The sequence below is a fragment of the Sporosarcina sp. P29 genome, assembly GCF_002743265.1.
Lineage (GTDB): Bacteria > Bacillota > Bacilli > Bacillales_A > Planococcaceae > Sporosarcina.
Map to the genome: position 1 here is coordinate 57672 of NZ_PDYX01000009.1, position 57199 is coordinate 114870.

Here is a 57199-nt window from a genome sequence, read left to right on the forward strand (position 1 = left end):
TAGCAGTTCTCCCAACGCGTGTGACCTATGCTTTCGTTGTCGCGGTAGTGGATGATCAAGTATTCCAGGTAATGAATAAAGACAAAGATCCTTCTATTACATCCGAATTTACAGAGTATCATGGGGTGGATATTGACAATGAAAATGATGTGGAAAAAGCAAATGAATTATTTAATGAATTGGGGATAAACGACTGGGCAGGGCATGAATCGAAGGTTGAAGAAAGAATTGAACAAATGCAAGCTGCGGGCATGATCATGTTCATCGTCGGGTTCCTTGGCCTCGCTTTCCTTGTAACGTCTGGGTGCATACTATACTTTAAACAGATGGATGAAAGTGAAGATGAAAAATCCAACTACACCATTCTTCGTAAACTCGGCTTTACACAGACAGATTTACTTAAAGGGGTTCAACGAAAACAGCTATTTAACTTCGGTATTCCATTAATCGTCGGTCTTTTTCACAGCTATTTTGCTGTGAAATCCGGCTGGTTCTTATTTGGTACTGAAATGCTGACACCAACGATTATTGTGATGTTCATCTACACAGCACTTTATTCTATATTTGGTTTGCTTTCCGTATTGAATTATAAGCGTGTCATTAAAGAATCTCTATAACACAAGAACACCCCTGACACAAATCAAAGTCAGGGGTGTTTTACTATAAATTAGTTACTACCTACTAATTCAGCTACTACGATTTGATATGCTTTATCTAAATTAGCCAATTGTCTAGCTTTTTCTGCAGAGTTATTAGTGGAATCTTCGGATATTTGTTTCTTTACATCTTTTACTAGTATGGGAAGGGGGGTAGAGTGAGTGCTTACTCGATCCGACATCAGTGTATCCTTTAATAAGTTTGTAAAGTCATCAATTGTTTGATTGTGCATAGTTCATTCTCCTCATCGTGTTTTGTATTGGTTCGTTGACATGAAAAAACATCCGTCCGGTAAATACCTGGAAGGATGTTAAGTGGGAAGCCATGACGAATTAAACGGTTCAGTCGGATATTCATATATAGTGGATCGATAGAAGCTGTATCGAAGCCACCTATTGAATGTCCTGATCCCGTTTTTTCGTACGTCGGCTTGTGTATGATTGTTCATAAGCCGCACTTGACACCTCCTATCCGCGTAGGGTATTGGTGTGTACTGATCTAGGCAGGTCTCCTGGCTCGTCTTCAACGTATAATTCACCTTCCCATTTCCCTTGCGGTGAAACAGTGGTAACGAATTATACTCCAACTCACAGTTGCGGGACAGCATCGGTTTTTCACCGATTTCCCTTTTAAGCGTTTAAGAAAAATAAACGCACCTATCTCTAACACGATATTCAGTTGCTCTTTCAGTATATCACTATTATTTATGAAAGGAACAAAATAGCGCAGTATCCATATAGGATCTGCACTATAACTTTTGTCTGTAATCATGTTACCCACTCAGCGAATGACGAGTCGCGTTTCGTTGATATAAATATACTCCAACAAATACAATAAACTCAGACGCAGGGATAGATAGCCAAATACCATTTAGCCCAAAGAAGCGTGGTAAGATCATCAAGAAAATCAACATAATGATAATTTCGCGAGAAGCGGTGATCCAAGTGGCCATCCGTACATTGCCGACTGACTGATAATACGTCATCATCACGAAGTTTGTACCTGTGAATAAATAAGCAATGAAGAATAAATTAATTCCGGTAGTGGCCAAATCTCTGACGGCTTGTGGGAAGTCTCCGAAAATCGATACAATAGGGCCCGCTGCAAACTGGCCAACGAGGAAAAACACAGCACCTGCGATGACTACAGTAAGGGTGGCCTTTTTTACGGTTTCCTTCATTCTTTCTCGGTTGCCAGAGCCTTGATAATAACTGATCAGTGGCTGAATTGCACCACCCATTCCTAAGAATAGCATTAGCATGACACTGTGCACATAGTTCAAAATAGAGAATGCTGCAACACCTTCTGTACCAGCCATCCGTTCAAACGCAATATTATGTGTAATGGTAAAGAAAGAAATCCCTAACTCAGATAGAAAGCTCGGGAATCCGACAAATAGGATTGCTAAAAACAACTTTTTATTGAACTTTAAACGAATCAGTTTCAAGTTATTATTCTTCTTAAAGAAATGGGTGACCAGTACTAGCATGCCCAAAAAAGAAGCGATAATTGTAGCAATTGCAGCACCGGCAACGCCGTAATCTAAAATGAATAAGAACACATAATTCAAGATGATGTTCACGACAGAAGTCACAATTAGCCCCGCCATTGAAAGATTTGGTGCTCCGTCGTTCCGTACGAAAATACTAAATGTGTTCTCTACAGTAAAGATAAAGCCAAACAGTAAAATCACAAATAAGTATTCCGATACATAAGGGAAAGTGGTCGTATTCGCTCCTAGTGCGTACGCTAGCGGATCCCTAAAAATAAAGGCGGTCAAGCCTAGTATAATGGTGAAAAAGAATATAGAAAGAATCGCATGTGTGAAAATCGAACGAGCCTTCTGAATATCTTTGGCACCCATCGCCATGGAGTATTTTGTGGCGGCACCTATACCAATCCATAAAGAAATAGCAAAAAAGATAGTATAAACGGGAGCCGAAATTCCGACTCCCGCTAATGCTTCTGCACCCAATCGATTACCAACCATGATGCCGTCCGCCACAATATTGATTGCCATTAGTAACATACCGACAGTTGAAGGTATTAGGTAACGTAAAAAGATACGTCCTACTGGCTCAGTATCCAATTGATTGAATTTGGGTGAAGATGAATTCATTGCAAAGGACTCCTTTGAAGATCAAGTTCCATGATGAGGCAAGGGAATTCACCTACATCATCAATTTTTCCATTTAACTTAAAACCGAATTTTTCGTATAAATGCTGTGCGGCTTTATTACTTGGATAAATACTTAAATATATCTTGTCGCATTGATACTTTTCTTCCATTCTGGTAAGTAGGAGTTTAAGAAATCTGCTGGCATAACCTTTACCTTGATGATGCTGATCTATCATAAAACGATCAAGCCATACATTGCCATCTGCTTCACGTCCATGCATCGCATAGCCGACTAATTCTTCTCCATCATATAATCCAATGGATTTCCATTCTGGTTCAAATTGAGATTGTGCTAGTGAAAATGAATTGCTTTCAATAAAGTTCTTTTGGTTTTCGTGTACGGATAAATAGGCAACATCTTGCCAATTTTCATTCGTTACCTCACATGCGTGGAGGCTCATAATTCCATCTCGCTTTCATATTTTGTAAAACAGAAAAACTTTTAGTGTTTTATTAGTTTTTTAGTCGTCACTTTTCTTAATAAATCCAAACAACAGGATGTCCACAATAGAATCCAGTGCTTCGGTTACGGTCATGCGATTTTCGTAGAAAAACTTTCGATCAAGAGTGGAGTTCGTTGCATCTATAATCAATTTCATTAGTAACTCTACATTTTGATCGGCAATAATACCTTCATGAATACCTTGTTCAATTAATTCGCGCAGTTCATCCCATTCATGAAGTGCAGAGTGGACGCGTTCCCATTGTACGGGATGTGTTTTTTTCATCTGATCGAGGATTTGCCAGTTATAAAAATCATTATACTTTGGGATAACTGTAATGACTTTCTTGATCTTATCTACAAGTTGTAGTTCAGTGTCTTTCATGATGATATCGGTTTTTTCATCAAACTCTTGTAATGTCGAGTCAATAATCGCATCTAAAATTTCCGTTTTTGAAGAAAAATTTTCGTATAACGTTCGTTTACTGATGCCCAGTCTTTTCGCTAGATCATCCATTGTGAACTTCATACTTTTCTCATGAATTTCTTCGAGGAAAGCTTTCATAATACGTGCTTTCATTTATCGTACCCCTATCTTTATACATATCAAGTAAAACTTAAAAAACAAATATAGTTTTCATCGTTCATTTTATTATAAATACTTTTAATGAAAAAAGCAAAGACTACTGCTTAAAAGTAGTATTAATTAAATATATAGGCTTATAAAACTCTTGGAATGGGTAGTTTTACTGTATACGTACAAGAGAGGGTGAGATTGTATGGGTGAAAGGAAATTGGTTGTAGCTGTAGCTGGCGCAAGTGGTTATATCGGCAATAATCTATTGAAAAAACTTAAAGGAAAAGCTAAAGTGATTGGTCTGTCACGAAATGGTGATCAGAGGCAGAATACGGAAGATATAGAATGGCGTTCTTGTGATCTATTTTCTATGAAAGATGCGGAGAAGAGTTTAGCTGGTGCTGATGTCGCGGTTTATCTCGTTCATTCCATGCTGAAATCAGCGAAATTATCTCAAGGAACTTTCGAAGATATGGATGTAATATTGGCAGATAATTTTGCACAGGCGGCAAAAAAACAAGGGATTAAGCAGATTGTCTATTTGGGTGGGATTATTCCAGATGAAGATGAAAAAGATTTATCACGGCATTTGAAGAGCCGCTTAGAAGTGGAACGTATTCTACGCTCGTATAACGTTCCTGTCACTGCATTACGTGCAGGGCTAATTGTCGGTCCGAAAGGTTCTTCTTTTCCGATTTTGTCGAAGCTAGTTAGACGGCTTCCTATAATGGTTTTACCTAAATGGACACGTTCCGATACACAGCCGGTCGCACTGGATGATGTGATGAAATCATTAAGCTCATTAATACTAGACTTTGAACCTGCGCAACGATCTATCGATATAGGTGGTCCCGAGGTTATGACGTATAAAGTTATGATGGAAAAAACTGCAGAAGTAGCAGGAAAATCTTCACGAATGTTGGATGTTCCATTCTTCTCGCTAAGTCTATCAAGGCTTTGGTTGCGTCTGGTGACACAAACACCGAAAGAAATTGTCTATCCATTGGTGGAAAGCTTAAAACATCCAATGGTTGTGAGTCCGAAACATTATATGGAAGGTATTAGTGACGGTGAAATTCCATTTATTCAAGCGGCAAGAGAAGCGCTTGAAGCAGAAAAGAAAGAAAAAGAAACACCGAAAAAGAAATCACCAATGGGGCCGCTTAAACAGGATGTACGATCTGTACAACGAATCGCGTTGCCTCATAGCTGGACAGCTGATGAGACTGCACGTTATTACGTTAAGTGGCTTTCTACTTTCCTTAATCCTTGGGTCAAGACGGAAGTAGACGACCAATTAAACTGTCGCATCGGTTTCCTAGGCGATCGAACACTATTAGAACTTAGTTATTCTGCTGATCGTAGTACAAAAGATCGCTCGCTTTACTATATAACGGGTGGATTATTAATGGATCCTGATTCCAATGAACGTGGCAGAATGGAGTTTCGAAAAATTCCGGGGTCAAATGAAGTAATCATTGCCATTCATGATTATCTCCCTTCCATTCCATGGTTTGTTTATTACGTAACACAAGCCAACATGCACGCGTTTGTCATGTCTTGTTTCCGTCAACATATGTATAAGTTGGGTGCAATTGAACGTGATCGATTAGGAATTGTCGCTTCTAATGTACGATAAAAAATCCAGATTCGCAGTGTTGCACTGCGAATCTGGATTTTTGATTATTTGAATTCAATAAGTACATAAATAGACGATAGAACCAGATGTTTTGTTAGGCGTTTAAAGTCTTTTGCTTCGCTTCTGCAAGCTGACCGCCATTATTTAAATACTTCTCTACACCTTCTGCTGCCCGATATGCCAATGCGCCAATAGTTGAAGTCGGATGATGTCCACCGAATTGAGGAAATGCGGAACCACCTACTACGAATAAGTTGTCCATCTCCCACATTTGAAGATAGTTATTCACTGCAGATGTTTCAGGATCCGCCCCCATAATAATTCCGCCTGCGTAGTGACCACCTGAATAGATATGATCGAACTCTTCAGGCACTTCATCCTCGTCAATGATATCGGCACCCATTTCTTTCATGATTTCACTACATTTCTCGATTCCGAATTTCGCCATATTTCGATCGTGATCCGTGTAACGATTCGTTATACGTAATAGGGGATCTCCGTATTCATCTTTGTATGTTGGATCCAAATCTACGTAGTTATGCCACCATGACATAACAGCAGGTGTATACCATGCGACTAGCGAACGATTCGCATAATGGATTGAGTTTTTCTTGAACTCAGGTCCCCATTTTGGTGTGCCGCTTGGGACGTGGTTCGTAGAAATAGCCCCATCACCGTATTGACGCATTTCGATACCGCCGCCGTTTATGAAGTCTACATTAGAGTGATCAAAGTTATCACCCGCAAAGTCACTCATAGTACCACCAAGAGCACCTGCGCCCATGTAGAGATTGAACTTTTTCTTTTCAAAGTACCCTCGAGCTCCAAGGAATGTGATATTGAATTGTCCATTAAAGTTACGGCCGATTGTTCCTTTGCGTGTTGTTGGATCATACTGTGTTCCGATTTTAGAGAGCATTAACAAACGATTGTTAGTGAAGGAAAATGCCCCCAACACGACAACGTCCGCTGGTTGTTCATATTCAATTCCTGTACGTGTATCAGTGAACATAACCCCGGTTGCTTTACCATCTTTATGCAGAACACGACGTACTAAAGAATTGGTCCGGATTTCGCAGTTTCCAGTTTTGCGTGCAGTTGGAATAACTGTAGCCAATGGATCTGATTTAGCCGTGAAATCACAGCCGTACATCGTACAATATGAGCAGAACATACAAGCATTTAATTTTTCGCCGTCTGGATTGGTATACGCTTGTGATAAGTTACCGGCAGCAACTTGGAAGGGATGATAACCCATTCTCTCTGTCGTTTCTTTAAATAATTTTACTGCCGGTGATGCTAGCATAGGTGGGTTAGGGTAATCACTTGAACGCTTGTCACCAAGTGGATCGGGCTCACCTGAAATTCCAGCGGTTTTCTCCCACTTATCGTAATAAGGTTCCATTTCATCATACGTAATACCCCAGTCTTGAATCGTCATGCCTTCAGGTATTTTCTCTTTACCATACCGTTCAATGGTCTTAGAACGTAATTCGAAATCGATAGCTCTCCAGCGATATGTAGCACCTGCCCAGTGCACACTACCTCCACCTAAATCGGTCCCAGCCATCATTTCTGCTCTTGTCCGGACAGGGAGAGCGGTGTCTTCGATTTTCACGCGTGAAGTAATCGTTTCAGGAGATAAGTTTTGCATCATCTCGTAACGATCCGTATAACGTAATTCATCTTTAACTCCTACATAGTCTTGTCGATCTTGTTTTTTACCCCGTTCAAGCGTTACTACCTGATATCCGGCCTTGGCTAACTCTGCAGAAACTACTCCACCCGCCCAACCGCTTCCTACTACGACTACATCTACCTTTTTTAATTTTTTCGCCATATGAGTTCCTCCTGTTTTTAGTGACCTTGGTAATTTCGTAAGCTTTCAGGCTTCATTACGATGAAGTCTTCTTTTTCTATATCCGCTGTATAACTCATACGTGGACCAGGGAATTCCTTCATCCTCCAGCCTTCCATATTGCGGTTCCCGCCATAGACAGGGTCAGCATAAGCACCTTCAATGGTTGTTTGTAATAATAGATTAAAGAACGTAGTAGAAGCGACACCGTTCATCTTCGCTTTTCCATCGTCGAACATCTGTAAAATCTCATCTTGCTGTTGCGGCTCCAACTTCCGGAAGTTTGTTTCGAATTTCTCCTGAGCGGTTTGTTCTAATGCTTGTACGCCTTCCAAGAAAATATCTCCTCTTGTCATAGGAGTCTGATATCTAAAGGCTGGTGTAGGTACTTGCGTTTCAGCATTTGGGCCTTGATCTTGGGTCGAGTCTGCTTGGCTTTCATATGCATCTACCGCCCCTATCTGCAAAAATGGCCCTTTCATATATTCTTTTGCATTCATGCCCCATTCGCCAGCAAGCTGTCGGTCGATAAAGTAGGGGACACCTAATTCAATAGCGCCTGGGCCTAAATCGTCTGTAGGAAATAACCTTTCAGTAGCAGCGGAAAGGATAAGAAAGTCTTCACTATTACTAAAGAATGTACGTGCTTCTAAAAGGTGACTTCCTTCTGTTTCTGAGTTAATAGGTGCGCCTGGTTTTTGTAGCTGGTTAGTTAGCAGACCACCGAATAATGATCCACCAACTAGACCACCAGCCACTAAGCCGGTATTTTTCATGAAATTTCTACGACTAATCCCTTTTTGTGTATCTTCATGCGGTTTAGGTTCTGTCACTTGGTTCTCCTCCTTGTATAGGACTTTCATAACTTACTAATGCACTACTACTTGTCATGTTGTGATGAAAGGGTGGAGATTATACATAATATGGAGTTTTGCATATGGTAAACGCCAAAGTTCACGGAAAATATGCAACAAGGAAAGCCCCCTGAAATCACTATGTGATTTCAGGGGGCTTTTCTGTTTGTATTATAGATTACAATTCATTAGTTTTTCTCTTCAGTATCTGTTTCTGTATCTACTTCCGGCTCTTCCATATCTACGTCATCGTTTGTTGTATCATCTGCAGGTTCATTCACATCTACGTCATCATCTGTTGTACCATCTTCTGGCTCATTGACATCTACATCATCGTTTGGTGTTACATCTGCAGGCTGATCTACTTCAACATCATCATTTTCATCGATAACTGGGTCATCGTCTCCGCAAGCACTGAGGACACCGACAGAAAGGATGGCAGCCGCTCCTACTTTTAATAAATTATTTTTCTTAAGTTTGTTTAAATCCATTATAAACTTCCTCCTCTAGATGTTTAATAATCTTTCATATACTAGTAATATCCGCATTTGCGTTTTGTAAACATATAAATCTAGAAGTGATTCTTTAGTACCGACAACCGATTTAGCGAAGAAGATAGCAAATAGTTGAACAGATACATAAACTAAAAAAACTATATAACAAGATGAGAAAACTGAAGAAAGGCGATGGAAGTGCTATGATGGATGTAGACATGCCTAATACAAAAGTGATGGACTAGATCTATTACTGAAATTGGCTTATTTATAAAGGAGAGAATGTTTCATGAAAAAAGAAGAACAACAGAATTTATTCAAAGAAATTATGGGGAATTACCCCACTGGTGTAACAGTGGTTACTGCAGTAACTGAAGATGGTACACCAGTTGGACTGACAGTAAACTCGTTTGCCTCTGTATCCTTGGATCCAATGCTCCTCTTATGGTCTATCGATCATAGAGTATCTTCTATTAAAGCATTCACTGAAGGCGGTAAATTTGCAGTACACGTACTTGCAGGAGATCAAAAAGAGCTTTGTAGTACATTTGCGAGCCGTGTAGAAGATCGTTTTTCTACATGCGAATGGGAAATGTCGGATAATGGCTTGCCTATTATCGAAGATGCATTCGGCGTGTTTGAGTGTAAGACGTTCCAAACGATTGAAGCCGGAGACCACACTATCATTATTGGTGAAGTAGTTGATCTCCAAGTTGAGAAAGATAAAGAGCCTATGTTGTATCACCGTAGAGTGTTTGGATCTGTGCCACCTGTATTCTATCAACAAGATGACAAAGCTTAAATTTGAAGCATTCATGTCGTTATATATAGAAAAGCCGTCTCTTCATGAGACGGCTTTTCTTCGATATTTGCCATTACTTACGTTTCATCCAGCTTTCTAACGAATGAACAGCGATTCCGTTAAATTCTTCAGAGTGATTAAATGATTGCTCTACTTCCCATAACTGTTTCTCCATGTAGGCATTATTCTTACCAAAGAAAGATAAATAGTCACCTTCAGAAGATTTACTAGTTTCTATTGCCACGCGTGCTTTTTTACCTGCAGCGCTAGCATAATCTATTTCACTTTGCGCTAAACTGATCATTCCGTTACGACCATTAGCCTTGTTCCGGTAGGCCATGACATTTATACTATCTGATTGGTCGATTAGCCATTCGGATAGCACACCTTCACCCATGCTGGTTGTATAGAAGGTTGTATCAAACCAAAACGGTATATCGATTCCAAAGTGCAATCCGAGAAGAGCGGATTCCCCAGCAGCAAATCGTATGTTTTGCTGATAGCTCTCAATAGTATTTTGTAAACTTGAATCCCATGTAGGTAATATATAGGGTTCGATGTCCAAATGAATACCCGCGAATTGTTCATTTTTTTCTGAAACCGCTTGATACTTTTCAATCCAACGGAAGAAGCTTTGTACAGAATATTGGTCAGTTGCCCAATGGGGTGCACCGTCAAGGGCGTGTACTTCAATATTCTGTTCACTAGCTTGTTTAATAAATTGTTGATATGCATCATCGGGTATATCTGCATTGACTTGCAGATATAGCGTAGATACGTTCTTTTTATCTAGAAAGTTAATGAGTGAATCGGATTGATCTACTATTTGGGATGTATGCCACAACCAAGTGGCTTTTGGTTGATCCGTGCGCATAGTTAACATGGGCTTTAACCATACGAAGTTAGAAAGAACCAATAAAATCGCCGCCATCCAAATTAATCGTGCTTTTGTTGACATAGTTGTCACCTTTCTTCAATCATGTAAGAACCAATAGGATTTAATAATAACTAAGACCTACTAGAAAATTATACACTAACATTAGTCATAAAAACTAGTATATTTAGACTAAAAATATATATATACTAATTGTTTGAAAGAATAATAGATGGTATAGTGATACTATAATTTGGATATTTAGACGGTAATCGACAGGAGTAAGGGAGAGACGTTATTCGTGAAAAAAATAACCATAGTCATATTGTTGATCCTACTAGTGTTGTCACCAAGAATTTATTGGACTCTTAAAGAAGAGAAAATCATGGATATAGCAGTAATAGATAAATCAGTTGCAAAAAAAGATTATCGTGAGCATAATGGTTTATTTCATATATTGAATGGAAAGAAAATTATACGGCCAGATGGTGAGCTTTATGACTTGGGTCTCGATTATTATGGGTTTGATCCTTACGATCAAGTAGCTATGGAACCGTTCATCGCTCGACCACTCGATATGATTTATGTAGCGGATACGTATGGTGTATTTAGTGATGATTTGAAGAATAAACCTGATGGTTCTCGTTCTGAACTTTTATACGGCGGAATGGAACTGCTAGAGTGGAACGAATTAATGGCTAGTAAAGATGAGAATACGACATTGATTGCAGAATTTAATAGCTTTGCATCACCTACGAGTGAGGAAATGAGCATGATCATGCAAAAAAATCTGGGCATTACGTGGACAGGTTGGATCGGTCGCTATTTCACTGATTTGGCGAATGAAGAAATACCTCAATGGCTTGTTGAAGGGTATAGGGAACAGATGAATCGTGAGTGGTTGTTTGCGGGTGCGGGTCTTGCGTTTGTCCACACGTCTGGGAAAGTGCTTGTGTTGGATGGACAGGAAAATAAAAGTGCTGCCCATTTTGAACTAACGAAGGATGGAAAAGAGAAATTCCCTAAAGTGAATTCATCTGATTATCTTTATTGGTTTGATGTAGTAGAGCCGTTTGAACAAACGAATATATTGGCAACCTATGAATTTGACTTAACTGAAAAGGGGCGCAGTGTATTACTAGAGGCTGGCATCCCTGAAACATTCCCCGCAGTATTACATCAACGACAGGAAAATACGTATTACTTTGCAGGAGATTATGCAGACTTTGATAAAAATCCAATTGTTAAATGGCAAGGGATACACAATGTATATAAATACTTTGCCAAAGATGTATCAGCTTTCTACTGGTTGACTTACTTCCCAATGATGGAAGAGATTTTGGATGAAACCTATGATAGGAAGAACGGTGAAGAGATTGGAGAATAAAATCCTAGGTGGTTTTTCTTGTAGAGAATTCTGACGGTCATTTAAGCATATTACGATGAAGTTTTGTTGAACATGGGATACAAAAACTTCAATTATTGGGGCATGACAGTGAATACGATCACATCATGACTGATGACCGGCAGATTCTTGAAGACCTGCGTGAAGAAATTCTAACAATAAATTAGCTGAAGAAAGGTGTAATGTGTATGAAAACCCAAAATAGTGAACTGAATATGTTGGATGCTTCACTCTTTCGTCAACTCTTTTATTGGCAAATGGCGAATACGAAACGCTTTCGACAAGTATTCACCGTAGTCTTTGTCAAAAGTCCTGAAAGTCCTGAAATTAAGGAGATTCTCCTCGAGCAAATTCGTAACTCTGATTTATTGTTCAATTTTCCGACAGGTGAACCGGACGTAATTTTAATGGCTAATACCGGAGAAGAGGAGGCAGATGTATTTATTGATAGATTACGCGGAACAGAAACAACTCGTTCGTATCGAGTAGGCGTTTCAGTAATTGAAATTCGTAATGGAGATGCAACGCTTGAAGAAATATTACAAGTAGGCAATGATTCGGTAAACCGTGCATTACAATTACCAGGGAATACACCTTATGTAAAGGATCGCACATTTAGAAAATTAGAAAGGCAATGTGTACGAGTGAGTATTATTGACGAAGATCCCATTGTCACGATGGTTATACAGAAACTAGTGGAGCGCGTTTACATAAAACAACTTGATCTTGATATTCGAGTGTTTCATGACGGCCAATACTTTATTGAATCTGACTGGTACCAATCATCGCACACTCATTTAGTTATAGTGAATGACATTCTTCCGAGAAAAAACGGTTTAGAAGTTCTATACACACTACGTGAATTACCGAATGCGCAGAAATACCATGTATTTATGATGACGAAGCGAAAAAGTGAAGCGGAAATGATTTTCGCTTATGAAAATGGTGTAGATGACTATATAACGAAACCATTTAATCCGCATTTATTTGAATCACAAATTAAGAAAGTGTTAAATCGGATTTATTATGGATAAGTTATTAGTCTCATTGCTACTAGTCATCATGGTGTTGCTAGTCTTACTTTTCTCTATGTTCTTTTTACTCGTATTTTATAGAATGCAAGAAGTGAAAAGTAAGAAGAAAATCAAAGAATATATCGAAGATCGTAAAGGCGACTGGTATGAATATTTACTCGGAGAAGGTATGCGGATTGAAGACCTTAAGCCTAACGGATCTTTAGAACTCAAAGCGATTGATGAGTTGTTCTTTCGTTTTAGCTACCACTTTACTTCGGATGAAATTAACGAGAGAATCAATGCTTTTGCAGCGTTATATATGAGTGATTATTATAATAAGGACCTCTCTAGTCGGAGTAGCGGGGTGCGTATCAATACGCTCAATAAAATAAGCTTATACAATTTAACATTTATGCTTGAACCGGTTTCTAAGATATTGAGGAAAAAGAAAGTCTATCCAAAAGCAGAATATCTATTACTTTATGAGATTATTATAAAGTTTTCTCGTACTGATTTTGTTGCACATTTCATCCATCCCAAAGTTACGCTAGGTGAGTTTGATTATAAAAAATTATTGTTGGAATTAGATGAGACCCAAATTAGTTTACTTGCTGAAGACTTTACCGTATTACCTGACATGTTGAAATTGACGTTGATTGAGATTGTAGGTGTGCGTCACTATCTCGATTGGCTCCCTTTGTTACATGAATGTCTAGATAGCCCAGCACAAGAATTACGTATCCGTGCTTTAAAGAGTATAGCTGAACTGGAAGTGGCAGATGCTCTCAAATTATATGAAGGGTTCTCGTATTCAGATGTTTGGGAAGAACGTTTGATGACAGCCAAGATTTTTCGTTCTGCACCGACGGAAGAAGCGTTGCCTGTACTCAAACACTTGATAAAGGATTCTACTTATCCAGTTCGCGCGCAGGCCGCAAAGTCGATGAAATCATTAAAAAATGGTCAACAAGCACTTTATTCTGTCATTACTACGTCATCTGATGAGTTCGCGGTGGATGTAGCTGAAGAGATGTTTGGAAAGGAGTAATGAGATGAACTTACCTGAAATTACTTCCTCGTTTTTTGCGTTTGTTGGCTATATATTACTTGTATATATGTTGGCTGTTATTTTCTCGTATACGTCGATGTTGATCATTGCATTCAATCAGTTAGGAAAAGAACGAAAGTTACAGAAGGATTTATCGGATGAAGGGGCAGTAGATTTCATATACACACAGCCTGTGACCGTAATCGTCCCTGCTTATAATGAGCAAGAGGGTGTGCTTGGTAATATTTATTCGTTGTTGGCATTGCAGTATCCTGAATTTGAGATACTTGTAGTTAATGATGGATCTACTGATAACACGGAAGATATCGTGATCGAGCATTTCAATATGAGGCCCATTCGAAAAGTAGTGAATCAGCAAATTGAGACACAGCCGATCGAAACGATCTATCAATCCGATATGCACCCCAATTTACTTTTGATTACGAAAGTGAATGGGGGAAAAGCAGATGCGTTAAATGTAGGAATCAATGTGTCAAAGTATCCATATTTCTGTTCAATTGATGGAGATTCAATATTGGATCGCACATCACTATTACGCGTAATGAAACCTATCATGGAGTCTAATAAAGAAGTAATTGCGACAGGCGGTAACGTACGGATTGCCAATGGCTATGAAATTCAAATGGGGCAAGTTGTCAAAGAAGGCTTACCGGGCTCGACTATTGTGATGATGCAAATTGTGGAGTATATGCGTGCGTTTCTAATGGGTCGTATGGCGCTTAGTAAATATAATCTAGTATTAATCATATCGGGTGCATTCAGTGTCTTTTCGAAAAAATGGGTGTTACAAGTAGGTGGTTACGCCAAGAATACAGTAGGCGAGGACATGGAACTTGTCGTTAAGCTCCATGAGGAAATATCGGATCGTAAAGAGGATAAAGAAATCGTCTTTACACCAGATCCTGTTTGTTGGACGGAAGCTCCTGATAACTTTAAGGATCTACGCACACAGCGTCGACGTTGGCATCAAGGACTGGCTGAAAGTCTTTGGCTGCATAAAAAAATGGTGTTCAATCCGAAGTATGGTTCAGTTGGCATGATATCGATTCCATATTTCTTATTCATTGAATTGCTTGGGCCATTAATTGAATTAGCTGGCTATGCGTACATTGTGCTTTCTCTATTCATGGGAGAGGTGTATATGATCTTCGCGGGCATTTTAGGATTATTATTTATTCTATATGGATCTTTGTTTTCGATGGCATCAGTATTATTGGAAGCATGGAGCCGTAACACGTATCCAAAAGTAGAAGATCTATTCCGTCTCGTAATGCTATCGCTGACTGAAGTATTTTGGTATCGTCCATTAACTCTCGTTTGGCGCGCTGAAGGAATTATACGTGGACTGCGTGGTAAACGTGAGTGGGGAAGCATTCAACGTAGGGGATTATCTGAAGATAGTGAATAGAAAACACCTGAAGGATCGACTTTTACGATCTTTCAGGTGTTTTTGACATTTCTAAGGGATTACTATAGTTATTACCCTAGTCTATCATCTGCAGTAATATCATTTGGTTCGCGTACTAAATAGTATTTACCTTTTGTATACATAGCGATTACTACTGTCAATATAGAAGCTAGTATAGCGGCGATAAATGCGGCTGTAGATTGTAGGAATATACCCAGATAACCAGAAGCTGCGATCGCTCCAAATGTACTTGCTATTAGTAACGAAGCGACACCAACAGGATTCCATTTATACAAGTATTCCTGTCTTGAAACATAATAAGTAGGACCTATCTTCAGCCACTTCTTGACAACCAGTGCATCCGTTACAAGAATAGCAGCCCACGAAAATAGAAACACACCTTGGAATGTCATGACTGTATCTAGATGATCCACGATTCCACCGAGCATCAATAAGATAGCACTTATAGCCGAGATCACTACCCAGAATCTACGCCCAGGAGTGAAACGGAATACATTCTCAAAGAAATTCGATAGCGATAGGGAGCTACTATAGATATTGGTTACGTTAATTCGCAACTGTGTCAGCATCGTAAACAATGCACCACCGATGCCTAGTAATAACACGATGTATACGCCTGGATCTTTCTCCAAGAATCGCACACCGAACCAAATACCAAGTCCACCCATTACGCCGTAACAGAAAATCTGTGGAATGAAGCCGATTGCAATAGAACCAAACTTTCGATCAGATGGTTTTAAGAAACGAGCATAATCTGAAGCGAGTAAGGCAGTCAATCCCATAATTCCATTGTGCATCCCGATACAGAACAATAATGCAGTACCTCCGAACTTGACACCTGCGGGCATATAGGAGAACACAGAACCTGTATAAACAGCCGGTTTGATGAACGATACAACAATGGCTGCAACTAGGAATACCATAAATACAGGCATGGACCATTTTTGAAGTTTATCCAGTTGCTCGATTCCAAACCAGTTAAGTGGAATAACAAGCGTTCCGAAAATAACAATTAAAATCCACTTAGGAAAGTCAGGCGTAAAATAGTGTACAGCTGATACTAGAATTAATCCTTCAAACGCACAATACATAATGAAGTTCGAAGCGTAAATTAATGACGTTAGCGATGAGCCGATATAGCCAAATCCGCCGCCACGTGATAAGAGGTTCACGTTCATGCCGGATTTAGCGGATAAGTACGCAATTACGGTACCAAGCAAACCAGCTACAATGATGGCGTAAATGGCTGATACGATAGCGTTTGGTGCACCGAATTGCAACGCCATGACACTACCCATTTGAAAATAAAAGATGGCAGTTGCGATTCCGAACGTGATGTTCGTAATGCTCAGCCAACTTTTAGTACGGTCTTCTAAAGGTACACGGTCTAGGGAGTAATCCTTTTCCGTTTCATCTTCATCCATAATGTCCAGTACCTTTTCTTCTTCTGTTGTCATACACATCAGCTCCTTATAGTAAGTAGTCAACCCCTTCTGCCGTTCAAGCCAGCACGTTCTTATTCATATCGGTTGGTGAATTTGGTTAGTCCATTGAATTGACACGCTAATAGTTTAACAAAAATATAACGAAAAAATCAAGTTTATTATGACTTGGTAATGGTGACAAAGAAAGAACTTGAGTTTCTAAATGATTATAGACTTTCCTGACTTTCAGAAATTAAATGTGCTAACCCTTATAATGTAATTTATTTAGTGAAAATAGTAAAAAGGAATGCAGTATTATTACAGCGCACCCTAGGTTTTCTAAAGATTTGTTAATCGTCCTTATTAACTCCCCGTCGCTTGGCGGATTCTTCGTACGCAGCGGAGCGGAATAGTAATACCGGATCATCACTGCACTCTATTCCTTCTATAGTAACTGTTGGATCAAAGACTAAGGATTCTGCGTTATCTGAACGAAGAGAGTTCAGTGTGAGAATCCCAGCTTTTATTTTCTTTCGGTCATTAGGCCAGGCGATAGTGGGATCACTCGTTACATCGCCTTGTTCAGCTAATTGCATAAGTAATCGAAAACGTACAGGATGTCCTTGTTGAACTCTTTGAATGAGTTCATTTTCCATAGAGTTGCTGGCAGTATCCAAGTCATTTTGGGGCAGGGGTTGCCATTCAAATCGGACAGCTTGTCTCTCTAAATCATCGTTCTTCAAAAAGTACGCATGGATAGAATAGTAATGAAGGGACTCGAAATTACGGAATGGTTTTAGTTCTTTTAAAATAGAGGCAAATGCTTTGTGCTCTGTATCATGGATCAGTGCATCTATACGTTGTGACCATGTACTGCTTGAATCAAATGCTTGTATTAGACGAATAAAGGCCTCAGGAGTTTTACTGATGAAGATCGGTACATTGACCATAGTCAGATTGGTAAATGTACCATCAGCTAATTGGAAACGCACGGCCATACCTTTAACTGGATTCAATCGCTCATTTGGTTTTGAACTCGTAGAACTGTGAGAAAATCGTACAACAGCAGAAACTTCCGTTTGCTGTAGATGAGCAGCTGTTGACCAAGGTATTGCAGCCCCGGTTGGTTGGAAAGTTGCATCAAATGCAACACCAGTCGCGTGCGCACGGCGTAAAGTACTTTCCGTATGTACCGCAGATTCAATGGAGTCAATTGCTTCTTTAGCAGTTAAGGGATTCTGATTATTCATTTGAAAACACTCCTTTACTAACCAACATACCCTTCATTAAATAAAACTAACCGATTAGAAAGTAGCAAAAAGGGTAACAATAAAAGTAATACGACTATTTAGGAGGAACATTTTTATGAAAAGACTAATAATAACAGGAGTATCAGTCATGGCGCTTGCATTGGCAGGGTGTGGAACGAATGCAACCGATGATCAAAAAGAAAATTCTACTGAAACGAATCCACCGGTGGAACAGCCGTTAGAGCCGGCTACTGATGATACGAATCAAAACGCAAGTGAAGCTGTACCAGATGCTACAACAGATTCCTCTGCTAACTCGGCGACGGGAGATATGCAAGCCGAAATGGACAAGCTTTCATTTAAAGAAATCGAATTAGACGTTTCATACGGAAAAGACAAAGAGTATGAAGCAGAAATTGAACAAGATGAAAATGAACCCATTAAAGCAAAAGTAGAAGATGAGCTAAATGAAATCTATTTGAAAGGTCAGGAAGCATTTGATGATGTCTATTCAAAAGTAAAAAATCTAGATGTGACAAAAGACAGCTCACAACAAGAAACAATTGATAGCATACTAAAAGCTTTTAACCTTCAAGCGGATTATGAAAAATTCGAAGTAGAAATCAAATTCAATGATGGTAGTAAGCTTGAGGTAGAAGATCGTAAATAATCACGGTAATCCAAAGTGGTAAGAAGGAAAGACTCAAGGTCCTCTAAAAAATATATCAGTAAATTAAAAATCTCGGCATTTCCTTTTTAGGAAGTGCCGAGATTTTTTTATAGATAGTATAAACCTAGCGCAACAATCATTAGAATGAAGGTGGGTATACCTGCGATGAAAAACCAAGCAGGATTCGCAGATAGAACTTCGGATGGAGCACGCATAGATTCAATTACCTCCCTTTGACCCTTTCTAGCAAACACTTTACGCGAGCTCTTCATGAAGAAGTCAAAGGAGCCAGTCCGGACAACAAACACAACCCCACCAATAAATAACAGGAATCCACTAACGAAAAAGGAAGCGTTAATATAGCCGAGTAGTGAGATTTTATCGTATACTGAATAGACAGAAATAACAATTACTAATTGGGATATGAGAAATACAATACTATTACGTTTCATAGAAATCCTTCTTTTCAATTATAAAATTTGTAACTACTGTCTATCATACAAGATAGGAGTCAGAATGTGTAGAATCTTCGACAATAGTTTAAAATTAAGATAATATCAATGTTAGCGTTTACATCTATAAGTTTTTCTTGTATAATGAACAAGCTAGTACTTCAAAAATACCAAAGGGGAGGTCAACAATTTGAAGAGTAATAAGTGGCTTTTATTGATGGCACTAACATTAGTGCTAAGTATGTTCTTAGCTGCATGTGGCGGTTCGAAAGATGAAGACAAGCCAGCAGCAGACGGGGACGATAAAGATAAAGATGCGGCAACTGAAGAACCAGAAGAAAAACAGCATGCCAAAGACGAAGAAGGAGAGCCAGATGCTGAGCAAGTATTATACTTAGCTGAATCTGCTGCTATCCCATCTGTCGACTCGTCAATCGTAGAAGATCAGGTAGGCTTCAACGTATTAAACAACATTAATGAGGGTTTATATCGTTTAAACCAAGAAAATATTGCAGAACCTGCAATGGCTGCTGAAGAAGCAGAAGTTAGTGAAGATGGATTGACTTATACATTCAAACTTCGCGATGCAATGTGGGCTGATGAAACACCTGTTACAGCTGACGATTTCGTTTATGCTTGGCAGCGTGCAATTGATCCAGCAACTGGTTCACCTTACGGACCATTCATGATGTCTGGCGTAGTGAAAAACGCGACAGCAATCTCTGAAGAAAAAATGGAAGTATCTGAGCTAGGAGTTAAAGCTGTAGATGAAAAAACGTTTGAAGTAACACTTGAGCGTCCAGTACCTTATTTCTTATCACTTATGTCATTCGGAACTTTCTATCCACTTAAAGAAGAGTTCGTAGCTTCTAAGGCGGATGCATTTGCAACAAACTCTGATAACCTTCTTTCAAACGGACCATTCGTTTTAACTAAATGGGATGGAACTGGCGATAGCTGGACTTACGTTAAGAACGAAAATTATTGGGACGCAGAAAACGTTAAGCTTACTGAAATTAATGTAAACGTCGTTAAAGATTCTGCAACAGCAATTAAACTATATCAAGATGGTAAGTTAGATCGCGCTGGAGTTTCCGGTGACCTAGCTATGCAATATCGCGATGATGAAGAAGCTGTTGTTCAACCAGAAACATCTGTATTCTATTTTAAGTTTAACCAAGAGCGTGATGGTAAAGAAACACCACTTGCTAATGAGAACATCCGTAAAGCCATTGCTAAAGCTTTCGAAAAGGAAGACATGGTAGATGTAGTACTTGCCAACGGTTCATTAGCTGCAAACTTCTTAGTACCAACAAACTTTGCATTTGATGAAAACGAAAAAGATTTCCATGAGTTAAGCGGCAATCACTTAGAGTACAATGTGGAAGAAGCACAAGATCACTGGAAAAAAGGTCTTGAAGAACTAGGTGTTGAATCTCTTGATCTTGAAATTCTAGGTGGAGACACAGAGCTTTCTAAGAAAATGGACGAGTACTTCAAGTCTCAATTAGAAGGTAACCTAGAAGGACTTAAAATTTCGTTGAAAGAAGTACCATTCTCTGTACGTTTGGACTTGGATGGCAACCAAGACTATGATATTCAAGTATCAGGTTGGGGACCAGACTTCCAAGATCCGATTTCATTCTTGGATCTATTTGTAACAGATGGTACGAACAACTTAATGTCTTACTCTAATCCTGAGTACGATAAATTGATTGAAGATTCAAAAGGAGAACTAGCTCTTAAGCCAGAAGAGCGTTATGAAGCATTCGCAAAAGCGGAGAAAATTCTACTTGATGAAGACGCTGCAATTGCACCAATTTATCAACGTGGTTTGATCTTCTTGCATAAGCCTCACTTTAAAGGCTTAGTAGATCATCCATTTGGAGCAGATTATAGCTATAAGTGGGCATACATTTCAGGTAAATAATTGAAATGAAGTAAGGATTTAAGTTTAATAGGGGAGAGTATATGGGGGTAGATATCCATATACTCTCTTTTTAGTAACAGTAAATAGTTGCAATATTTAATTTATTGTCGAAAAATGTCAAGTGGTTACTTGCATAACTAGTTAGAAACTCTTTTGGAGGTGTAACGTACCGTGGTTAAGTATATTGGAAAACGCATAGTATATATGTTCATAACGCTGTTTTTAATTGCAACTGCCTCTTTTTTCCTGATGCAAACTTTGCCAGGTTCACCGATCGCTTCTTACAACAAATTGAATGATACACAAAAAGCGATTGTTGAAAAGAAGTATGGAATTGATAAGCCTAAGCCTGTGCAATATGCTATCTATATGAAAAACTTGGCAAAAGGTGATTTGGGAACATCTTTCGTATTTAAGGGCAAAAGTGTCAACGATTTATTGGCTACTAGATTAAAACCTTCTTTAATCTTGGGAGCGCAAGCGATGGTCTTTGGGACGATTGTCGGAATCCTACTAGGTATGCTTGCCGCATTGAAGCATAATACATTCTGGGATTACGGAAGCACCTTTTTAGCGATACTCGGTATTTCCATTCCGTCCTTTGTATTTGCATCATTGTTGCAATATTGGATTGCTTCAGAGTGGCATCTATTACCAGTCGGCTTGTGGAATGACGGCTGGAAATCTAGTGTCCTGCCATCGCTTGCACTCGCTATGGGGCCACTTGCCCTATCCGCACGCTTTATACGGACTGAGATGATAGAAGTATTGAATTCAGATTATATTGTTTTGGCTAAAGCGAAAGGTGCCAATGGTTTTGAAATTGCTTTCAAACATGCATTCCGAAACGCATTAATACCTTTAATCACAGTTCTCGGACCACTTGCAGCTGGTTTGGTAACAGGTTCACTTGTTGTAGAACAAATTTTTGCGATTCCAGGAATTGGTGAGCAATTCGTATCGTCTATCATGACGAATGACCATGCCACGATTATGGGTACGACATTAATGTTCTCGGCTTTCCTTATTGTAGTTATTTTTATTGTGGATATTTTATACGGGGTTATCGATCCGCGTATCCGCGTGTCTGGAGGTAAGGGATAATGCGCAATGAAAATGAACAAGAAAAACTAACGCCAGAAGATTTTGAGCGAGTGACAATCGACGCGCATCATTCCGAACGTATAGAGAAACCGAGTTTGAGTTTCTGGCAAGATGCCTGGTTGGGTCTCCGCAAAAATAAAGCAGCTATTGTCAGTATGGTCGTTCTTTTATTGGTTATACTCATGGCACTCATCGGTCCACACTTAAATGGACATGCGGGTGACACGCAAAACTTACGGCATGCAAATTTACCGCCGAAAATACCTGGAATTGAAGCTACAGGATTTTTTGATGGGGATGGTAAGTTGGCAGGGAAGAAAGTCGATTTATACGAAATGAAAAAAGTGGATGAATACTATTGGTTCGGTACGGATGGTCTCGGTCGTGACTTATTTACACGACTATGGGAAGGAACACGTGTATCTTTATTTATCGCATTCGTAGCCGCAGCCATTGATATGGTTATAGGTGTTGCATATGGAGGAATCTCCGGATACTTCGGTGGCCGGACAGACGATATTATGCAACGGATTGTTGAGATCTTGATCGGTATTCCTACATTGATTGTCGTTATTTTGATGATCATGATTATGGACCCTGGAATAACCGCCATCATTGTCGCGATCACCATAACGGGTTGGATAGGGATGTCGCGTATTGTACGTGCTCAGACGTTAAAATATAAATCACAGGAATTCGTATTGGCTTCACGTACGCTAGGCGCCAAGGATGGAAAGATCATTACGAAGCATTTATTGCCAAACATGCTTGGGATTATTATCATTAATACGATGTTTACGATTCCAAATGCGATTTTCTTTGAAGCGTTCTTAAGCTTTATCGGAATCGGACTTCAGCCACCAGCTGCTTCATTGGGTACATTAATCAATGACGGATACAAAGTGATGGAGAATCAGCCATACGTACTATTGTTCCCAGCCATTGTCATCAGTGTTCTTATGATTGCATTTAACTTGATAGGTGACGGGCTACGCGATGCACTAGATCCTAAAATGAAAGATTAAGAGGAGGAGAGCAAGTTGACAAAAATATTAGAAGTAAAAGACCTCGAGCTTTCCTTCCACACATTTGCAGGTGAAGTGAAAGCAATCCGTGGCGTGAATTTTGATTTACACAAAGGAGAGACACTCGCTATCGTAGGTGAGTCGGGTTCAGGTAAATCCGTAACGACGAAATCTATTATGCGACTCCTTCCGGAATCAAGTGCTGAATATAAAAACGGTGAAATTTTATTTGAGGGAAAAGATCTAACAAAAATTCCTGAAAAAAACATGCAAAAGATTCGCGGGAAAGATATTTCAATGATTTTCCAGGATCCGATGACTTCTCTAAACCCAACTATGACGATTGGGAGACAAATCATGGAGCCAATCTTGAAACACCAAAAGCTGAACAAGTCGGAGGCACGCAAGAAGACAATTGAACTATTGAATTTGGTAGGTATACCGAATGCGGAAAATCGTTACAAGATGTACCCTCACCAATTTTCTGGTGGACAGCGTCAGCGAATCGTAATTGCGATTGCGCTTGCATGTAATCCTAAAATATTAATTGCAGATGAGCCGACAACAGCTCTAGATGTAACAATACAAGCACAGATTCTCGAGCTGATGAAAGACATCCAGAAAAAGACCGATACGTCTATCATATTTATCACGCATGACCTTGGAGTAGTAGCAAACGTAGCCGATCGAGTAGCTGTTATGTATGGTGGTCGCATTGTCGAAATTGGTACGGTGGATGAAATCTTCTATAATCCACAACATCCTTATACATGGGGATTACTAAGCTCAATGCCATCTATGGATTTAGAAGATCAAAAGTTGTATGCAATTCCCGGCACGCCTCCTGATTTATTAAATCCTCCAAAAGGGGATGCTTTCGCTTTGCGGAGTGAATATGCAATGAGGATTGACATGGAACGTCGAGCGCCGTTCTTTAAAGTGAGTGAGACGCATTATGCGGCGACATGGTTATTGCACCCACAAGCACCACAGGTCGAACCGCCCGCGCTTGTTATTGAACGTATGAAGACTTTTAAAGGTAGCCGGTACTATGTGGATCAGACGGGAGGTACTGTGTGATGTCAGATAATTTAATTGAAGTACGTAACTTGAAACAATATTTTAATGCAGGGAAATCTTCTGAAGTCCGTGCGATTGATGATATTAGCTTTGCTATTAAACGTGGAGAGACATTCGGTTTAGTAGGGGAGTCAGGTTGTGGTAAATCCACAACAGGGCGTACTATGATCCGATTATATGATGCGACAGCGGGTCAAGTTCTTTATAATGGTGTAGATGTACATGCACCGAAAAGCAAAAAGGAAAATCACGCATTGAATAGAAAAATGCAAATGATTTTCCAAGATCCTTATGCTTCATTGAATCCACGGATGAAAGTTTTGGATATAATTGCAGAAGGATTAGATATACATGGTCTAGTAAAAGGCAAAACGGAGCGGAAGCAACGAGTAATTGATTTGCTTGAGACTGTTGGTTTAAACCGTGAACATGCTGAGCGTTATCCGCACGAGTTCTCAGGTGGTCAGCGTCAGCGTATAGGAATTGCACGTGCATTAGCTGTAGACCCTGAGTTCATCATTGCAGATGAACCGATCTCTGCGCTAGACGTTTCTATTCAAGCACAAGTCGTCAACTTATTAAAAGAACTACAGGAAGAAAAAGGACTGACGTATTTATTCATCGCTCATGATTTATCGATGGTTAAATACATTTCCGATCGTATTGGCGTGATGTACTTTGGTAAACTGGTGGAAATGGCTCCTGCGGATGAATTATATAGAAATCCAATGCATGCTTATACAAAATCGTTGCTGTCAGCGATTCCACTACCAGATCCAATTTATGAACGTTCCCGAGTACGCCATCCATATAATCCAAAAGACCATCAATATGGATCGGATGAAAAAGTTGAGTTTCGTGAAGTTGCTCCTGAACACTTTGTATTATGTTCAGAGAAAGAATTCGCTGAGATGCAAGCTGCACGGGTATAAGATGATATCCCTCTGACTATGTATGTGTCAGAGGGATTTTCTTTTCTATCAAATTAATTCCAATAGTTGTCCTGATGTTTTGTATGTTACATTGAATATTGTGCTACTATTGGAATAATAGAGACCATTCGAATTGATAGGGTGTGATTGAAATCAAGAAATTAACACAAGCAGTTCAAAGACAATTGATGGAAGAGATTATTAATGGAAGTAGAGTGGGAGCTTTAGTAACAGATGCTTCAAAAGAGGATAATCCGATAATTTTTGCTAACAAAACTTTCGAAACGTTGACAGGGTATACTCAAGAAGAAATACTTGGACGTAATTGTAGATTTCTTCAAGGTAAAGACACAGATCCAACTACAGTATCAAAGATCAGAAGGGCTGTTTCAGAAAGAGTGCCTTTGACGATTGTATTGAAAAATTATAAAAAAGACGGTACCCTATTTTGGAATCGACTTAATCTTCGTCCAATTATAATTGATAATGTACCATATTGTATTGGTACGCAAACTGATGTTTCAGTACAATACAGACAAATAGAAGAGTTGCATACGAAAGATTATGAAATAGAACAATTAATGTTACCTATCATGAGAATTTATGATAATTTGGCGGCTGTTTCATTAATTGGTCAAATGACGGAAGAACGATTTAATCTATTGATTACGAAACTGAGTGATTACGTTCACTCAAATGAAGTAGATCATGTGATGATTGATATAACAGGTTTATATTGGCAACAAGGAACTTCTATTGATCGATTGCTAGAGATACAGCAAGTGCTGAAGCTTATGGGTTGTCAGCTTTATATTACTGGCATCACACCGGTTCTTGCACATAAATTAGCAACAGCTAAAGATCCTCAGCAAGTATTAAAAACCTTCTCAAGTATACAGCAAGCCATTTTCCATATTCAGCGATAGAGAAAAGACCTCTACCATAACGAAAGGTTATGGTAGAGGTCTTTATCAGATACCGAGTTGTTGTTTTACTTCTTTTATTTGTTCAATATGGCGTTGTTCATGATAGCCGACAAAGGGAAGCCATTGTGTAAGACTCATTTCGCCAAAAACAGGGTGCGGATAAGACTTTACTGCTAATTGATCTTCCGTTGCGTTTTCAGCTACATCGTGTAAAGTCGAGTGGGTAGCTGTGAGCTTGCTTTTCAAGTCATGGAGAGTAGAATATTCTAAAGTTGGTGTCACAAAATCGGGTGCCTCTATTTTATTAGAACGATCAACAGTGAGTTGAATTGGCTTATCTATCGTAATGTTTTGGTCTTCGGCAGCAAGCTTAATCTGAATAGTTTTAGCAACGCTACCTTCCATTAAATATAAATGCTGTAAAATTTGTTTAATGGACCACCTGTCCTCAGCGGGTTGTCTATTAATCACTTCATCTGTTAGGTATTCTACTTGTGCTAAAAGCTCTTTACGTGCTTGATCATTAATTTCCATAATGGTCACCCCTTTTTATTATAATACCACTCGTTAGTCAATAAATCTTTTGAAAAAGCTTGAAGAATAGGAGTTTGAAAAAATGAAAATAAATCAACCTAAAATACCCAACCGTTTAACGACGGTACAGTTACAAGACTTACTACACGAGGAGGATCCATTCCTACAAAATGCAAGTATTATTGATTCACGAATAGATGGGCAAACAATAGAACGTGCACAATTAACAAGCATGCTCATTAAGAATTCCAGTTTTCAAGGTGCTTTTCTACCAGAGCTATTTGGTACAGATGTTCGATTTGAAAACTGTGATTTTTCCAATGCAGACTTGACGGGTATAAGTATTCACCGAGTGAGTTTTCATAATTGTAAAATGCTTGGTGTCAATTTCACAAATGCCCGATTTACGGATGTGTTATTTGAGGAGTGTATTTGCAACCTTTCTGCATTTGTTCATGCAAGATGGGAAAGAGTGAGTTTCGAGAACTGCCAAGTGAGAGATGCAGATTTCTTCGATTGTAAACTGAAACATACATATTTCCTAAAATGTAATTTGGACTCTGCAAGTTTTGATGAGACACCTCTAAAAGGAGTGGAGATCAAAACTTCAGAATTTGAGAGCATGACAGTATCTATGAAAGAATTGGATGGTTGTGTCGTATCTTCTTTACAAGCAATTCAATTCGCTTCCATGTTGGGATTAGATATTCGGGATGAATAAAGCAAATAGACTAGGTGCTAAAAATAACTTCAATTAAAGGAGCTATGCTATGTTTATGCTTCAAGTAACAGAGGATATTTCATTAAAACTAGTGGGACAGAAAGACGCAGAAGAATTATTTGCTGTTGTGAATGGATCAAGGGAACACTTACGTGAGTGGTTACCGTGGGTTGATTCTATGACGGAAGCGGATCAGTATGGTCCAATCATTCATTCTTGGTTGCAACAATTCGCTGATGAAGATGGATTCCAGGCGGGTATTATGTATAAAGGGCATCTGGCAGGTTTTGCAGGATTCCATACAGTAAACTATACAAATAGGCAAACGAGTATTGGCTATTGGCTTGCTCAAGATTATCAGGGGAAAGGAATTATGACTGCGGTAGTATCCTCATTGGTTGACTATGCATTTGAAGAATATGATCTCCACCGCGTAGAAATTCGGTGTGCTACGGGCAATATAAGAAGTCAGGCAATTCCTGAACGATTAGGATTTATGAAAGAAGGAGTCATTCGTGACGGAGAGTTTTTATATGATCATTATCATGATTTAATCGTATATGGAATGTTAGAAGATGAGTGGAAAAAATGTGAAAAATCATAAAGCGTTTAGTGCAGAGTCCTTTTTAAATTGGACTCTGTTTTTTATCATCATATTTTGGTTATAGTACAATTAACATAAAGGGGTGAATCGTTATGCTAACTACTATTGAAATTGATAAAGAGCTAACGAAGAACAGAAGATTGGAAACTGCGACATTTGGAATGGGATGTTTTTGGGGTCCTGAAGCACGTTTTGGTAGCTTGTCAGGCGTTATAAGAACACGAGTAGGTTACACAGGTGGGACAACGGCTGCACCAACATACAAGACGATGGAAGATCATACTGAAACTGTCGAAATCGATTATGATCCGACAAATATTTCTTATGGAGAAATACTACAATATTTTTGGCGTAACCACTATCCAAATCGTGATCAATATAGAGGGCAACAATATGTCTCTTCGTTGCGTTATCATAACCAGCAACAAAAACAGATAATAGATTTAGTAAAGGGTGAAATGGAGAAAGAGCTTGGTGAACCAATTGAAACCGAAATCACACCATTAAGTCATTTCACACTAGCTGAAGACCGCCATCAGAAATATTATTTGAGGCGTTATCCGAATGTCTTGGAGAAGTTGCATTCCTTGTATCCTTCTGAAGAGTCACTGATCCATTCGACATTTGCAGCTAGATTAAATGGATTCGTCAAAGGATTTGGCACGCGTGATCAAATCGTGACTGAAATTAAAAGCTGGCCATTACAGGAAAATGCACAGCAACAACTCATTGAAAAGTTCATGAGATTAAAATGGTGAAGCAGTGAATACTGAATCAATTCTTCTTGTAACTTTATACAGTGGTTGCTATGATATTCCAATATCAACTTAGAATGAGCGTAGGAGAGAGTAGATGAAAAAGGAAACTATCACGTTAGGTTTGCTACTAACCAATTTACTAATTGCGTTTTTGGGAATTGGATTAGTTATCCCTGTCATGCCAAGATTAATGAATGAATTACATATATCGGGGACGGTAGTTGGCTATATGGTCGCAACATTTGCGATGGCCCAGTTGTTTGTTTCACCATTTTCAGGGAGATGGGTAGATACATTTGGTCGAAAAAAGATGATTGTCGTTGGATTAATCATTTTTAGTTCTTCCGAATTCTTATTTGGTATTGGACAAACGTTGCCCGTCCTATTTGCATCCCGAATTTTAGGTGGAATTAGTGCGGCTTTCATTATGCCAGCTGTTACTGCCTTTATTGCAGATATTACAACGATGGAAACTCGCTCTAAGGCATTAGGCTTTATGTCTGCTGCCATATCTACAGGATTTATATTAGGTCCAGGGGTGGGCGGATTTTTAGCAACATACGGTACACGGGTTCCTTTCTTCTTTGCAGGAGGACTGGCTTTGATTGCGGCGATCTTTTCCCTTATTGCATTGCATGAACCGGAACGTTATCAAGAAGAGGTAGCGGAGGATACAACTAAACCTGGATTGAAGCGTATTTTTGCACGTCATTATTTTATCGTTTTTATTATTATATTGATTTTATCTTTCGGACTCGCTTCATTTGAATCGATTTTCAGTTTGTTCGTTGATCATAAGTTTGGATTCACGCCGAAAGATATTGCGATCATCATTACAGGGGGCGGCTTGCTCGGAGCAGTTGCTCAAGTAATGTTATTCGACAAGCTTGCGAGAACGATAGGGGAGAAACGTTTAATCTTTTTCTGTTTAGTCTTTTCTTCCATTTTAGTTTTTCTGACAACGTTCGTGCAAAGTTATTTTTCCGTCCTGGCTGTTACCATGATTATTTTCGTAGGGTTTGACTTGATACGACCGGCAGCAACTTCCTATTTATCGAAAATCGCGGGAAATGAACAAGGATTTGTCGGTGGCATGAACTCGATGTTCACGAGTATTGGAAATGTATTCGGTCCAATCATCGGTGGTGCCTTATTTGATGTTGACGTGGATTATCCGTTTTATTTCGGAGCATTTGTATTATTACTTGGCGTAGTGTTAAATTATCTATGGATTAAACGAACGCCATCTTTCAGACCTAATATCTAGGAGGAATTGAATTGACCATTATTGGTTTTGTCCGGCATGGGGTGACTGCTTGGAATAAAGAAGGACGTGCACAAGGAAGTTCGAATATTCCATTGGACGAAGAGGGGGTAGAGACTGCAAAGAAACTGGCAGTGCGCTTGGCGGATGAGGAATGGGACGCCATTTTCACTAGCCCTTTGACACGCGCTAGACAGACAGCAGATTTAATTGCTAGTGAGTCGGGGATTGAAGTCGTGGAAGACGAGCGACTGCGCGAGCGGAGTGGCGGATTAATTGAAGGAACGACGGAACCAGAACGTCAACAGAAGTGGGGCCCTCAGTGGAGGGAACTGGATTTACAGTTTGAAACGGCAGAAAATGTTGTAGCGCGAGGCCTTGAATTTGTCAATGAACAGGTCCAGAAGAATCCTAATCAACGTCTGATCTTCGTAAGTCACGGTAGTTTTATTAAACGTATCATTGTGGCTCTGATGGAAGATGATTCATATACAATAAAGATCGACAACACTTCATTGACTATAATTAATATAGAAAAGAAAAGTTGCTTGCTGTTAAATGACACAGCACACCTTGTAGGAGGACTAAATGGAAATCCACTATGAACTAACAGAAGAAGATGTGGTAGCTTTTAATTTATATCATGTGAAAAATTCTAAAGTCGGTCAAAATTCATTGCACTGGCAACGATATATATCGCCGCTAATATTTTTACTGTTTGCGTATTTTTTATCTATTTTTACTGATATGGCGAAAGGTCCGTTGTTCGCTACGTTTGGATTAACAGCTATTCTATGGGTGATTTTTTATCCTAAGTATTTTTACTTTCATATTACACGACAAGTGAGCAAGATGCTTAGGGCTGGTAAGAATGAAGGACTTGTTGGAGAACATTCTATGAAGATGAATAAGACAGGCATAGCGGATCAGACTGCGGTTGGTGAAACAAAGGTACAATGGGCTGGTGTGAAACAGTTAATAGAAGACGCGGATTATTTCTATATATACACGAGTACGGTGAGTGCATATATTATTCCAAAGCGAGATGTATACTCCGTCGAAGGGCTAAAAAGTTACATCCAGCAGCGGATCATTACATAAATAAAAAATCAGAGGCTACAGAGCCTCTGATTTTTTATTTTCCTAAGCGACGATATCTCCAAAATGAAATAAGCAGTATACTACCTGATGCAATTGCTAGTTCGGTATAGGAGTCTATCAAGCTGTAAGCAAGTGTTGCGAAAGATCCAACTGCGATAACTCCAGCGAATAGACGGTTTTGCATCTTCACTTGAAATGTACGTTGATCTATATCTCGTTGTTTTAGATACATATGAATCAATGAAGGTTGATCCAAGAATGAGGAGACTTTTGGCCCGAAACTACGGATTTGTCCAATGCCGTTTAATACGGTGCGTTGGAATTCTTTGTTATTCGTGAAGGGATTCTGATCTTTACTCTTTTTCTTGGCCCATTCAACTAAACGGGGACGGGTAATAGCGAGTAGATCTATTTCAGGATCTAGTATATACAGTACGCCGACAAAAACAGAGACTGCACGACCTAAAAATGCAAATTCTGCAGGCATTTGCACTGGTTGTGTTCGGACAATGACTTGCAGATCTTGTAGAAGGTTTTCTACAACCATACTATTCATATCATATAAATCATTTGATTCGTACGCTTTAACAACTTTCTCAATTGCGTTTGCCAATACTTTACGGTTTGCATTAGGTAGTAAAAAGTTCAAAGTTTCGAGGCCATCGATAACACGATCGTATTGTTTTAAAATAATACCTTCTGTAACGACAAACATCGCGTCCGCATCTTCTTTTGTAATATTTATTACCATACCGAAATCAATTAATACGAGTGTACCATCTGAGCGTATGAGAATATTGCCGCCATGGGGATCTGCGTGGAACTGACCACCTTCAAGGATTTGTTCTAAGAACAACCGAAAGAGCCGATTAGATAAATCTTTGCGATCGATATGATGCTTGTCAAGAAACGCAAGATCGGTTATTTTAGAACCTTCAATCCATTCCATTACTAGCACTTTTCGAGTCGTATATTCATCGTAATAGACGGGAAACTTTACACCTATCATATTAGGAAAGCGTTCGGAAAAACCCCGTCCGTTTCTCATCTCTTCGACAAAGTTCAATTCCGCTCCAATTACATCTGTCATTTCCTTATAAAGTAAATGTAAATCGATCTGTTTACTTAATGATGACCAATTTTTCGCAAGCCAAATCACAATTCGTACCGCTTTAAAATCAGCGCGCAAAATTCGTTCAATATCTGGACGCTGAATTTTTATAGCAACTTCTGATCCATTATGTAGTACTGCCTTGTATACTTCGCCAATTGAGGCGGATGCGACAGGCTTCGATGTAATATCTGATAAGTACTCACTATGAGGTTTTCCCCATTCATCATCTAGTAGTTGTAGTGCCTTTTCAGAAGGGACCGGTGTTACTTGATCAGTAAGTCCCTCTAACTCTTCAATGAATGATGCAGGCATGATATCAGCACGTGTAGAAAGGAACTGCCCAAGTTTAACGAGTAATCCACCTAATTCAAGAGCTGTCTTTTTATAGACTTTTGCTTGATTCGTAACCAGCGAGTTCCATTTTTCAGTAACAGCGGGAGTGAAATTACCTCGATGACGTTTCTGGAATAATGTAATTTGAATAAAAAACACGACCGCCATCCAGACGATGCGTATAATACGATAACTAGCATAACGCTTCATCGGCAGTCCTTCTTTCTGCATCAAACATATTTACTTTTTATTAGGTCTCATCTCTTTTAATCCAATTCTCATGGCTGCTACGGCGCAAGTAACATTTAATATGATTGCGATCACTAAAAATAACCATTTCAACTTTTCAGGTAAATCAAGAAAAATCGCTAAAAATAAAAATGTAAAGCCGATTGCAAGCATGGACAAATATAGAGCCAATTTCTTAGACACAAGTAGTCCACCTCTCCTAAGTTCTACCCTTATTGTAGCATGAAAAAACAAGTAAATTAAAATGTGTGTTTTTATTCCACAGTTCTGGGGAATCATATAATTACATTAATCAGATAGGAGTGTGGAAAATGACAAAGAGTTATGCAGATACACCTAAAGATGATAATGAAAAGAGTTCAGCAAAATTAGCTAACGATGCAGCGAAAAAAGCGGAAGAACAGGTAGAAGAAATTAAGAAAGATGCAAGGGAACAAGTGAAAAAAGAAACTAAGTAAAGCCAAAAAGCGATTATTTCCTTGGAAATAATCGCTTTTTCATCATAAATAATTATTTCAGCAAATAATGTAACATACGATCCTTATCATCAAAAAACTGCTTCATGATTTGGTAATGACTTGTTTCTTCTAATGTCGTTTCTTGCGCACCTTCATCTGAAAATTCTATGATTTTTGCGCCTGGATAGGATAATAGCAGAGGGGAGTGTGTGGCAATTATAAACTGTGACCCTTCACCAACTAAATCATGTACTCTGCTTAACATAGACAGTTGACGCATAGGTGATAAAGCTGCTTCCGGCTCATCTAGTAAGTAGATGCCATTCCCTCTTAACCGATGAATGAAAGTCGCCCAAAATGATTCGCCATGAGACTGTTTATGTAATGAAGTACCTCCGTAGCCATCTATAATCATTGGACTAGGACCTGGTTCACTATCCAACGCCTCAATAGTCGTTGCTAAATTATAGAAAGTTTCAGCGCGTAGAAAGAATCCATCGGTTGGTCGTATAACGCCTTTGATGAGTGTAATATATTTATCCAATACGGAATGAGAATCATAAGTAGAGAAGTTAAAGTTCAATGAACCGCCTTCTGGATTAAAACCACATGCAACAGCAATAGCCTCAAGTAATGTAGACTTTCCCGTACCATTCTCTCCGACAAAAAATGTCACATTCGGATGAAAGTTAAGCTCGGTCAACGTATTGATACTAGGCAAATGAAATGGATAGTCTTCAAATGAAGGAACTTGATCACGCTTCAAACGCATTCCACGTATGAATTGGTCTGAATACATAGGATACCTCTTTCCTCTATGGCTTTTAAAAGATTATTACGTAAAGAAATCAATCCAACAGGTCAGGTTCTTCGCTCATAATGTTTTCCCATAGCGGTTGGAAGTTTTCCCAACCATCAATATCTCTACCAACTTGTTTAGCAGTGCTCGCTGCATGCTCGGGAGGAATCGGACTTACAATGCCGGCAGCTTCCGCTAGTAATTGTACTTGGCAAGAACGTTCCAGCGTAATAAACCAAAATGCAGCAGCATCAACAGTTTGTCCAACCGTTAATGGACCGTGATTCTTTAGGAATATCGCTTTGTTATGTGCTAATGCGTTTGCAACTTTTACCCCTTCATCTTCCTCATACACGACACCAGAAAACTCATCCAGTACAGAGTGATCATTGTAAAACGCACAAGCATCTTGTGTTAACGGATCAATTAGTCTACCTGTCGATGCCCATGTTTTTCCGTATACTGGATGCAAGTGAACTGAAGCAATAACGTCGGGTCTGGCTTCGTGAATAGCAGAGTGAATAACTAGGGCAGATTTATGGAGTGAATATTTCCCCTCAACTACTTCACCATCCGGATTTACCAAGACGAGATCGGAGGCTTTGATCTTAGCGAAAGGTACGCCATAGGGATTAACCCACATATGATCTTTGAATTCTGGATCACGATATGTCGCGTGACCCGCCACGCCTTCTGTAAAACCGAAACGAGCAAACAGGCGAAACGCACCTGCTAATCGTTGTTTATTATGTTGACGCTCTTCATCAAGAGTCGAAAACATTGGATATTGTAAATAATCGGTTACGTTCTCTCCACGTACACGTTCTTCGCTGAAATTCATTAAATAACCCTCCATATATTCTTAATAAATAAATATTCTCTATAAAAAGAATAACTTGCCATTACGAAAATATCAAATACAGTCTGTTGTGTTTAGTGCTTGTATATTGACATTTTAAGCAACTTCACAGCATATGTGATTAGAAATTGATAGACTACTTGGTAGACATCGAGAAATGAAAGGGGTATGGAAATTGAATCAAGATAAAAAGATCGTGTTCTTTGATTTAGATGGAACATTAATGGACCATAACAAAATGATTTCAGAATCGACGAAACAATCCCTGACAGCATTGCGGGAAAAAGGCATATACTCTGTTATTTGTACTGGTAGAGCACCCCTTATGTTCAAGTGGTTGTTAGAAGAATTATCATTTGATTCCTATGTTTCCATGAATGGACAGCATGTGGTCTTAGAAGGAGAAGTAATTTACTCAAATCCCATGAAACTAGAAGTCATAAAGCAACTTACCGAGCTTGCACACAAAAATGGGCATGGATTGACATACTCCACATTTGAGTCGTTTGTGTCGAACGTCGATGCGCATCCACTCATACAAGAGGGGACCGCTCGTTTAAAAATACCTTATCCTCCTGTAGATCCGGAAGTATATTTACATTCTGACGTTAATCAAGTACAAATTTACTCGCCCGCTAAAGAAACGGAAAAGTATATGGAGTTATTCGAGGATTACTCCTTTATAAGATGGGATGATAACGCGGTGGATATGTTGCCTGAAGGGGCATCCAAGGCAGTTGGTATTCAAAAAATGCTTGACCATATGAATATTCCTATTGAAAACAGCTATGCATTTGGTGATGGTGCAAATGATAGGCAAATGATTGAGATGGTAGGTATCGGGATAGCGATGGACAATGCCATACCGGAATTAAAAGAAATAGCAGATTTCGTCACGGCATCTTGTCCAGAAGATGGTATTATGAAAGGCTTGATCCAGGTAGGTTTGCTGGAGGAAAAAGATATTCCCTTACTACATGGCAGTATTAAGCAGTGAGTCAAAAGGTGTGAATCAAATTTCATTCTTGACAGTTATGTGAACGAAGAGTATATTTAGTTGATATACAAAAAGGGAATATTTTAATTTTTCAAATTACTTACAGAGTAATTTGGTTCACATCTTGGAGGAGGCCATATTTACAATGAAACTAGAAAAGCAGTGTCGGGAATCAAGAGTCGTACGAACGAGCAGAGTATTTCCGAATGATGTCAACAATCATAATACATTGTTTGGCGGACGTTTAATGAGCGATATTGATCAAATTGCATCGATTTCAGCAGCTCGGCACAGCAGAGCAGATTGTGTTACGGCATCTATGGATTCTGTAGACTTTCTGTATCCAATCCGTCCTTCCGATTCAGTCTGCTTTGAGTCATATGTGACTTGGACTGGAAAATCTTCTATGGAGATTTTTGTAAAAGTTATTGCGGAGGATTTGGCAACTGGTAATTGTAAAATTGCAGCCACATCATTATTAACATTTGTTGCATTGGACGAAAATAAAAAGCCACTAACTGTTCCGCGTGTCATTCCTGAAACGGAAGAGGAAATATATTTACATGAAACTGCACCGCAACGCGCAGAAATTCGTATAATGCGTAAACAGCAAAGTAAAGACTTGGCTTCAGTACTAACGAATAACTATCCATGGCATGATCCAGTACAAGTGAATGCATAAAAATACTCAGTCAACTTCGTTTGACTGAGTATTTTTATAAAAAGATGTATAAATCTCAATACTATGATCCATACTACTAATAGATAGGACGTTCTCTAATTCATTTTCTTGGAGGATACCTATCTTTTTATTGTTCAAAAATATATTTAACTATAGAAAAGGGCATAACGTAACGAAAAATAGTTAGTTAAAGCTATAATGAGAAGTATCATAAGGGAAGTTGGGAGATGGATTTATTTATGGTTAAAATGGTCACTGCCGAGGAATTATTCAGGAAGATAAAAGCTGAGCAAGCATTTGTAGTAGTAGATGTACGTGCTGAAGATAAATATAATCAATTCCATATCGAAGCTAACACGGTAGAAGATATAAACATGCCGAAAACAGAAATCTTTACATTAGAAGACGAAGTGGAGAAAGTGATACCGCAGTTACCTCAAAATAGAGAAATGATTATTACATGTACAACAGGGAACTCTGCAACTAAATGTGCAAACATCCTCTCTACTAAAGGTTACGATGTTACTGTATTGGAAGGTGGAATCACTGCGTGGAAAGAATATATTAGTAAAGAGTCTATTGAACGAATATGGAGCGAATTTAAGAATGTTCATCCTGATGCGCCTGAACATTACGAAGCTTGGTCTTTCGGAAATTCGAAACAAATGGCGGATGAACTTGCAGAGTTGGTAGTGGAGGGAACTAAAACGGCGACTTCATCTAACTATTTGCTCTATGAATTAGAAGATGAACTATTACCGATGGTAGGTCTTCACAATATCATTCTTGATGGTAATGGAATTGCGGTCGCAGTCGTGGAAAATGTTTCAGTAGAAGTAATGCCTTTTAATGAAGTGACGGAAGAACATGCATATAGGGAAGGTGAAGGAGATCGTTCGTTACCTTATTGGCAGGAAGTTCATAAAGAGTTTTTCGCAAATGAATTAAAGGAAGTTAAACAAGAATTTCATTATGAAATGCTGGTAGTTTGTGAAACCTTTAAATTGTTGTATAAAAACTAAGTTAGGCATGTGAAGTTATTGAGCCAACAGTAAGTATTCACAATGCCGTTTGAGTGCAAATTAAATTACTTCTATTGGTAGGAAAAGGAGATGTTGAGGCCGTATTGTTACGGCATTCAACATCTCCTTTTGTTTATAAAAATTATTGCTGAACAGGTTCAACGATCTCTTCACTTTCTATAATTACATCATCTTTACTTTTATACACCCAGCTCTGCAGTAGTGGCTGAAAGCGCGGTATAATCTTGCCAAGAATTTTACCGATAAAATATGCAGCTAGAATCGTACCGATCCCGATAGCTCCAAGTGATTGAATAAATACTAAGCAAACGATACCCGCAACTGCTACATTTATTAAATCACTCGAGATTTTTGCTTTACCAAACTTCATATTAAAACGATCGCTTACAACATACGTTAGTGCATCGTAAGGCATTAAAGGCAATTTTGCTGAGAAATAGGCTAATAATCCAGCTGATATAATATATAAACTGATCAATAAGAATAAATATCTGCCAACTAGTGTAGTAGGAGCAGGAAGTAACTGTACGATGGCTAATGTTAGGTCCATAAAAATACCAAAAAGAAAAACGATAGATAACTGAACAATGAATTCACGTATACCAATACGTTTTCTATTTAAAATAATCTGTACGAAAACAAATAAGATATTTGCAAGTATGGTCGTTATACCGATGGTTAATCCTGAGGTAAGGGAGATAGCATAAGCTAATGATGATACGGGGGAAACTCCAAGGTTTGCTTGTATAGAGAAACTAACACCTAAAGATAATAAAAATAATCCTATTACATATAGGGTGAGTCGTTTGGAAATGATATTCATACGATTGAAAAAACCTCTGCTTTCGTTAGTTAATACCATTCATTTTATCATGTAAAGAAAGATATAAATAATATATAATAGTTAAAGACGACATATGCCATTATATATAACGGAGTGTAACCATGGATATTAAACAGCTTTATTATTTTAAGGAAATTGTAGATCAAGAAAGCATTTCGAAAGCTGCGCTTATTTTGCATATAGCGCAGCCACCACTTAGTCAACAATTGAAAAGACTAGAGATGGAGCTTGGTACAACGTTGATTCATCGCTATCGACAAAAATGGGAGCTGACAGAAACGGGGCATATTCTGTATCAATATGCCAAGAAAACACTACTTAGCATGGAGGATGTTAAGAGGCAAATCGAAGAAATTGAGAAAGGTAGTGCAGGAACATTGCGAATTGGTGTATCTTCTGCCTGTTTGAATTTACTCGTCGACTATGTCAGTATATATCGTAAACAATTTCCAGATGTCAAAATTAGCATTGAAAAAGGAAACTCTGAAGAATTACTGAAGAAGCTGGATCATAAAGAAATTGAACTAGCGTTATTATTGCGAATGGAAAATAGTGCACACTGCGATGTGTTGGCTTTAAAAGAACAGGAATATGTGGTGGTGAGTCCGCGCAGCTGGGGAGATGTATTTTCATCCGAGCACGTTACATTTCAAGACCTTGCAGAGCATCCTTTTATTATGCTTGCTGCAATGGAAGGCCATTCGTATTATGAAAACATCCTAAAAGCTTTTCAAGAAGTACAAGCCACACCCAATATTGTAATGGAAAGCAAAGATCTGACAACGGTTATTGCGATGGTTAGCAAAGGTTTAGGATTTTCTATTATTCCACGGGTAGCTTATGCTGTGCCGATGGATCAATTAAAGATCTATGAATTGATGCAATTTGATTCTCGTGTAGAGCCGGTCATGATCAAGACAAAAGATGAACGAATTTCTAAAGCTACATCTCAGTTTTGGGAGTTAGTGGATTCTGTACAGAAAGAGAGTAACCTATATGGTACGATTGAAGACCTAGACCCTTATAATTGAGTGTGTTTAAAATTCAGTGAGTATTTTTTCAAGTGGTTTATCTATGTAACCTCATCATAACGTATATACGTAAAAATCCAATCACATATGTGATTGGATTTTTTGTATAGATTTTTATTTCACTTGTTCTTTCGTTTCTACTTTTTGCACTTCTATTTTCTTAGGCTCATCATCATCGTCATCCATAATGTCTTTGGCAGATTTCTTGAATTCAGACAACGTCTTTCCTACTGCCGAACCAATTTCGGGTAATTTGCGAGGGCCGAACAAAATTAAAATAATCACTAAAATAATAATTAAGCCTGGTACTCCAATTGCGGCTAAGTTCATAGCGATTCCTCCTCTCATTGCTTGAAAATGTAGTCCTCTATATATCATAACCTATATTTGATCGCATAAAACACTATTTGAAGATTTAAATGAAGAAGAGTAATTCATCCCTCTAATGATTAAATTCCCAATGATTGGACAAACTAACAAATAACTAGTTTGTTGGGAAAGAAGTGATGAATATGGATGAAGCAACACGTCATATAGAACCACCTGCATACTATACACGTTTGGCAACACGACTGGAACCAACCGCGGATATAGTGAAAAAAACCTTGAAAAGTAGAGGTCGAGTAGTGCACCTTTTGTATTTGAAAAGTGTAGTAGATATGATGCAACTACAAGAAATTGTGGTGAAACCTTTCTATGAAATGTCAGCCGAACAGAATTTTTCTGAGTATATTCAATCATTACCTTATGAAACCAAGATGCCAACAGGGGATGAAGAGATTCTTATAGAAATAACGAAGGGTAATGTCTTTGTCATGATCGACAAGCAAATCACGTTACTTGAGTTAAAGATAGTAGCGGCCAATGCGGTGCAAGAAGCCATTATGGAACCTACAATTCATGGACCCCAACTTGGACTCAGTGAGAGTATTGAGACAAATATTAATCTAATGCGGCAACGTTATCATAAGCCGTCTTTGGTTATTGAACCAATGCAATTGGAAGATGCTTCGAATCGTAATATTGCATTAATTTACGATGGGGAAAGAGTAAATCTTCAGCTTTTGAAAAAAATTAGAAAGCGTATTTTAACGTTGGATGTAGAGCTGGTTCAGGCAAGCGGAGACTTACAGTACTACTTGAACAATAAAAAGTACAGCTTGTTTCCAACTAGCCTTCTGACTGAGCGCCCAGATCGTATTCTTCATAATATGGCGGTTGGAAAAGTCATTATATTAGTAGATGGAAGCCCTCATGCAATTATTGCACCTACAACGTTCTTTGATTTTATGCTTTCGATGGAGGATGCGTATTACTCCTTTTGGGTAGTATCGTTAATACGATTTCTTCGTTATGCAGGATTGTTTACATGTATTATGCTGCCCTCTATATATGTTGGTGTTACTTCCTATACACCAGAAGTCCTCAGAACAGAGCTTGCTATGACGGTGGCAGCGAGCAGGATTGGGGTTCCGTATCCCTCGTTTATTGAAGTGTTTTTCATGTTGATCTTTATTGAACTGCTAACGGAAGCTAGCATGCGGTTGCCAAATAGTATCAGCGCTACGGCTACAACAGTTGGAGGGCTGATACTTGGAACTGCAGCAGTAGAGGCCGCATTGACATCAAACATCATGGTCATTGTCGTCTCCCTTGTAGCGATTTCCACCTTTGTTATCCCAATAAGTGAAATGAATTACGCTGTCCGGGTCTGCCGTTTTTTACTATTGTTATATACGACGGTATTTGGTCTAGCGGGTATGATTCTCGGAATGCTGGGTTTGTTGTTGTATTTGGTCAACAAAGACAGTTTTGGTGAGCCGTATTTACGGATGTTTTGGAAAAATAGACAGGAAGAATTGAAGGTGGATGATTCATGAGCCGCTTTGTTTATTTTTTACTAATATCTAATATGACTGCCAACCTCATTGCCGCCAGTCCAAGAATATTTTTCGCTAAAAGTGAAGAAGGAGCAATTGTCACGATGATCATTGCGTTATTTTTTGGCGTATTTATGAACTGGGCATTGATCACTTCATTCAAAGCGTTTCCAGGGAAGAGTTTACCGCAAATTTTATCTTTATATCTATCGAAATGGATTACGATTCCGGCATTATTTATCTTAGGAGTAATTTGGTATGTTTCGGGTCTTCAGACTCTGATTACATATATAGATATTCTTTTACGATTTTTAACACCTGAGATGTCAGTTTATTTAGTGATTGCGATGTTCATTCCAGTGATCACTTTTGGCGTGATCATGCAAAGTCGCAACATATTATTTACACTTGAATTGGTGTTTGTTTTGGCATTTCCTGCTGCTGCATATTATATAGTAAAACTTTACTTTGCTGAACAGGTGAGTTGGGATCATGTGGGAATTGCGATGACTTTTATAGATAACCCACCTGACTATACAGTATTTACTACTGCGATATATTTATTTGCAGGAGCTTTTGATATCATTATTTTCAATTCATTACTCAATAAAAAAATGACTTTTGGCATTAAACAGGCTCTAATTGTGTTTTTTTTGGGTGCTTTTGCACTTTTTACGACCTATTTCATTCCGATAGGTGTATTAGGATTTGATCAAGTGGAAAATATTATGTACCCATGGATTCTGACCAGTGATTCTATTCGAATGAAGTTTGGGGTAATTGAGCGTGTAATATTTATATTTTTGTTACTATTCTTAGCGATTGCCTTTTTAAATATAACAATTCATTGGCATGTTGCTTGTCAATTATTTCAGAGTGCCTTTGGTATAGAGCATATGAAAATGAAGTTACGTAAAAAAGCCAGTCTTATCACAGTAGTTATGGTATTTTGGTTAATCGCATTCTATACAACTTTAAAGATCACTGAGTATGATTTGTTTTTTTACAGTAAGTATTACTTTAATACGATACCAATTATATTCATTGGTCTTATGGTTCTTATGCTTGTAGTGAATAGGAGGGCGAAGTCTTGAAATTCCTCTCAGTGAGTAAATGGTTTATGGTGGTTTTATGCATGAGTGGTCTGTTGCTTCAATATGGCTGTGCGTTCAAAGATATAGATAAACGCCTATTTGTGTCTGCGATTGGGATTGATCCTGCCGAAAATGTGGAGAACGGATATAAAGTGACATTGAAAGTCGCTTTGCCGTTTGGCGCTATTAAAGATTCCCCTAAGCCTAGTTTTGCGTACCTGTCACGTGAAGGACATTCAATAGGCGAAGCGATTCGTATGCTGGAGACACATGTAGACAAGGTATTGGAACTAGGTCATATGAAAACAATTGTTGTTCATGAAAAGCTTCTTAGGGATGACATGCAAACGTTCATGGATTATTTTATACGACGCGGTGATATCGAATTAATCGCATATGTTGCAGGTGCTAGACCGTCTGCCGAGACGATTTTAAAAGTAGAGCCAGATACTGAAGCACCGGCATCGGTTTCTTTAATCAACTTTTTTGGAGCGACAGCGAATGATAGTCCATATGTCGTGACGACTTATTTGTTTGAATTGCGCAGGGATATCCTCTCTGACGGTATTAATGCTGTTGTACCACTAATTGAGACAAATGAAAAAGGCGATGAACTAATAGTGAATAATTCTGTAGTAGTTGACGGAAGGGAGGACCCTGCTGTTCTATCTACCATTGAAACGAAGTACTTTAATTCATTATTGAAACATTCAACTGGATTTACCTATCTAGTCAAAGAAGGAAGTCTTGAGTTATTATTACAGATAAGCCAGAGTAAGATGACGTATAAATTTGTACCCAATAAAGGTAATACGGCACCGCATGCTATAGATATGCATATTTGGATGAAAGGAACGATAGGTGAAGCCAGTAAAGATTTATCTATTGCTAGATTAGATGAATATAACGAAGTAGCCTCAAAAGAAGTGAAACAAAAAGTTGTTCACTTTCTAACTAAAATGCAAGAGGAAAATCTGGATCCTTTTGGTTTTGGCTTACATTATCGAGCGACGCGGTTGCATACAGAGGATGTATTTACTACATGGCAAAAAGCATATCCTGATATAGAGTTTAAAGTTACTGTGGACGTAAAACTACAGGGAACTGGCACGATAGAATAATTAGTAGAAAAACGTCATCCATCACAGTATTGGATGACGTTTTTTATTAGTTTTTACGAAAGTTCTTTTTACTTTCTATGATTACGTCGCTCTTGGATTTCTAAGTTAGCGGGTTGCTGACGTTTCTGATCGAAAGTAAACTCCTCTCCAAACTCCATATTATCTAGACGATGCGGCTTATCAAGTTGTACAGGTTGTTCTTGCAGTTTTTTCTCAGGTTTCCGCTTTTTCATGGGAATCCACATCCTTCCTACCATTTAGATGAATTTCACTTACTTAGTTAGAATGAGTAAAAATGCAGAATCTATTCATACTAAGAAAAAACTTCGCCAGCGATATGCGCTTGACGAAGTTATATGACAATTAGTTTAAATGTAATGGTGGAGGGATGATCCAACCCTTTGATTTATTTAAGCTTAATAATTTGGCACCGAATGCTACTTTTTCCATATGGCATTTGGCAAACAGTGTCGCAACATCTTCGCGTAAACATTGACCCATAGCCATACTGCATGAAACTAATCCCTGACCTATGTTAATTGATATAGCACCACTGATTTCGGGATCCATAAAGCGTGCGCCAGCAGGAATTTCCTCGGCATTTGCTTTTGGTCTCTCTGGAAGGGCAGGAGGCGGTGTGATTCCATTGGCTTTCAATACTTTGCCAAAGTCTTTATTCTCAGCTTTCATAGTTTTGATTGCTTCTTCTAGCAGTTGAATCAGATCGTCGTCACCAGCATGATTAACAAAAGCTTCATATCCACTGATTAGTCCGTTATTCGCACCCATAAATGACCAAATGGCTGTAACTTCTCCGTAATGTAAAGGCTGATCTTTTGGATTACCATCTAAAATACCCACAAAAACACTCTCCTCATCATTGTTTTAACTTCATGAGTAGTCTTTGCAGATATCAACTATTTATACTTATTTTTTATATGTTGTCACAAATGAAGGTCCAGAGAATATATTAGGACGCTGATCGACACCTTCTTTTGTGCCACGCTTTGCATGGGCTTTTCCATAAGCTTGCGACTCTTGCCAGTTTTTGAAGGACTCTTCGTCTTCCCACATAGTTAAGATCACATATGTGCCGGAGTGTACAGGTCGCAATACACGGATTGCTACGAATCCTGGTTCTGCCTCTATAAGACGCGCACGATTATTAAAGCGCTGTTCAAACGTTTCTCTACCTTCTTCTGTTACAGGAATATTGTTTAATACTGCGAAACGACCAGATGGTAAATCTCCGCTTTGATCTAAAATATCGTATTCGACGGCATGGTCGAGAGTTGTCGTTTCCGCTTCTTGAAGCACGAGCACTTCTTCATCATTATTCATTAATGACGCACGTGCTTCTTCTGGTAAGTTACCTGCATCTTCTAGTGGACCTGTCCATTTAAATAGTTTCATTTCAGACACCTCATCTTTTTCTATTTTGTTAATTACTATATAGTATAACGGAGAAATGAAAATGCTTTCAATGAATAAGAAAACAGTGCTGTTGGTTTACTATCGAAAATAGGAGGGAAGAGTAAGAAAAATACATTTGGAGGAGATTGAATGAATCAAAAGTACGCAGATGTACTGAATGCATTAGAGGATTGTATAAAGGCGTGTAATCATTGTTTTGACGCATGTCTAAAAGAAGAAGACGTTCGTATGATGGCGGACTGCATTCGACTCGATCGAGAGTGTGCTGACATTTGTTCATATGCAATCCAGTCGATTACTCGACAAAGTCCATTTACAGAAAATGTCTTGCAACTATGTGCGGAAATTTGTGAGCAGTGTGCTGAAGAATGTGGGAAACACGATCATGATCACTGCAAACAGTGTGCTGAAGCATGTCGGAAATGTGCGGAAGCTTGTCGCAGCGTAGCTTAATTTCTTAAATGAAGATAAAGCATTTTTCATCTTTACGTAGGTATTTTTTTGATCGCAATAAGTTAGCTTCTCTTATTAAATGATTTCACATACAAAACAAAAAACCTTCCATACAAGTATGGAAGGTTTTTCTCTGTTTATGTAAGCCGTGTTTGCCGTACTTAGTCATAGAAAGTTTTAAACCACCACTCCTCAAAGTGGGTGTTTGCGGAAAACGTTCCTGTATGTCTGAATTGCTAAAAGGAATCCAGCATGCCATTTCCGTTTCGTAATAAACTCCCTTTTACAGCTTAAAGGTTAAAACTTAATGTCATACGAACAATACAGCTTGTAGATTTATCTTACACCCGGAAAAGAGGAAATGCAAATGGAAAGTTCTTCTGTTTGTTGAAACTAAAACGTATAATAGAACGTATAGAAATGAAAAGACAAGGGGTGGTCATGTATGGAACCGCATGAAAACAACTCAGAAAAACAACAACTCGTTACAAGACAGGCAGAGGAAATCAGTACGTTGAATCAAGAAGTGGATGTACTTCGTAAAGAGGTGAAACAGCTTCGTGAAGATATTGAGCTGATTGATATATTTCAAAAGAAACCCATCGTTTCATCTGCTGTAATCGGACAAGTCGGTGGTATTATTATCGCTATACTAGTCATTATCGGAATATTCTTTTAGATGAATGACTCTGCACTGTTATTATAAAATTGGTGGGACTATAGTTTACCCCGATCGTGCTGAAAAGGCAGAGATTGCGCCATATATTATGTCTATTCAAAGCTTATTGCCATGCTTGGTTTCTGTAAAGCCTGTACTCTGAAGTAGAACTAAATCGTAGATGATGTTTAGACACTTTGTAATGTGGAATAGTATATACAGTACATCACATAAGGAGTGGTAAGCACTATGGCTAAAATAGCGACAGTACTTGGAGATATGTTTGAGGACTCAGAATATATGAAACCGGCTACAGCGTACAAAGAAGCTGGACATGAAGTAGAAGTGATTGGCGCGGAAGCGGGAACTGAAGTAACAGGGATGAAAGAAAATACAAAAGTGAAAATTGATAAAGCAATTGCTGACGCTAAATCATCGGATTATGATGCTTTGTTTATTCCGGGCGGATTTTCACCTGACATTTTGCGTGCAGATGATCGTTTCGTAAAATTTGTCAAAGAATTTATGGATGCAGAAAAACCTGTATTCGCAATTTGTCACGGCCCACAATTGCTCATCACAGCGAAAGCACTTGAAGGACGCGATGCCACAGGATACACGTCTATTCGTGTAGATATGGAATATGCAGGTGCAAAATACGCGGACAAAGAAGTAGTAGTTTGTCAGAACCAACTCGTAACAAGCCGCACACCTGATGATATTCCGGCATTTAATCGTGAATCACTTAAACTTCTAGAGAAATAATAATTGTTTCGACCGTCAAGGTGTAAAAGCCTTGGCGGTTTTTTTATGCCTTCTTAACATTAAAACGCCGCTTACAACATACGATAACAATACAATTTCACATTCGTTGAAAAAGATTCTCAATTGTACTTGAAAAAGGTTCTCAATGAGAGTATGCTAAAAGCAACGAATAAATCGGAGAGACGATCGCGTCTTACAATGGAAAGGTTGGGGATCTACTATGTATAAGATTGTTGCATGGGCGGTATTAGCAGGGATTGCATTAGGTACAGTAGCAGGATTTTCATTTGGAAGTAAAGAACTGGCAGGAATGCTCGCTGGAGTGGCGGCACTCGCATTTATAGCGGCACCTGCAGCGGTCGTCTATGCAAGCGAAAAGAAGAAATGGCAGCAAGCTCATTAATAGACGAAAAAGCATCCGAAATTTTGGATGCTTTTTTGTATGATTTTCATTAGATATTCCCAAAGATTTTTCTTGAAATACATAACCTTAATATGCAGACCATCCATTGTCAGCTTCCATGACAACGCCGTTAACATAAGAGGATTCATCTGATGCAAGGAATAGTGCAATGTTTGCAATTTCTTCCTTAGTTCCCGGACGGCTCATCATGTTTACGCCCCTTAGAGCTTGCTTCATGCCGAATTCATCCGGTTGAGTCAAACTGTTTGTGATATTAGTCGGTATTTGCGCTGGGGCAATTGCGTTACAGCGGATGTTTAATGGACCGTATTGAGAAGCAACGCTTTTTGTCATCCCTGCGACCGCATGCTTTGAAGCGGTGTAAGCAAAACCACCTCTACCACCTGTCACTGCTGAGATAGAAGCCATGTTGACGATAACCCCTGACTTTTTTTCTTCGAAGATAGCTAATGCTTTACGAGTTGCACGCATCACACCTGTTGTGTTGATTGCCAATACTTTGTCCCATACTTCATCTGTCACTGTAGCCGCAGAGTACATATTGTCCATAATCCCAGCATTGTTCACTAGAATATCAAGAGTACCGAATCGCTCAACTGCTGTATCAATCATTTTTTGTACATCTTCCTCAACTGTCACGTTGGTTTTAACTGCTAGCGCTTCACCGCCAGTACTTTTGATCGTCTGGACAGTTTCTTCCGCACCTTCCATATTCATATCTGCGATGATAAGCTTTGCGCCTTCACGGGCATACAGTACAGCAATTTCTCGTCCAATCCCAGAACCAGCGCCAGTTACTACTGCTACTTTATTTTCTAAACGTTTCAACAATATCGCCTCCAATAGTATTCGTATGTTCTTTTTTATTATATACTTTAATGTCTAACTATTGAAAGGTTTAGCTTCATTGCTTTGACTACATAAAAAACTCGAACTGTCATAGTTAAGCTGACGGTTCGAGTTGTACTGTTTACTATTATTGAACTTTTATGCCTTCGACTACTTCTTTTGCAGCATAAAGAGCTTGTTTCACATCAGCAATCAAATCGTCTACATCTTCGACTCCAACCGAGAAACGTAGTAGACGGTCGTCCACTCCACGGCGATTACGTTCTTCCAATGGAATATCCATATGTGTCTGTGTAGTTGGATACGTGATAAAGCTTTCCACACCACCCAAACTTTCAGCGAATGAAATAAGGTTCATGTTTTCAAGGAATGGTCCCACCCACTCGCTATTCTGTACACGGAATGACAACATACCCCCAATACCAGCGTAGAGCACATCGACAATGAGTGGTTCTTGTTCTAAATAAGATACCATTGCTTTCGCATTCGCGTCATGTTGTTTCATACGTAAGTGCAATGTTTTTAGACCGCGAACGACAAGCCATGAGTCAAGGGGAGACAATGTAGCTCCAATCGCATTATGGTTAGTAAATAGGCGTTCGCATAATTCCTCACCCTTTGCGACGACTAAACCTGCTAGTACGTCATTATGTCCCCCGATATATTTCGTTGCACTATGAATGACAATATCTGCACCTTCTTCAATAGGTCGCTGGAAATAGGGTGTTAAGAACGTATTGTCGACAATTAGCAATAAACCATGTTTTTTTGCCAATTCCGCATACGTACTGATTGCTATGTTTTGCATTAATGGATTGGTGGGTGTTTCCAAGAAGATCGCTTTTGTGCGATTAGTAATCGCTTGCTCGACTTCTGAAACATCATCGAACGATAAGTATCGCGTCTTCACATTGTACGTCTCTTCATATTGATTAAATAAGCGATACGTACCGCCATATAGGTCTTCAGGCGCTAATAGTTCTGAATCTGTCTTAAATAAAGATAAAATTAGTTGAATGGCTGCCATTCCAGAACTGCACGCATATCCTTGATCACCGGATTCCAAGTTTGCAATTCCATCCTCTAAGACAGAACGCGTAGGGTTTTTTGTACGTGTGTAATCATATCCAGTAGATTTGCCCAGACCTTCATGATGGTATGCTGTCGACAAGTAAATCGGCGTATTTACTGCTCCGGTTTTCTCATCACTGTGATTTCCAAGTTGTACTAATCTAGTTTCTAATCCGTTGTTTGTCATGAATATCCATCCCCCCAGAAAAATAAAAAAGAACCTCTTCTTTTCGAATAGGCCCTCGAACATACAAGTGTATACAGTATTCTCATCTTCAAGGTGGTGTCACCCTTGGAATTAGCACCGTGCCTGGGGCTGGTTGCTGAGACATCGCTGGGCCTATCCCTCCGTCTCTCTCGATAAGAATATTCACAATATAGGCAAAACTGTTGACGGATTTATTCTATCATGCAGATATACTAGATGCAAGTTCCCTTTTATCGTCATTCGATGATTTTTTGTTTCAGTAAAAGATTTGCTATACTTATAGATACTCTTCACGATGGAAAGGAGATTTTTAATTTGGCTTGGGGGTATGTCGCGCTGGCGGCTATTATAGAGATTTTCTGGGTAGTCGGTCTTCGTTACTCTGAAACAGTTATTCAATGGACTGGAACCGGTGTGGCAATTGTTTTCAGTTTTTATTTCATTATTAAAGCATGTGAAAAATTACCTTCCGGGACGGTATACGCAGTTTTTACCGGATCAGGTGCCGCTGCAATCCTTTTAGTGGATATATTCATCTTTCAAGCAGGCTTCACATGGGTTACGCTGACATTCATCGGATTAATCGTCATTGGGGTAATCGGCATTAAGTTGACTACAGATGAAAAAGCGGATACAGAAGGAGGTAGCTGACAATGGCTTGGGTGTACTTGGCTATTGCGAGTCTCGGGGAGATTTTCGGTGTGGTAAGTATTAATTATTATTTACAGAAGCGTTCAATTAAAAGATTGTTACTTATTGTGGGGATATTTGGTTTCGGCTTTGTTTTTCTATCACTTGCGATGCGTGAAATTCAGATGAGTACAGCTTATGCGGTATGGACAGGGTTAGGAGCAGCAGGAGCCGTATTGATGGGGATTTTGATTTTTAAAGAATCTGCTAGCATCAAACGTCTCTTCTTTTTATCACTCATTATTCTCGGTGCAGTCGGCTTAAAGTTATTCGGATAAAGGGGAGTGAACATACTGGTTTATTGGACACAATTTGATTTCGACGAATGGACAGTGACACTAGCTGCTACAGAAAAAGGACTTTGCTACGTGGGACTTGCCGAAAAAAGTTTGGAACATATGAAGGATTGGACTAAGCGATTTGATAATAAAGAATTAAAGGAAGATGAAACAAAGCTTGAAGTCTATACGAGTCGGTTCATAGAGTATTTTTCAGGGAAAGCTACTGGTTTTTCAGAGCTGTCGCTTGATTTAAAGGGAACACCCTTTCAACTGCAAGTATGGGAAGCACTACAACGAATACCATATGGTGAAATCGTAACTTATTCGAAAATTGCAGAACAAATAGGAAAAGTATCTTCTGTTCGGGCTGTAGCATCTGCAATAGGCAAAAATCCGATATTGATCGCGGTGCCTTGTCACCGTGTGATTTCAAAAAGTGGAGGATTGTCAGGCTATCGTGATGGTATGGAACATAAAAGTAACTTGCTGCAACTGGAGAAATCGAGCTTGATAAGTGATAGGACGGAGTGAGCAACATGAAATATAAGCAAATTAAACAGAAGAAAATATATGAAGAAGTGGCGGATAGTTTATTAGACTCCATTCAATCTGGAGAGTTAAAGCCGGGTGATAAATTAGATTCTGTACAGCAACTGGCTGAAAACTTTACAGTTGGCAGATCAACAATTCGCGAAGCCTTATCAACATTACGTGCTAGAGGGCTTATAGAAATGCGACAAGGAGAGGGAACATATGTCAAGGAGTTTTCATCCGTCGATATGATCTTTCCGTTACAGAGTGCCATGCTCATGAATCAACAGGATATTCAACATTTGTTAGCTGTGAGAAAAATAGTTGAGACCGGAGCCGCAGCAAATGCAGCCGAATCCCGTACAGTATACGATTTAAAAAAGATGGAAACTGCACTCAATGAAATGAAAAAGCATGCCGGGGATATTTTGCTAGGTGAAAAAGCGGATCTAGACTTCCATTTTGCAATCGCAGAAGCAACAAAAAATCCATTATTGGTAAATTTGTTGAGCCAAGTGGCAGGACTAATGAGTGAATCGATGAGAGAGACACGTCGTATTTGCCTTTATTCGGAGACTGCGACAGTAGATCGTTTGCATGATGAGCATGAGGCCATATTTTTAGCGATTAAATCACAGCAACCAGAAATTGCGTCTAGTACTATGCAAGCCCATCTTCTGAATGTGGAGTCTGTTCTAATAGATCATTGGAAGTCAGTAAAAGAATAACATTACTCACTCATTTTCTTTTGAGCGATTTTTTTATAGCGAAATAAATGAATGCTCTGTCAATGAACAAATCTTTGTAGTATGCTATGTAAAATATTAGTCATCTGATGACCTGTTGACTGTGTGAAATATTTTAGCGAAGAGGTGAAGTGAAATGAAGGTTAGCTTATTTATCACATGTCTTGTAGACATGTTTTATGCAGAAGCCGGCAAAGACATGGTAGAAGTATTGGAAAGACAAGGCTGTGAATTATCGTTTCCAAAGGGGCAAGTTTGCTGCGGACAGCCTGCTTATAACAGCGGTTATGTAGAAAATTCCAAATCGGCAATGAAGAATATGATCAAGGCATTTGAAAATGCGGAGTATGTTGTCACGCCTTCAGGATCTTGTGCCACCATGTTTAAATTGTATCCTGATGTATTCAAAGATGATCCCAATTGGTTACCAAGAGCGCAAGAGTTGGCAGATAAAACGTATGAGTTCACTCAGTTTCTTGTCAATGTATTGCAAGTGGAAAACGTTGGAGCTAAATTGATGGGAAAGGCCACTTATCATCCGTCTTGCCATATGACGAGATTACTAGGCGCAAGTGAAGAACCAAGAAAGCTATTGAATCAAGTGGAAGGACTCGAAATGATCCCTTTACCCAATGCACATAATTGTTGTGGATTTGGCGGAACATTCTCCGTGAAGATGGGAGATATCTCTGAACAAATGGTAGATGAGAAGGTGAATAGTGCCATGGCGACTGAAGCAGATTATTTAATTGGGGCGGACTGTGGTTGCCTGATGAATATTGGCGGACGAGCAGAACGTGTAGGCAAGCCTATCCGTGTTATGCATATCGCGCAAGTATTGAATAGTCATGAGTAAATCAAAAAAAGTGAGGTGATAGCAATGGCGATGAAGTTCAGTAAGAAAAACTTTACAGATCGTACAAAGGATAATATTTCAGATGATTTCATGAGGCAGGCAGTGGCGAGCGCACAAGAACGTTTGCATGGAAGAAGACTCGATGCTGCAGAGGAGTTAGGTAGTTGGGAAGAATGGCGTTCACATGGGGAAGAAATTCGTCAGCATGTTCTTGAAAATTTAGATTATTATTTACATCAGCTAAGTGAAAATGTTTCACAACGTGGTGGTCATGTATTCTTTGCGAAGACCGCTGAAGAAGCTAGTGAGTATATTCGAGATGTCATCAAGAAAAAAGAGGGCAAAAAAGTTGTGAAGTCGAAATCCATGGTAACGGAAGAAATCAATCTGAATAATGTTCTAGAAGAAGCTGGATGCGAAGTCATTGAGACAGACTTAGGTGAGTATATCCTTCAAGTAGATGATCATGATCCACCCTCTCATATCGTAGCGCCAGCACTTCATAAAAACAGAGAACAAATTCGCGAAGTATTTGCGGAAAAACTTGACTACCACAATACATCTAAACCGGAAGAATTAGCTTTGCATGCACGTGAAAAACTGCGTCAAGAATTCTTGGATGCAGACATAGGTATTACAGGTTGTAACTTTGCGATAGCTGAAACAGGCTCGATTAGTCTTGTGACGAATGAAGGGAATGCACGACTTGTATCCGCATTGCCGAAAACTCAAATTACGGTAATGGGTATGGAGCGGGTGGTACCTTCATTTGAAGAATTCGAAGTACTGGTCAGCTTATTGACGCGAAGTGCAGTAGGTCAAAAATTGACGAGCTATGTCACGGCGTTAACAGGTCCTAGAGATGAAGGGGACGTGGATGGCCCTGAAGAATTTCATTTAGTCATTGTTGACAATGGTCGTTCTGAAATATTAGGGACAGAATTCCAGTCCGTGTTGCAATGTATCCGATGTGCTGCATGTGTCAACGTGTGTCCCGTTTATCGCCATATTGGCGGGCACTCATACGGCTCTATTTATTCGGGCCCTATTGGTGCTGTGCTATCGCCGTTGCTTGGAGGCTACGACGATTTCAAGGAGCTACCTTTTGCATCCACGCTATGCGGAGCATGCACGGATGCTTGTCCGGTGAAAATCCCTCTTCACGAACTACTTCATTCACACCGTCGCATCATGGTGGAAGAAGAAGGCCGATCACCTATTTCAGAGAGGCTGGCAATGAAAGCATTCGGGATCGGTGCTTCTTCCAATCCGTTGTACTCTATGGGCTCAAAGGTAGCATCTACCGCGATGAAACCGTTGACGAAAAATGACCGGATTTCAAAAGGTCCAGGTCCACTGAAAGACTGGACAGACTTACGGGAGTTCCCGGCTGTCGGAAATACGCGTTTCCGAGACTGGTTTTATGATCAGAAAGGAGGCAAATAAGCATGGTAGGATCGATACAAAACCGCGATGCTTTTCTAGATAAGATTGCGGCACAATTAGGTCGCGAACCGAAAAAGAAAGTAGAAAAACCGATATGGAAACATCAACCTCAGCGCACTGTGTTAGCAGATGCTTCTATAGATGATTTACTCGAAGTATTACGTGTGCAATGTGAGCAAATTCATACTGATATCGTCGAAACGACAAAAGAATTGTTACCGGTTGCGCTGGATGAAGTCGTAAAAGCATACGGTGGCGGACCGCTATCTCTATGGAAAGATGAACGTTTTGGGGAGTATGGATTATCGGACCTGCTAGAGACAAAATGGCCTTCGGAACAGATTGAAGTCAATAGTTGGAATTCTTCGCTCGGAGAGAAGAATATTGAATTAGCTGAACGAGCAAATATCGGCATCACATTCAGCGACATGACCCTCGCGGAATCCGGTACCGTCGTACTATTCAGTAGTGCAGACAAAGGTCGTTCAGTCAGCTTGCTCCCAACGCATTATATTGCCTTAATCCCTAAAAGTACGCTAGTTCCAAGAATTACCCAAGCATCAGATATGATTCGAGAAAAACTAAACAACGGTGAGCAAGTTCCGTCTTGCATCAACTTCATCACAGGTCCAAGCAACTCCGCAGATATCGAAATGAACCTCGTTATCGGCGTTCACGGTCCTATCAAAGCATCATATATCGTTATAGAAGATTGCTGAAAAATGATTACGTAAGACAGAGGCTGAACTCGGAAATGAATCGGGTCCTTCATCTGTCTTTTTTTATGAAGTAGATCAAGCGAAGCGTTAGGAGCATATATTTTCACCTAAACGCATTTGGCAAGTTAGGCACTCAGAAAAGCATCTGCCGAAAACGTCGAACAACGTTGCCTCCACATTCACATTTCCATTATGAACTTTTTTACGAGCTTCAAAAAAGTTATATTTCTGAAATCGATTCCCCAGTTGATGATTACTTTGCTGAGAAATAGGGAAAATAGTGTATAATGACAATATTATTGCAGCGGAAGAAGGAGACGACTATGACTTCATCATACAAAGACGACAGCTTAGCGTTACACACAGATCTATATCAAATCAATATGGCTGAATCATATTGGGCGGACGGTATTCATGAACGGAAAGCGGTATTTGAAGTGTATTTCAGAAAAATTCCATTTGGTAACGGTTATGCGATATTTACCGGCCTTGAACATGTACTAAAGTATCTCGAAGAGTTTTCGTTCACAGAAAGCGATTTAGCTTATTTACGAGAAGAGCTAGGTTTCGCCGATGACTTTCTTGATTATTTAAAAGGCGTCCGTTTCACGGGAGACGTTTACTCCATGAAAGAAGGAGAACTCGTTTTTGCGAATGAACCGATTATCCGAATTGAAGCGAACCTGATTGAAGCGCAGTTGATCGAAACAGCATTGCTAAACATCGTTAACTATCAAACGTTAATCAGCACAAAAGCTAGCCGTATTAAACAAGTAGTGAAAGATGATATTGTGATGGAATTCGGGAGCCGCCGTGCGCATGAGATGGATGCCGCGGTTTGGGGTGCGCGTGCCGCGGTTATTGGTGGCGTAGAATCTACGAGTAACGTACGTGCAGGCAAACGTTTCGGACTGACTGTTTCGGGAACACATGCTCATTCATTCGTACAAGCCTATAAAGATGAGTACACTGCATTTAAAGTCTACGCACAGCGTCATAAAGACTGCGTATTCTTAGTGGATACCTATAATACATTGAAAATTGGTGTTCCAACAGCGATCAAAGTAGCAAAAGAACTCGGAGACAGCATTAATTTCATCGGCGTCCGATTGGACAGTGGAGATATTGCGTTCTTGTCAAAAGAAACTCGCCGCATGCTAGATGAAGCAGGTTTCCCAGATGCGAAAATCGTTGTATCCAATGACTTGGATGAGTATACAATTTTGAACTTGAAAGCCCAAGGAGCCCAAGTAGACATCTGGGGTATTGGAACAAAGTTGATTACGGCATATGATCAACCGGCGCTTGGAGCGGTCTATAAAATTGTCTCCATTGAAAGCGAAGATGGAGAAATGCAAGATACGATTAAAATTTCGGCAAACGTAGAAAAAGTGACAACACCCGGCCGCAAAAAACTGTATCGAATCATTGACCTCGAAAATGGTAAAGCGGAAGGCGACTACATTACGATGCATGACGAGGATCCGACGAAGGAAGAACGCATCAAAATGTTCCATCCTGTTCATACATTTATCTCGAAGTTTGTGACGAATTTTGAAGCGGTAAACTTACACGAACAAGTTATCCAAGACGGAACAATTATTTATGAAAATCCGCCAGTTTATGAAATTCGTGAATTTGCACAACGAAATCTTACCCTACTATGGGAGGAATATAAACGTTCATTAAACCCGGAAGAGTATCCTGTCGATCTTAGTCAGAAGTGTTGGGACAATAAGAGACGTAATATAGAAGAAGTGCATGAAATGGTAGAGATCTATACAAAGCGATGAAAAGGAAGTGGTAGCGTTGACATTGCAGCTAGAAATTATCCAAGCATTACGTGCGAAACCGGAAATCGACCCGCAGCAAGAGATTCGGACTTCCATTGACTTTATGAAAGCATATATGAAAAAGAATACATTTTTACAAGGGTTTACAGTAGGTATTTCCGGAGGGCAAGACTCTACATTAGTTGGCAAGTTAGCACAGATGGCCGTTGACGAACTTAACAAAGAGTTAGGAGAAGAAAAGTACAGATTTTATGCACTCCGTTTACCATATGGTGTGCAGTTTGACGAAGACGATTGCCAGGATGCATTGCGTTTTATCCGTCCGTCCGTCGTCTATTCAGTCGATATTAAAGAAGCAGTGGATGCTAGTGAACGGACTCTAATCAAAGCAGGTCTCCATATTTCCGATTTTGATAAAGGGAATGAAAAGGCACGTGAACGTATGAAAGTGCAATATTCCGTAGCGGCCGTTCATCACTCTGTTGTTCTTGGTTCAGATCACGCAGCCGAAGCAATCACTGGCTTCTACACAAAGTTTGGTGATGGTGCAGCGGATTTGATGCCGATTTATCGACTGAATAAACGCCAAGGTAAACAATTATTAAAAGCGCTAGATTGTCCACCACATTTATACAATAAAATCCCTACAGCTGATTTGGAAGGCAATAAACCCGCCATTCCGGATGAAGTAGCATTAGGTG

General features: G+C 39.3%; 64 protein-coding genes, 1 other RNA gene and 2 riboswitches (2 of these 67 only partly in view). Of the genes, 41 read left to right on the top strand and 24 right to left on the bottom strand.

The window, feature by feature from the left end:
- Positions 1–617, top strand: partial view of an ABC transporter permease gene (locus tag CSV68_RS09690; protein ID WP_099662019.1) — the end only. 1327 nt of this gene lie to the left of the window's left edge; only the last 617 of its 1944 coding nucleotides appear in the window; its start codon lies off the left edge, out of view; its stop codon occupies positions 615–617.
- Positions 618–667: 50 nt separating this feature from the next.
- Here the strand turns inward: CSV68_RS09690 and CSV68_RS09695 are convergent, their stop codons facing one another.
- The 4 genes from CSV68_RS09695 to CSV68_RS09710 form a co-directional block, all read right to left on the bottom strand.
- The gene (locus CSV68_RS09695) at positions 668–889 is read right to left on the bottom strand and encodes a hypothetical protein (protein WP_099634340.1); all 222 of its coding nucleotides are present in this window, start codon (positions 887–889) and stop codon (positions 668–670) included.
- Positions 890–1141: 252 nt separating this feature from the next.
- A riboswitch (cobalamin riboswitch) is annotated at positions 1142–1332 on the bottom strand.
- Positions 1333–1429: 97 nt separating this feature from the next.
- On the bottom strand, positions 1430–2776 hold the full coding sequence (locus CSV68_RS09700; protein WP_099662020.1) for an MATE family efflux transporter: 1347 nt from the start codon (positions 2774–2776) through the stop codon (positions 1430–1432).
- Positions 2773–3237, bottom strand: coding sequence for a GNAT family N-acetyltransferase (locus CSV68_RS09705; RefSeq protein ID WP_099634342.1), 465 nt, complete (start codon positions 3235–3237; stop codon positions 2773–2775). The genes CSV68_RS09700 and CSV68_RS09705 overlap by 4 nt, the downstream gene beginning before the upstream one ends.
- Positions 3238–3297: 60 nt before the next feature.
- Positions 3298–3858 carry a TetR/AcrR family transcriptional regulator gene (locus tag CSV68_RS09710; RefSeq protein WP_099634343.1) on the bottom strand — a complete coding sequence of 187 codons (561 nt, stop codon included), beginning with the start codon at positions 3856–3858 and terminating at the stop codon, positions 3298–3300.
- A gap of 199 nt (positions 3859–4057) precedes the next feature.
- On the opposite strand from CSV68_RS09710, the gene CSV68_RS09715 reads away from it, so the two are divergent.
- Positions 4058–5494, top strand: a complete 1437-nt coding sequence (locus CSV68_RS09715) for an NAD(P)H-binding protein (RefSeq protein ID WP_099634344.1) — start codon at positions 4058–4060, stop codon at positions 5492–5494.
- Positions 5495–5588: 94 nt separating this feature from the next.
- Here CSV68_RS09715 and CSV68_RS09720 read toward each other — a convergent pair whose 3' ends face one another.
- The 3 genes from CSV68_RS09720 to CSV68_RS09730 all read right to left on the bottom strand — a co-directional run bounded on the left by CSV68_RS09720 (position 5589) and on the right by CSV68_RS09730 (position 8697).
- On the bottom strand, positions 5589–7334 hold the full coding sequence (locus tag CSV68_RS09720) for a GMC family oxidoreductase (RefSeq protein ID WP_099662021.1): 1746 nt from the start codon (positions 7332–7334) through the stop codon (positions 5589–5591).
- 17 nt (positions 7335–7351) lie between these two features.
- A complete protein-coding gene (locus tag CSV68_RS09725; protein WP_233190434.1) occupies positions 7352–8185 on the bottom strand; it encodes a gluconate 2-dehydrogenase subunit 3 family protein in 834 nt (277 codons plus the stop codon).
- 209 nt (positions 8186–8394) lie between these two features.
- Positions 8395–8697, bottom strand: a complete 303-nt coding sequence (locus CSV68_RS09730; RefSeq protein ID WP_099634347.1) for a hypothetical protein — start codon at positions 8695–8697, stop codon at positions 8395–8397.
- Between the two features lie 292 nt (positions 8698–8989).
- Here CSV68_RS09730 and CSV68_RS09735 point away from each other — a divergent pair, with 292 nt between their 5' ends.
- Positions 8990–9502 carry a flavin reductase family protein gene (locus CSV68_RS09735; RefSeq protein ID WP_099634348.1) on the top strand — a complete coding sequence of 171 codons (513 nt, stop codon included), beginning with the start codon at positions 8990–8992 and terminating at the stop codon, positions 9500–9502.
- Between the two features lie 73 nt (positions 9503–9575).
- On the opposite strand, the gene CSV68_RS09740 is transcribed toward CSV68_RS09735, so the two are convergent.
- Positions 9576–10460, bottom strand: a complete 885-nt coding sequence (locus tag CSV68_RS09740; RefSeq protein ID WP_099634349.1) for an amidase — start codon at positions 10458–10460, stop codon at positions 9576–9578.
- A 217-nt stretch (positions 10461–10677) separates the two neighbouring features.
- On the opposite strand from CSV68_RS09740, the gene CSV68_RS09745 reads away from it, so the two are divergent.
- The 4 genes from CSV68_RS09745 to CSV68_RS09760 all read left to right on the top strand — a co-directional run bounded on the left by CSV68_RS09745 (position 10678) and on the right by CSV68_RS09760 (position 15274).
- The gene (locus CSV68_RS09745; protein ID WP_143560996.1) at positions 10678–11763 is read left to right on the top strand and encodes a hypothetical protein; all 1086 of its coding nucleotides are present in this window, start codon (positions 10678–10680) and stop codon (positions 11761–11763) included.
- A 206-nt stretch (positions 11764–11969) separates the two neighbouring features.
- Positions 11970–12815, top strand: coding sequence for a response regulator (locus CSV68_RS09750; protein WP_158233029.1), 846 nt, complete (start codon positions 11970–11972; stop codon positions 12813–12815).
- Entirely contained in the window at positions 12808–13845 is a 1038-nt protein-coding gene (locus CSV68_RS09755) for a HEAT repeat domain-containing protein (RefSeq protein WP_099662023.1), read from the top strand. The genes CSV68_RS09750 and CSV68_RS09755 overlap by 8 nt, the downstream gene beginning before the upstream one ends.
- A gap of 4 nt (positions 13846–13849) precedes the next feature.
- Positions 13850–15274, top strand: coding sequence for a glycosyltransferase family 2 protein (locus tag CSV68_RS09760; RefSeq protein ID WP_099662024.1), 1425 nt, complete (start codon positions 13850–13852; stop codon positions 15272–15274).
- A gap of 71 nt (positions 15275–15345) precedes the next feature.
- Here the strand turns inward: CSV68_RS09760 and CSV68_RS09765 are convergent, their stop codons facing one another.
- Positions 15346–16752, bottom strand: a complete 1407-nt coding sequence (locus CSV68_RS09765) for a purine-cytosine permease family protein (protein ID WP_099662025.1) — start codon at positions 16750–16752, stop codon at positions 15346–15348.
- A gap of 317 nt (positions 16753–17069) precedes the next feature.
- Positions 17070–17969 carry a catalase gene (locus CSV68_RS09770; protein ID WP_099662026.1) on the bottom strand — a complete coding sequence of 300 codons (900 nt, stop codon included), beginning with the start codon at positions 17967–17969 and terminating at the stop codon, positions 17070–17072.
- A 115-nt stretch (positions 17970–18084) separates the two neighbouring features.
- Here CSV68_RS09770 and CSV68_RS09775 point away from each other — a divergent pair, with 115 nt between their 5' ends.
- Complete coding sequence (locus CSV68_RS09775) at positions 18085–18639, top strand: YusW family protein (RefSeq protein ID WP_099634356.1); 555 nt, start codon at positions 18085–18087, stop codon at positions 18637–18639.
- Positions 18640–18746: 107 nt separating this feature from the next.
- On the opposite strand, the gene CSV68_RS09780 is transcribed toward CSV68_RS09775, so the two are convergent.
- Positions 18747–19091 (bottom strand): DUF3899 domain-containing protein, encoded by a 345-nt coding sequence (locus CSV68_RS09780; RefSeq protein WP_099662027.1) that lies wholly within the window; start codon positions 19089–19091, stop codon positions 18747–18749.
- Between the two features lie 190 nt (positions 19092–19281).
- Between CSV68_RS09780 and CSV68_RS09785 the strand changes: the two genes are divergently transcribed.
- The 6 genes from CSV68_RS09785 to ytvA all read left to right on the top strand — a co-directional run bounded on the left by CSV68_RS09785 (position 19282) and on the right by ytvA (position 26088).
- The gene (locus CSV68_RS09785) at positions 19282–21021 is read left to right on the top strand and encodes a peptide ABC transporter substrate-binding protein (RefSeq protein WP_099662028.1); all 1740 of its coding nucleotides are present in this window, start codon (positions 19282–19284) and stop codon (positions 21019–21021) included.
- A 171-nt stretch (positions 21022–21192) separates the two neighbouring features.
- Positions 21193–22125, top strand: a complete 933-nt coding sequence (opp3b, locus tag CSV68_RS09790; RefSeq protein WP_099662029.1) for an oligopeptide ABC transporter permease — start codon at positions 21193–21195, stop codon at positions 22123–22125.
- Positions 22125–23150, top strand: a complete 1026-nt coding sequence (gene opp3C / locus CSV68_RS09795; protein ID WP_099634360.1) for an oligopeptide ABC transporter permease — start codon at positions 22125–22127, stop codon at positions 23148–23150. The genes opp3b and opp3C overlap by 1 nt, the downstream gene beginning before the upstream one ends.
- 15 nt (positions 23151–23165) lie before the next feature.
- Entirely contained in the window at positions 23166–24230 is a 1065-nt protein-coding gene (locus tag CSV68_RS09800; RefSeq protein WP_099634361.1) for an ABC transporter ATP-binding protein, read from the top strand.
- Positions 24230–25162 (top strand): ABC transporter ATP-binding protein, encoded by a 933-nt coding sequence (locus CSV68_RS09805; RefSeq protein ID WP_099662030.1) that lies wholly within the window; start codon positions 24230–24232, stop codon positions 25160–25162. Before CSV68_RS09800 ends, CSV68_RS09805 begins: the two co-directional genes overlap by 1 nt.
- A 143-nt stretch (positions 25163–25305) precedes the next feature.
- Positions 25306–26088 (top strand): YtvA family blue-light photoreceptor, encoded by a 783-nt coding sequence (gene ytvA / locus CSV68_RS09810; RefSeq protein WP_099634363.1) that lies wholly within the window; start codon positions 25306–25308, stop codon positions 26086–26088.
- Positions 26089–26133: 45 nt separating this feature from the next.
- Here the strand turns inward: ytvA and CSV68_RS09815 are convergent, their stop codons facing one another.
- Positions 26134–26622, bottom strand: coding sequence for a DinB family protein (locus CSV68_RS09815; protein WP_099662031.1), 489 nt, complete (start codon positions 26620–26622; stop codon positions 26134–26136).
- 82 nt (positions 26623–26704) lie between these two features.
- Between CSV68_RS09815 and CSV68_RS09820 the strand changes: the two genes are divergently transcribed.
- From CSV68_RS09820 to CSV68_RS09845, 6 genes are all read left to right on the top strand, one after another.
- On the top strand, positions 26705–27343 hold the full coding sequence (locus CSV68_RS09820) for a pentapeptide repeat-containing protein (RefSeq protein WP_099634365.1): 639 nt from the start codon (positions 26705–26707) through the stop codon (positions 27341–27343).
- 49 nt (positions 27344–27392) lie between these two features.
- The gene (locus CSV68_RS09825; RefSeq protein ID WP_099634366.1) at positions 27393–27947 is read left to right on the top strand and encodes a GNAT family N-acetyltransferase; all 555 of its coding nucleotides are present in this window, start codon (positions 27393–27395) and stop codon (positions 27945–27947) included.
- Positions 27948–28039: 92 nt separating this feature from the next.
- Complete coding sequence (msrA, locus tag CSV68_RS09830) at positions 28040–28705, top strand: peptide-methionine (S)-S-oxide reductase MsrA (RefSeq protein ID WP_099634367.1); 666 nt, start codon at positions 28040–28042, stop codon at positions 28703–28705.
- A gap of 94 nt (positions 28706–28799) precedes the next feature.
- Positions 28800–29972 (top strand): MFS transporter, encoded by a 1173-nt coding sequence (locus CSV68_RS09835; RefSeq protein WP_099662032.1) that lies wholly within the window; start codon positions 28800–28802, stop codon positions 29970–29972.
- A gap of 11 nt (positions 29973–29983) precedes the next feature.
- The gene (locus CSV68_RS09840) at positions 29984–30574 is read left to right on the top strand and encodes a histidine phosphatase family protein (protein ID WP_099662033.1); all 591 of its coding nucleotides are present in this window, start codon (positions 29984–29986) and stop codon (positions 30572–30574) included.
- The gene (locus CSV68_RS09845; RefSeq protein WP_099634370.1) at positions 30558–31070 is read left to right on the top strand and encodes a YcxB family protein; all 513 of its coding nucleotides are present in this window, start codon (positions 30558–30560) and stop codon (positions 31068–31070) included. Before CSV68_RS09840 ends, CSV68_RS09845 begins: the two co-directional genes overlap by 17 nt.
- Positions 31071–31104: 34 nt before the next feature.
- Here CSV68_RS09845 and CSV68_RS09850 read toward each other — a convergent pair whose 3' ends face one another.
- A complete protein-coding gene (locus tag CSV68_RS09850; RefSeq protein WP_099662046.1) occupies positions 31105–32727 on the bottom strand; it encodes an ABC1 kinase family protein in 1623 nt (540 codons plus the stop codon).
- Between the two features lie 30 nt (positions 32728–32757).
- On the bottom strand, positions 32758–32949 hold the full coding sequence (locus tag CSV68_RS09855; protein WP_099634372.1) for a hypothetical protein: 192 nt from the start codon (positions 32947–32949) through the stop codon (positions 32758–32760).
- Between the two features lie 128 nt (positions 32950–33077).
- Here CSV68_RS09855 and CSV68_RS17170 point away from each other — a divergent pair, with 128 nt between their 5' ends.
- Positions 33078–33224 (top strand): hypothetical protein, encoded by a 147-nt coding sequence (locus CSV68_RS17170; protein ID WP_158233030.1) that lies wholly within the window; start codon positions 33078–33080, stop codon positions 33222–33224.
- Between the two features lie 52 nt (positions 33225–33276).
- On the opposite strand, the gene CSV68_RS09860 is transcribed toward CSV68_RS17170, so the two are convergent.
- Together CSV68_RS09860 and CSV68_RS09865 are read right to left on the bottom strand one after the other, a co-directional pair.
- On the bottom strand, positions 33277–34023 hold the full coding sequence (locus CSV68_RS09860) for an AAA family ATPase (protein ID WP_099634373.1): 747 nt from the start codon (positions 34021–34023) through the stop codon (positions 33277–33279).
- A gap of 49 nt (positions 34024–34072) precedes the next feature.
- On the bottom strand, positions 34073–34864 hold the full coding sequence (locus CSV68_RS09865; protein WP_099634374.1) for a class II aldolase/adducin family protein: 792 nt from the start codon (positions 34862–34864) through the stop codon (positions 34073–34075).
- A gap of 193 nt (positions 34865–35057) precedes the next feature.
- Between CSV68_RS09865 and CSV68_RS09870 the strand changes: the two genes are divergently transcribed.
- The 3 genes from CSV68_RS09870 to CSV68_RS17635 all read left to right on the top strand — a co-directional run bounded on the left by CSV68_RS09870 (position 35058) and on the right by CSV68_RS17635 (position 37583).
- Positions 35058–35879 (top strand): Cof-type HAD-IIB family hydrolase, encoded by an 822-nt coding sequence (locus CSV68_RS09870; RefSeq protein WP_233192900.1) that lies wholly within the window; start codon positions 35058–35060, stop codon positions 35877–35879.
- Positions 35880–36024: 145 nt separating this feature from the next.
- On the top strand, positions 36025–36561 hold the full coding sequence (locus CSV68_RS09875) for an acyl-CoA thioesterase (protein ID WP_099634376.1): 537 nt from the start codon (positions 36025–36027) through the stop codon (positions 36559–36561).
- A gap of 227 nt (positions 36562–36788) precedes the next feature.
- Entirely contained in the window at positions 36789–37583 is a 795-nt protein-coding gene (locus CSV68_RS17635) for an ASCH domain-containing protein (protein WP_099634377.1), read from the top strand.
- Between the two features lie 142 nt (positions 37584–37725).
- Here the strand turns inward: CSV68_RS17635 and CSV68_RS09885 are convergent, their stop codons facing one another.
- Positions 37726–38427 (bottom strand): YczE/YyaS/YitT family protein, encoded by a 702-nt coding sequence (locus CSV68_RS09885; RefSeq protein WP_099634378.1) that lies wholly within the window; start codon positions 38425–38427, stop codon positions 37726–37728.
- A 122-nt stretch (positions 38428–38549) separates the two neighbouring features.
- Between CSV68_RS09885 and CSV68_RS09890 the strand changes: the two genes are divergently transcribed.
- The gene (locus CSV68_RS09890; RefSeq protein WP_099662035.1) at positions 38550–39479 is read left to right on the top strand and encodes a LysR family transcriptional regulator; all 930 of its coding nucleotides are present in this window, start codon (positions 38550–38552) and stop codon (positions 39477–39479) included.
- 114 nt (positions 39480–39593) lie between these two features.
- Here CSV68_RS09890 and tatA read toward each other — a convergent pair whose 3' ends face one another.
- Positions 39594–39809, bottom strand: coding sequence for a twin-arginine translocase TatA/TatE family subunit (tatA, locus tag CSV68_RS09895; protein ID WP_099634380.1), 216 nt, complete (start codon positions 39807–39809; stop codon positions 39594–39596).
- 182 nt (positions 39810–39991) lie between these two features.
- Between tatA and CSV68_RS09900 the strand changes: the two genes are divergently transcribed.
- From CSV68_RS09900 to CSV68_RS09910, 3 genes are read left to right on the top strand one after another with little or no spacing between them, the layout of a single operon-like run.
- On the top strand, positions 39992–41359 hold the full coding sequence (locus tag CSV68_RS09900) for a spore germination protein (RefSeq protein ID WP_099634381.1): 1368 nt from the start codon (positions 39992–39994) through the stop codon (positions 41357–41359).
- The gene (locus tag CSV68_RS09905; protein WP_099634382.1) at positions 41356–42453 is read left to right on the top strand and encodes a GerAB/ArcD/ProY family transporter; all 1098 of its coding nucleotides are present in this window, start codon (positions 41356–41358) and stop codon (positions 42451–42453) included. The genes CSV68_RS09900 and CSV68_RS09905 overlap by 4 nt, the downstream gene beginning before the upstream one ends.
- A complete protein-coding gene (locus tag CSV68_RS09910) occupies positions 42450–43574 on the top strand; it encodes a Ger(x)C family spore germination protein (protein WP_099662036.1) in 1125 nt (374 codons plus the stop codon). The genes CSV68_RS09905 and CSV68_RS09910 overlap by 4 nt, the downstream gene beginning before the upstream one ends.
- A 68-nt stretch (positions 43575–43642) precedes the next feature.
- Here the strand turns inward: CSV68_RS09910 and CSV68_RS17175 are convergent, their stop codons facing one another.
- The 3 genes from CSV68_RS17175 to CSV68_RS09920 form a co-directional block, all read right to left on the bottom strand.
- Positions 43643–43807 carry a hypothetical protein gene (locus CSV68_RS17175; protein WP_158233031.1) on the bottom strand — a complete coding sequence of 55 codons (165 nt, stop codon included), beginning with the start codon at positions 43805–43807 and terminating at the stop codon, positions 43643–43645.
- Positions 43808–43937: 130 nt separating this feature from the next.
- Positions 43938–44435, bottom strand: coding sequence for a DUF3231 family protein (locus CSV68_RS09915; RefSeq protein ID WP_099662037.1), 498 nt, complete (start codon positions 44433–44435; stop codon positions 43938–43940).
- 66 nt (positions 44436–44501) lie between these two features.
- Complete coding sequence (locus CSV68_RS09920) at positions 44502–44987, bottom strand: antibiotic biosynthesis monooxygenase family protein (protein ID WP_099634385.1); 486 nt, start codon at positions 44985–44987, stop codon at positions 44502–44504.
- 150 nt (positions 44988–45137) lie between these two features.
- Here CSV68_RS09920 and CSV68_RS09925 point away from each other — a divergent pair, with 150 nt between their 5' ends.
- Positions 45138–45461, top strand: coding sequence for a four-helix bundle copper-binding protein (locus CSV68_RS09925; RefSeq protein ID WP_099634386.1), 324 nt, complete (start codon positions 45138–45140; stop codon positions 45459–45461).
- A gap of 139 nt (positions 45462–45600) precedes the next feature.
- Here the strand turns inward: CSV68_RS09925 and ssrS are convergent.
- A non-coding RNA gene (gene ssrS, locus CSV68_RS09930) (6S RNA) lies at positions 45601–45794 on the bottom strand.
- Positions 45795–45906: 112 nt separating this feature from the next.
- Between ssrS and CSV68_RS09935 the strand changes: the two genes are divergently transcribed.
- The 3 genes from CSV68_RS09935 (at position 45907) to CSV68_RS09945 (ending at position 47287) form a co-directional block, all read left to right on the top strand.
- Entirely contained in the window at positions 45907–46140 is a 234-nt protein-coding gene (locus CSV68_RS09935) for a hypothetical protein (protein WP_099634387.1), read from the top strand.
- A 228-nt stretch (positions 46141–46368) separates the two neighbouring features.
- Entirely contained in the window at positions 46369–46884 is a 516-nt protein-coding gene (locus CSV68_RS09940) for a type 1 glutamine amidotransferase domain-containing protein (protein WP_099662038.1), read from the top strand.
- A gap of 220 nt (positions 46885–47104) precedes the next feature.
- Positions 47105–47287 carry a hypothetical protein gene (locus CSV68_RS09945; protein ID WP_099634389.1) on the top strand — a complete coding sequence of 61 codons (183 nt, stop codon included), beginning with the start codon at positions 47105–47107 and terminating at the stop codon, positions 47285–47287.
- Between the two features lie 87 nt (positions 47288–47374).
- Here the strand turns inward: CSV68_RS09945 and CSV68_RS09950 are convergent, their stop codons facing one another.
- Complete coding sequence (locus CSV68_RS09950) at positions 47375–48136, bottom strand: glucose 1-dehydrogenase (protein ID WP_099662039.1); 762 nt, start codon at positions 48134–48136, stop codon at positions 47375–47377.
- Between the two features lie 148 nt (positions 48137–48284).
- Positions 48285–49415, bottom strand: coding sequence for a methionine biosynthesis PLP-dependent protein (locus CSV68_RS09955; RefSeq protein WP_099634391.1), 1131 nt, complete (start codon positions 49413–49415; stop codon positions 48285–48287).
- Between the two features lie 79 nt (positions 49416–49494).
- A riboswitch (SAM riboswitch) is annotated at positions 49495–49595 on the bottom strand.
- Between the two features lie 156 nt (positions 49596–49751).
- On the opposite strand from CSV68_RS09955, the gene CSV68_RS09960 reads away from it, so the two are divergent.
- The 9 genes from CSV68_RS09960 to nadE all read left to right on the top strand — a co-directional run.
- On the top strand, positions 49752–50087 hold the full coding sequence (locus tag CSV68_RS09960; RefSeq protein WP_099662040.1) for a DMT family transporter: 336 nt from the start codon (positions 49752–49754) through the stop codon (positions 50085–50087).
- A 2-nt stretch (positions 50088–50089) separates the two neighbouring features.
- Positions 50090–50404 (top strand): DMT family transporter, encoded by a 315-nt coding sequence (locus tag CSV68_RS09965; RefSeq protein WP_143560997.1) that lies wholly within the window; start codon positions 50090–50092, stop codon positions 50402–50404.
- 6 nt (positions 50405–50410) lie between these two features.
- The gene (locus tag CSV68_RS09970) at positions 50411–50938 is read left to right on the top strand and encodes a methylated-DNA--[protein]-cysteine S-methyltransferase (protein WP_099634394.1); all 528 of its coding nucleotides are present in this window, start codon (positions 50411–50413) and stop codon (positions 50936–50938) included.
- Positions 50939–50943: 5 nt separating this feature from the next.
- Positions 50944–51666, top strand: a complete 723-nt coding sequence (locus tag CSV68_RS09975) for a FadR/GntR family transcriptional regulator (RefSeq protein WP_099634395.1) — start codon at positions 50944–50946, stop codon at positions 51664–51666.
- Positions 51667–51820: 154 nt separating this feature from the next.
- Positions 51821–52540 carry a (Fe-S)-binding protein gene (locus tag CSV68_RS09980; protein ID WP_099634396.1) on the top strand — a complete coding sequence of 240 codons (720 nt, stop codon included), beginning with the start codon at positions 51821–51823 and terminating at the stop codon, positions 52538–52540.
- Positions 52541–52564: 24 nt separating this feature from the next.
- Entirely contained in the window at positions 52565–53986 is a 1422-nt protein-coding gene (locus CSV68_RS09985; RefSeq protein ID WP_099662041.1) for a LutB/LldF family L-lactate oxidation iron-sulfur protein, read from the top strand.
- A 2-nt stretch (positions 53987–53988) separates the two neighbouring features.
- Entirely contained in the window at positions 53989–54705 is a 717-nt protein-coding gene (locus CSV68_RS09990; RefSeq protein WP_099634398.1) for a LutC/YkgG family protein, read from the top strand.
- 323 nt (positions 54706–55028) lie between these two features.
- Positions 55029–56498: a nicotinate phosphoribosyltransferase gene (locus tag CSV68_RS09995; RefSeq protein WP_099634399.1), complete on the top strand. Its 1470-nt coding sequence runs from the start codon at positions 55029–55031 to the stop codon at positions 56496–56498.
- A 16-nt stretch (positions 56499–56514) separates the two neighbouring features.
- Positions 56515–57199 carry the 5' portion of an ammonia-dependent NAD(+) synthetase gene (gene nadE, locus CSV68_RS10000; protein ID WP_099634400.1) on the top strand. Its footprint extends 140 nt past the window's final position, so the window shows 685 of its 825 coding nt (coding positions 1–685); the start codon lies at positions 56515–56517; the stop codon falls past the right edge of the window.

What these genes read in the sequence shown, in the direction of transcription:
- CSV68_RS09995 (WP_099634399.1), top strand. Translation starts at nt 55,029, where the DNA reads ATGACTTCATCATACAAAGACGACAGCTTAGCGTTACACACAGATCTA.
- CSV68_RS09715 (WP_099634344.1), top strand. Translation starts at nt 4,058, where the DNA reads ATGGGTGAAAGGAAATTGGTTGTAGCTGTAGCTGGCGCAAGTGGTTAT.
- CSV68_RS09750 (WP_158233029.1), top strand. Translation starts at nt 11,970, where the DNA reads ATGAAAACCCAAAATAGTGAACTGAATATGTTGGATGCTTCACTCTTT.
- CSV68_RS09700 (WP_099662020.1), bottom strand. Translation starts at nt 2,776, where the DNA reads ATGAATTCATCTTCACCCAAATTCAATCAATTGGATACTGAGCCAGTA.
- CSV68_RS17635 (WP_099634377.1), top strand. Translation starts at nt 36,789, where the DNA reads ATGGATTTATTTATGGTTAAAATGGTCACTGCCGAGGAATTATTCAGG.
- CSV68_RS09780 (WP_099662027.1), bottom strand. Translation starts at nt 19,091, where the DNA reads ATGAAACGTAATAGTATTGTATTTCTCATATCCCAATTAGTAATTGTT.
- CSV68_RS17175 (WP_158233031.1), bottom strand. Translation starts at nt 43,807, where the DNA reads ATGAAAAAGCGGAAACCTGAGAAAAAACTGCAAGAACAACCTGTACAA.
- CSV68_RS09860 (WP_099634373.1), bottom strand. Translation starts at nt 34,023, where the DNA reads ATGTATTCAGACCAATTCATACGTGGAATGCGTTTGAAGCGTGATCAA.
- tatA (WP_099634380.1), bottom strand. Translation starts at nt 39,809, where the DNA reads ATGAACTTAGCCGCAATTGGAGTACCAGGCTTAATTATTATTTTAGTG.
- CSV68_RS09900 (WP_099634381.1), top strand. Translation starts at nt 39,992, where the DNA reads ATGGATGAAGCAACACGTCATATAGAACCACCTGCATACTATACACGT.
- CSV68_RS09920 (WP_099634385.1), bottom strand. Translation starts at nt 44,987, where the DNA reads ATGAAACTATTTAAATGGACAGGTCCACTAGAAGATGCAGGTAACTTA.
- CSV68_RS09825 (WP_099634366.1), top strand. Translation starts at nt 27,393, where the DNA reads ATGTTTATGCTTCAAGTAACAGAGGATATTTCATTAAAACTAGTGGGA.
- CSV68_RS09865 (WP_099634374.1), bottom strand. Translation starts at nt 34,864, where the DNA reads ATGAATTTCAGCGAAGAACGTGTACGTGGAGAGAACGTAACCGATTAT.
- CSV68_RS09740 (WP_099634349.1), bottom strand. Translation starts at nt 10,460, where the DNA reads ATGTCAACAAAAGCACGATTAATTTGGATGGCGGCGATTTTATTGGTT.
- CSV68_RS09875 (WP_099634376.1), top strand. Translation starts at nt 36,025, where the DNA reads ATGAAACTAGAAAAGCAGTGTCGGGAATCAAGAGTCGTACGAACGAGC.
- CSV68_RS09940 (WP_099662038.1), top strand. Translation starts at nt 46,369, where the DNA reads ATGGCTAAAATAGCGACAGTACTTGGAGATATGTTTGAGGACTCAGAA.
- opp3C (WP_099634360.1), top strand. Translation starts at nt 22,125, where the DNA reads ATGCGCAATGAAAATGAACAAGAAAAACTAACGCCAGAAGATTTTGAG.
- CSV68_RS09760 (WP_099662024.1), top strand. Translation starts at nt 13,850, where the DNA reads ATGAACTTACCTGAAATTACTTCCTCGTTTTTTGCGTTTGTTGGCTAT.
- CSV68_RS09815 (WP_099662031.1), bottom strand. Translation starts at nt 26,622, where the DNA reads ATGGAAATTAATGATCAAGCACGTAAAGAGCTTTTAGCACAAGTAGAA.
- CSV68_RS09765 (WP_099662025.1), bottom strand. Translation starts at nt 16,752, where the DNA reads ATGACAACAGAAGAAGAAAAGGTACTGGACATTATGGATGAAGATGAA.
- CSV68_RS09705 (WP_099634342.1), bottom strand. Translation starts at nt 3,237, where the DNA reads ATGAGCCTCCACGCATGTGAGGTAACGAATGAAAATTGGCAAGATGTT.
- CSV68_RS09975 (WP_099634395.1), top strand. Translation starts at nt 50,944, where the DNA reads ATGAAATATAAGCAAATTAAACAGAAGAAAATATATGAAGAAGTGGCG.
- CSV68_RS17170 (WP_158233030.1), top strand. Translation starts at nt 33,078, where the DNA reads ATGACAAAGAGTTATGCAGATACACCTAAAGATGATAATGAAAAGAGT.
- CSV68_RS09805 (WP_099662030.1), top strand. Translation starts at nt 24,230, where the DNA reads ATGTCAGATAATTTAATTGAAGTACGTAACTTGAAACAATATTTTAAT.
- CSV68_RS09890 (WP_099662035.1), top strand. Translation starts at nt 38,550, where the DNA reads ATGGATATTAAACAGCTTTATTATTTTAAGGAAATTGTAGATCAAGAA.
- CSV68_RS09845 (WP_099634370.1), top strand. Translation starts at nt 30,558, where the DNA reads ATGGAAATCCACTATGAACTAACAGAAGAAGATGTGGTAGCTTTTAAT.
- CSV68_RS09820 (WP_099634365.1), top strand. Translation starts at nt 26,705, where the DNA reads ATGAAAATAAATCAACCTAAAATACCCAACCGTTTAACGACGGTACAG.
- CSV68_RS09770 (WP_099662026.1), bottom strand. Translation starts at nt 17,969, where the DNA reads ATGAATAATCAGAATCCCTTAACTGCTAAAGAAGCAATTGACTCCATT.
- CSV68_RS09775 (WP_099634356.1), top strand. Translation starts at nt 18,085, where the DNA reads ATGAAAAGACTAATAATAACAGGAGTATCAGTCATGGCGCTTGCATTG.
- msrA (WP_099634367.1), top strand. Translation starts at nt 28,040, where the DNA reads ATGCTAACTACTATTGAAATTGATAAAGAGCTAACGAAGAACAGAAGA.
- CSV68_RS09925 (WP_099634386.1), top strand. Translation starts at nt 45,138, where the DNA reads ATGAATCAAAAGTACGCAGATGTACTGAATGCATTAGAGGATTGTATA.
- CSV68_RS09990 (WP_099634398.1), top strand. Translation starts at nt 53,989, where the DNA reads ATGGTAGGATCGATACAAAACCGCGATGCTTTTCTAGATAAGATTGCG.
- CSV68_RS09720 (WP_099662021.1), bottom strand. Translation starts at nt 7,334, where the DNA reads ATGGCGAAAAAATTAAAAAAGGTAGATGTAGTCGTAGTAGGAAGCGGT.
- CSV68_RS09835 (WP_099662032.1), top strand. Translation starts at nt 28,800, where the DNA reads ATGAAAAAGGAAACTATCACGTTAGGTTTGCTACTAACCAATTTACTA.
- CSV68_RS09695 (WP_099634340.1), bottom strand. Translation starts at nt 889, where the DNA reads ATGCACAATCAAACAATTGATGACTTTACAAACTTATTAAAGGATACA.
- CSV68_RS09850 (WP_099662046.1), bottom strand. Translation starts at nt 32,727, where the DNA reads ATGAAGCGTTATGCTAGTTATCGTATTATACGCATCGTCTGGATGGCG.
- CSV68_RS09945 (WP_099634389.1), top strand. Translation starts at nt 47,105, where the DNA reads ATGTATAAGATTGTTGCATGGGCGGTATTAGCAGGGATTGCATTAGGT.
- CSV68_RS09935 (WP_099634387.1), top strand. Translation starts at nt 45,907, where the DNA reads ATGGAACCGCATGAAAACAACTCAGAAAAACAACAACTCGTTACAAGA.
- CSV68_RS09730 (WP_099634347.1), bottom strand. Translation starts at nt 8,697, where the DNA reads ATGGATTTAAACAAACTTAAGAAAAATAATTTATTAAAAGTAGGAGCG.
- CSV68_RS09905 (WP_099634382.1), top strand. Translation starts at nt 41,356, where the DNA reads ATGAGCCGCTTTGTTTATTTTTTACTAATATCTAATATGACTGCCAAC.
- CSV68_RS09710 (WP_099634343.1), bottom strand. Translation starts at nt 3,858, where the DNA reads ATGAAAGCACGTATTATGAAAGCTTTCCTCGAAGAAATTCATGAGAAA.
- CSV68_RS09965 (WP_143560997.1), top strand. Translation starts at nt 50,090, where the DNA reads ATGGCTTGGGTGTACTTGGCTATTGCGAGTCTCGGGGAGATTTTCGGT.
- CSV68_RS09885 (WP_099634378.1), bottom strand. Translation starts at nt 38,427, where the DNA reads ATGAATATCATTTCCAAACGACTCACCCTATATGTAATAGGATTATTT.
- CSV68_RS09985 (WP_099662041.1), top strand. Translation starts at nt 52,565, where the DNA reads ATGGCGATGAAGTTCAGTAAGAAAAACTTTACAGATCGTACAAAGGAT.
- CSV68_RS09755 (WP_099662023.1), top strand. Translation starts at nt 12,808, where the DNA reads ATGGATAAGTTATTAGTCTCATTGCTACTAGTCATCATGGTGTTGCTA.
- CSV68_RS09980 (WP_099634396.1), top strand. Translation starts at nt 51,821, where the DNA reads ATGAAGGTTAGCTTATTTATCACATGTCTTGTAGACATGTTTTATGCA.
- CSV68_RS09955 (WP_099634391.1), bottom strand. Translation starts at nt 49,415, where the DNA reads ATGACAAACAACGGATTAGAAACTAGATTAGTACAACTTGGAAATCAC.
- CSV68_RS09735 (WP_099634348.1), top strand. Translation starts at nt 8,990, where the DNA reads ATGAAAAAAGAAGAACAACAGAATTTATTCAAAGAAATTATGGGGAAT.